The organism is Pararhizobium sp. P1_E7 (assembly GCF_056405855.1).
In genome coordinates, this window is sequence record NZ_JBFUBH010000002.1 from 1 (window position 1) to 57,671 (window position 57,671).

Sequence of the window (57,671 nt, forward strand, 5' to 3'; positions counted from 1 at the left end):
GCAGCCTAAATGCGATATTCGGCTCCGCCGAATACGCAGATCAAGGCGACAAGTCCTTCGGACTTGCACCGGCGCGATTTTGCTGACGCAAAACGCTGATGCGACAATCCTTACGGATTGCACGGATACACAGACGCGACAAATCCTTCGGATTTGCACGGATAACGCGGGGTGGAGCAGCCCGGTAGCTCGTCAGGCTCATAACCTGAAGGCCGCAGGTTCAAATCCTGCCCCCGCAACCAAATCAAACTTGTAAATTCTGCCGTGCAAGTCGGCTAATAGAAAGCTCCTCGACATAACCGTCGAGGAGCTTTTTGCGTTTGACCTCCCTATCAAGTTCGCCGCCGTCAATTCGTGCAAGATAGTCATCTTGAAACTGCTTCCCCAAGGCGGTTACTGCGTCCATCGCGGCCATGACGCTGGTGATTGGTCTTGCACCTCCAGCGTCGCGGGTTGATGCTGAGGCGTCTTGCCGATCTCCACCTTCTGGATGAAATCACGGATGATCGGCATCAAGCGCTGCTTGGCGAACTCGTCGGCATTGCTGCGGGTTTTAAGCAACAGGGCATTCATGACGATCCCGATGCTCGCCGGATTGAACTTGTCCCGAAGACCGGCAAGGCGTTTCGCAACGTCGTCCTCGGCGACGTCAAATTCAGTCAGTTCGGCCGCAAGCTGCGTGCGGCGAACTTCGAGCTGGTGGAGTTCGTCGTCGAAGGCGGCGCGGCGCGGCCGGCCTTCATTGGCTCGATCGGAAATCTGCTGGATGAGGTTCTTTTGATCTCGGTCGAGCGGTTTGAGTTCCTGTTACGGTGTCGCCGTTCTGGACGGTTCGGCCTGCAGCTTGGCTGCCGCCTACTTGTGGAGACCTGGTCAAAGATCCCATGGAGAAGAATGGGGGAATCAGGCAGCTCAGGACAATGTCATCGAGATCCCGCCGCAGGTTTGTCTTGGAGTTCGCACAGCACTTGCCATCGAGTTCGTCGACTTCCCACCAATCTAGTCGCAATTCGCTAGCGACGCCGTTGCCGGAGGATCACTTCCTATTCATTGGTCCGCACATAGTTCAACTGCTTTTGAACTCCAAGAACCGGCTTCGTCAATGCGGCGGTACGAACTTTCGTAGGGGATTGTCCGAATGTCTGCGAAAAGGCTCGCGAGAAGTACGATGCATTCTCGAAGCCGACTTCAAGAGCAATTTCAATCAAAGACGCTTTGGTTTTGACGAGCAGTTGCTTTGCTCGTTCCATCCGCACCCGTCGATATACGAGAGCGGGAGAGCTTTTCGTTTCGCCCATGAAGAGACGCTCAAGTTGCCTTCTGGAGAGGCCAACCGATGCGGCGAGCTCGTGGATTGGTAACTTACCCTCGATATGCTGCTCCATCATGATCAGCACGGCTCTTATCCTGGGGTCCTTGCATTCGAGGGACAGGGGCTTGCGCGTTTGGATGGCAAGGGCCGTCCGCGCCCTTTCGATGTGGAGAACCTCAAGGGCATTTCGTTCTGCTTCCTTGCTGATGTGCCGCCGCACAATCGAAGCCGCCATGTCCGCGGCGCTGCTTCCTCCCGCGCACGAACCTCTGGTCCTGTCGAGATTGAATATTCGGTCAGACCGAACCTGATGGTCGGGGAAACGCTCGCGAAACGCATTGTAATGAAGCCAGCTTACACATGTGCGATGTCCCCTCATCAGGCCGATTTCAGCAAGTATGAATGAACCGGTGCAAACGCCGATCAACCGTACGTTTTGTGTAGCCGCCTTCTTCAGGAATGTTACCGTTTCCTGGTCGACGGACGATTGACTGTTGAGGAGACCACCAACCACCACGATATATTGGAACTGGCTGGGGTCTACGAAGTCCGACGTCGGTGCAACCTGGACTCCGCAACTGGATGTTATGAGATGCCGCGTGCTGCCGAGAACCTCCCAATCGGCGAGAACCCGACCCGATCTGTCGAATTCGTCGCTGGCAAGTCGGAGCGTGTCCACAAACAGCGCGAAGGCCGAAAGCGTGAAGGACCGCGCGAGAACGAAGCCTATCTTCAGTCGCTCAACGGAGTCTTTTGAATCCGAGAGTTTCATTTCAACTCCATCACATGTTTCGACCTATCTGATCTGGAACCCATGCGCCAATGGATCGCGGTCGTCCACGAATATCGTGTTATGGCCGATGACCCGTGCCCACCCGGCGACACTCGGCTTTATGCCTCTGAATGGACCAACGTCGATCTCCTCTTCGACGCGCCCTTCGAACACCGTCCCGATCAGGCTTTCCTGGCGAAAACACGCGCCGACCTTCAATCGGCCCTTGCCATGAAGCTGGGCCATCCGCGCCGACGTGCCCGTTCCACCCGGTGAACGATCTATCGCCTTGTCGCCGTAGAAGACGGCTCCACGGCCGTCCGCGTTGTTGCTCATCGGCCTGTCACACCAAAGCGCGTGATGCACGCCATGTATCCTGTTATCACCCGGATGCTGTGGGTCACAGACATCCGCCAAGGCGTCGCGTAGCCTGACGCTGAGGTCTACGATTTCGCCGGCCGACATGCCGTTCAGTCCTGCCCAGGCTTCCTGCGGTTCGACCACCGCATAATAGTTTCCGCCATAGGCGATGTCGACGACCAGGCGTCCAACACCCGGAACGTCCACCGCCACATCCGCGGCATGGAGGTAGCTCGGCACGTTGAACATACGTACCGACTCCACGAACTCGCCGGGCTTTTCGTACTCGATGTCGACCTTACCCGCCGGGGTCTCAATCGATAGTCTCCCCTCGACCTTCGGGGTGACGAGACCCTCTTCGATCGCAGCGGTTACCAGGCCAATGGTGCCAGCACCACACATTGGCAGGCATCCGCTGACTTCGATGAAGATGACGGCGAAGTCGCAGTCCTCGCGATAGGCCGGATAGATGATCGCGCCCGACATGATGTCGTGGCCGCGCGGTTCGAACATCAAAGCCTGGCGCACCCAGTCATGATCGCGGACGAACAGTTCGCGGCGCTCGACGATCGGGAGGTGCGGCAAGAGGGGACCGCCACCCGCGACGAGTCGGACCGGATTGCCGCACGTATGGGAATCGATGCAGAAGAAGCTGCGCCGCATGGTGGTTCCTTTCGGTCTTTTCAGTGACCAGGCGCCGGTGCCTGACGTCCTTGAAGCGCGCCGCGCGACAGCCTGTCGAGGAGTATTGCGACCGCCACGATGGCGAGCCCGGCGCGCAGGCCCAGCCCCATTTCCATTCGTGTCAGTCCGCGTGTGACCTCGGCACCCAGCCCGCCGGCTCCAACAAGCCCTGCGAGAACGACGATGGCCAACGAGAGGAGGATGCATTGGTTCAGTCCGACGAGCAGTGTCGGAGTGGCCGCCGGAATTTCGATCTTGAAGAGGATCGAGCGCGGCGAAGCGCCTGTTGCTTGTCCGAGCTCCAACAGGTCCTTTGGAACCTGGTTGAACGCCAAAGTTGTCAGACGCAGCATCGGCGGTATGCCATAGACGATCGTGGCGATAATCGCCGGGACCCTTCCGAGGCTAAAGATCATCACCGCCGGGATGAGATAAACCCACGGGGGAACAGTCTGCATGATGTCCAGCACGGGACGGATCGCCGCCTCGAACTTTCGATACCGGGATGCCAAGATGCCAAGGGGAAACGCGATCAGCACGGAAATGAATACTGATACGGTCACCAGCGCAAGCGTCTGCATCGAAGCTTCCCAGAGTCCGGCCAGGAAACAGAATGCCAGTGCAATCCCACTGGTGACCGCGACGCGGATACTCACGAAGATTGCAGCGAAGGCGACGATGACAATGATGACTGCATAGCAGGGCAGATAAAGCAGCGCAGATTCAATGCCGCCCAGTACCGCTTCGATCACCTTTGTCACGATGTCGAAGAAGGGATGGAAATTGGCGTTCAGCCAGTCGACGACAGGGGCGAGGTATGCCCCCGGAGAAAACCGAATGGATTCCAGGTTCATCATTTGCCTCCATTGGTGCGGCGTGCTGCACTTTGCGTCAGTCGATCGATCACCATGGTGAGGATCACAATTGCGATGGCGGCGTTGATCGAGGTGGCGATGTCGAGTGTCCTGACCGCACCATAGATTGTTTCGCCCAAGCCGCCGGAACCGACGATGCCAGCAATCACCACCATGCCGAAGGCCATCATCAGGCTCTGGTTGATCCCGGCCATCACGCTGGGGATCGCGAAGGGTAGCCTGATCTTGGCAAACATCTGCCATGGCGTCAGGCCGCTCGCCTGGCCGAGTTCGATGAACTCGTGCGGGGTCCTGCGAATGCCGAGAGATGTCAATCTGATCGCCGGAGGCATCGCGACAATGACAGTCGCCATCAGGGCAGTGGCAGGTCCGTACCCCATCAGCGCGATTGCCGGCAGAAGGTAAATGTACGGCGGCAGGGTCTGGATGAGATCGAGCACCGGTTCGACAATCCTGTCGAAAGTCTTGACGAACCCGGCCACGACGCCGAGCGGGATGCCAATGACAAGCGCCAGGACAGTGGCCGTAATGACCAGGGCCAGCGTGCTCATGGTCTCCGCCCACAGCCCCATTACCGCGCAGCCGATCAAAGCCAATCCGATCAGCAATCCAGCCGTGATGTTGATCAGGCGCCATCCCAATGCCGCAGCGATAATCGCGACCACATAAAACGGCGGGAGCTGCACCAGCCAGAGCACCCCCTCGTAGGTGCCTTCCAGCACCGCCCTGATGCTGTCGAACAGCCATGAGGCATTGTCACTGATCCAGTTGAGCGCATCGTCGATCTTTTCATCGAAGCTGTCCGTTATGACTGACGTGTCCATGACATTCCCCGATCTATGCCGCTGCTGGCACGTTGCCTGGATTTCCGGCGACGCCGCAGAGCAGGCCGCGCGTGGTGACGACACCGACGACCTTGCCGTCTTCGACGACGGCAACCGCATCCCGGTTGGACTGCATGGTCAAGTCGATGAGTTCACCGATGTCGGCCTCAGGTGTGGTGCGCAGCAACGAACCCACGTCGACATCAGGTTGACCGCTCGCGTATTCGGCGACAGTCATCATGACGGAGTGCGCCTTGACGAGGTGAATCCTGGAGATGCCCGCCACGAATTCCGCCACGTAGTCGTCAGCCGGCATCGTCACGATCTCCTCAGCGTTCCCCACCTGGACGATGACACCGTCCTTCATGATGGCGATGCGGTCACCGATCCGGATAGCTTCTTCGAGATCATGGGTAATGAACACGGCTGATTTTCCAAGCGACTTGGTGAGCTGCCGGAATTCGTCCTGGAGCTGGCGGCGGATCAAGGGATCAAGGGCGCTGAACGGCTCATCCATCAGGATGATCTCGGGATCGGCGGCGATGGCGCGTGCCAGACCGACGCGCTGCTGCATTCCGCCCGACAGTTCTGCCGGATATCGTCCGGTCCAGTCGGAGAGACCGACCTTATCCAATGCGGCACGGGCTGTCTTGTATCGCTCATCCTTCGGAACGCCTCGGACTTCGAGACCGAAGGCGGCGTTTTCCAGTACAGTGCGGTTTGGCAGAAGCGCGACACTCTGGAACACCATCCCAATGTTGCATGCACGGATGTCTCGCAGCTGGGCGGCGTTCAAGGACGAGATATCCCTGCCTTTGACGAGGATCTTGCCAAGGCTCGGTTCGATCAACCTGTTGAGAAGGCGGATGAGGGTCGACTTGCCGCTGCCGGACAGTCCCATGATGCAGAAAATTTCGCCGCGGCGGACCTGCAGGCTGGCGTCGGACACGCCCACCACGCAGTCAAAGTCCGTCAGCACCTGTTTCTTCGATAGGCCTTTTGCCTTCACCGCCTCGACGGCCGCGTTCGCGCGGGCTCCGAAAATTTTCCAGACGGACTGGCAGTCGATCAAAACATCGTTGGCATTGTTCATCTCAGTGTTCATAGCGTTCCCCGCGAACCAGTTTGATACCGGCGTTCTTTTCGTGGAAATTCGGGCCGGGCCGCTTCCTCAGCGGCTCGGCCGTCAGGCGTTACTCCGCCGCGATGTTTTCCCAACGCTTCAGGAGATCGGCATGGCTGTCGGTCCAGTCCTTGACCGCCTCGTCCATCGTCTTGCCGTAGTTGACCGCGCTGTTGATGGCGGTGATATCAGCAAGCGGGACGTACACGCTCGCAATGACCTCACGGGCGTGAGGATTTTCGGCCGAGAAGCCCTTTTGTCCAACCCAGTAGTAGCTCTGCGGCGGAGGGAAAACGCCCTTCGGGTCAGCCAGGAACTTCACGTCGTATTTCTGCATCATCCAGGACGGCTCCCAGATCGTCACGGCAATCCATTCCTTGCGGTCGGTTGCAGACTTGAGTGCGGCGGTCATGGCCGCGGTGCTGCCTTCGACGAGCTGGAGCTTGAGGTCATATTCCTTGACGGAATTGCTTGTGTCGCGCATCAGGCCCGAGCCCGGTTCGATGCCGACGATCTTGCCGCCGAACTTGTCGGCGTTGTCGTTCAACTGGTCCATCGAGTCGATGGTCACGTATTTGGGCACCGCGACGCCCTGGAACAGGCCGTGCGAAACCGGCGAGATTTTCTCGAGACGCTTCTTGTTCTTGTCCCAGTAATCCTGGGCGACGTAATCTGTTTGCGAGGCGAGGATTTGAACGTCGCCCTTGCTGAGGGCAGCGTATGCGATGCCCCACTCGGAGAACGGCACCACCTTCACGGTATAGCCGGAATCTTCGAGCACCTTCTTGGTGATACCGGTGATTGGGGTGAGATCTTCCCACGACATCGTACCGATGGTGATGGACTTCTCTTCCGCATGCGCAGACATCATGGTCATTCCGACCATTGCCGCAGCACATAGCGCTTTCCACAGAGTCTTCATTTTTCGCTCCTAGTTTTCGTTCCCATTATCGTTGAAGCCCAGCGCTTGGCTCAGTCTTCACATTGCGCGGCGAAGGTTCATCCTTCGCGGCCTGCACGCAATTCCTGCCAGCGGATCGCCGCGTTGACGCCAAGCCACGCAAAGGGCTCAGGCGGAAGCCTGGCCGGCTTCGGCTGATCCATGAACTTTTCGAGCTGTTCCGAATGGGTTCCAGTGGCGAGATCGGCGGCCATCACGCCAGCCAATGTGCTCTTCACTGTTCCCAGCCCATTCTCGCAGCACGCGGAGTAAAGGCCTTCCTCGACTTCGCCGAAGGCAGGCACGTGGTTCCGGCTGAGACACAGCCGCCCGGCCCAGCTGAACTCAAACGGCACGTCGACGAGGTTGGGAAACCGCGCGTCGAGAGAATGCCGTTGTTCTCGGGCGATCCCCGCGAGACGCTTGTCGCTCACCTGGACGTTTGTGTCGTAGGTGAAGCGCGTCCGGATGACGATCCGCGAACCCCGGTCTGTCGCGATCTTCCGCACCGTTGCGCCCATGGGATCGGCCGGGAGCAGCGCCCATGTCTCGCGTCCGGCCGCCTTATCGAACGGCGCGGTCATGGACGCGTAGGTGAAGATATGCATCAGGCGGCCGCGGAAATGCCCGAAGTCCTCAATGTGGCCGTTGACACCAACAATCACCTTCGGAGCGGTGACGCTGCCGCGATGCGATGTGGCAGTCCACTTGCCGTCTTTCCGTCCAAGCTTCAGAACAGGCGAGTCCTCGAAGATATGGATTTTCCGGCTCAGCCCCGCAGCAAGGCCACGGATGTAGTCCGCTGGCTGGATCATCACAGCGCCAGGCGTGTAAAGCCCGCCGAGGTAGTAGCTCGACCCGGTGATATCCTGCATTTCCCGGGCGTCGAGAAATTGGTGCTTTTCGCCAATTGTCTTGAGCGACTGACCGTAGTTGGCGTTGAGCTTGATCCCGCGCGCGGTGGCCGCAGCATTGATCTTGCCCGAAGGATCGAAGGTTCGCTTCGACATGCTGTACTCGGCGGCGGCGGCGGCGGCGAACGCGATCGCGAACCGATTCTGTGCGATCTCGAGGGTGGTCGAGGATTCGCTTGCCACCGAATATTCGCCCGACGAAAGGTTATGCGGGACGTCGATCATGTAGCCGGAATTCCGACCCGAGGTCCCCTTCGCAACTTCACCCGCCTCCAGCACGACGATTTTATCGCCGGGTCGCAATTGGCAGAGGCGGCGGGCAGCGGAGAGGCCTGCAAAGCCCGCACCGATGATCAGCCAGTCGGCAGACACGTCGCCGTCAAGTGACTGGGCGGGGACGCTCCGATTGCTGATCGCCTCCCAGCCCGAGGTCCCGGATAATGCCGGGAGCCGCTTGACGACATGCTCGTTCATCGAACCGTCTCGTCCACGGAGCGTTCAGACACATCAATCCAGATCGTCTTCAGCTCGGTGTACTGGTCGTGAGCGAAGATCGATTTGTCGCGACCACCGAATCCAGATTCCTTGTAGCCGCCGAACGGAGTAGTCGCGTCGCCTTCGCCGAAGCAGTTGACCGTGACGACGCCCGCCCGAATTTCGCGGGACAGTTTGATCGCCTTGCGCAGGCTTCCAGTGTAGACCGACGCAGTCAGGCCGTAGGGCGTGTCGTTGGCCAGGGCCACTGCCTCGGCCAAGGAATTGAAGGTGGTCACCGAAAGGATCGGACCAAAAATCTCTTCCTGAAACAGGCGGCTGGAAGGCGTGACACCGTCGACGACGGTGGGCTCGACGTAAACACCCTTCTGCGTCTCTCCACCATGGGCGACCGAGAGCTTCTCCTTTTTCACTTCGTCGAGATACGATGTGACCTTATCGAAATGCGCCTTGCTGACGAGCGCGCCGATCCGGTTTTCGGGATCGAGAGGATCGCCTGTCTTCCAGTCCCGCATGTATGCCCCAATGCGCTGGAGCAATTCGTCCTTGATGCTGGAATGGACGATGAGGCGGGACGTTGCCGAGCAGTTCTCGCCCATATTCCAGAATGCGCCTGTCACCACCTGTTCGGCGACCAGGTCCAGATCTTCGGCGTCTTCGAGGACGACCGCGGGGTTTTTCCCGCCGCATTCGAGGACGACGCGCTTGAGGTTGGAGTCGGCTGCATAGCGAAGGAAACGGCGGCCGGTCGGCGTGGAGCCTGTAAAGGTCACCATATCGACATCCATGTGCAGTCCGATCGGCTCGCCGACGCCCTTGCCGCTTCCGGGCACGACGTTGAAGACGCCTGAGGGAATGCCGGCGTCATGAGCGAGTTCCGCCACGCGCAGAGCGGTCAGGGTGGTCTCCTGGGCGGGCTTCACGACAATCGAGCACCCTGACGCCAGTGCCGGGCCGATCTTCCAGGCCAGCATCAGCAGCGGGAAGTTCCAGGGAAGAACCGCACCAACCACGCCGATGGGCTCACGAACGACCATGGTCAGCGCCTTGGAGCCGACCGGGGCCGTGTTGTCATAGAGCTTGTCGATAAGTTCGGCGTGCCAACGGATGGTGTGAATGGTGTCCGCCACGTCGACCGTCTGGCATTCGCGAACAGGCTTCCCGCTGTCGAGGCTCTCCATGACGGCAAGCTCGTGCCGATTTTCTTCAAGCAGCTTGGCAAACTTGAGCAGGACGCTTTTCCGCTCGCCGGGGGACTGGAGATGCCAGCGACCATCTTCGAAGGCTGCCTTGGCCTTGGCCACTGCGAAGTCGACGTCGGACGCATCGCATGCCGCAATCTCGGCAAGCACTTCACCCGTGGCCGGATTTGTTGTCGTGAAAGTCTTGCCGGAACTGGCCGGACGGAAGGAGCCGTCGACGAAAGCGTTGGTCGGAAGTTCGATGGTCTTTGCTATCGCCTTGTATTCGGCCGCTGTCAAAGGTTCATGCATTGTTTGCTCCCGACGTGATCTGGGCGACCGTGCGCTTCAAGGTGGTAACGACAGTTTGGAGGGATCGCTTTTCCTCTGAATTCAGAGGCCGGAGCGGCGCACGGACAGAGCCGGTCTTCAGGCCGATCAATTCGCAGCCATGTTTGATCGATTGGACGAACTTTCCGCATTCCAGGAAGTCCATCAGCGGTAGCATGGCCGACATGATCGCGCGGCCCTTGTCGAAATTCTTCTCGAGGACACATGCTTCGTAGAGCGCGACATGCTCGCGCGGCAGGAAGTTGGAGCCGGCACAGACCCAGCTCTTTGCGCCCCAGGCAAAGAATTCGAGAGCCTGGTCATCCCATCCGCAGGAGAGGCCGATATGCGGAAACTTCCGGGCGAGCAGGTGGACGTTGCCCATTTCGCCGGAGCTTTCCTTGATTGCCACCACGTTCCTGGATTTTCCCACGCGAGCGAAATATTCCTCGCGCATGACCACACCCATGCGAGCCGGATAGTTGTAGAGCATGATCGGCAGGTTGGCCGCGCGGTCGATCGTAAGCGCGTGAACGGCGTTCTCTTTTTCAGTCGGCAAGGCGTAAGGTGGCGACGATACCAGGATCGCGTCCGCGCCGATCGCCTTTGCCGCCTTGGCGTATTCGACGGAGTCTTCCGTCCGAGTCGCTCCTGTGCCGACGACGAGGGCGAGCCTCGTGCCGATCACGTCCCTTGCGAAAGCGGCCAGATCGAAGCGCTCCTGCGCGCTCTGGGCGTAATACTCACCGGTTGATCCGCCGATGATGATGCCGTGCACCCTGGCCTCTATGAGAGACTCCAGTACAGCGGCAAAAGCGTCGCGGTCTATCTGCCCGTCCGGGCCAAACGGCGTTACCGCCGGCGTGTAGATACCTTCGAACTTCAAGACGATTTCTCCATCGATGGGGTGGGCGTTTCGACCAGCGCGTCCGCTTTCATCCCTTGGGGCGCGATGAACATCTCCATGTTTTCGCGCGACAATTCCCAGTGCTCGAACACCAGATCGACAACTGTGTCTTCGTCGTGCAAGCCAATGGCCGAGATGAAGCCGTCATGGTGTTCGACTGCGGTCTGGAGCCGCTTGTGCATGTCATCGTTGCGCGGACGGAAGAAGGTGTGGCCGATGCGCGCGTGGTCGATCAGCAGCCTGCCGAGGCTCGGTTGAAGGTAGGCGTTTCCGGACATTTCGCCGATGATCTCGTGAAACCTGTTGTTCTCAAGCACCATGGAAAGGGCATCGCCCGATACACTCGCGCTGCGGAACCGCTCCTGCGTGTCCTTGAGTTCCGAAAGCTGACGCGACTTGAAGTTCTGGACCGCGAGCCTGCCGATAGCCGCGTAGATCATCGGAGCGACGAGGAAGAAGTGCCTCAGCGTCGAATGGTTCATCGGGATGACCCGAGCCCCCCTGTTCGTCCGGATATCGACGTAGCCTTCTCCCTCCAGGCGACGAAAGATTTCCCGGACCGGGGTACGCGACAGGCCGTATTTTTCACTCAGGCTCGCCTCGTCCAAATCTTCGTCCGGATCGAGTTCCATGGTCAGAATTTGACGTTTGAGATCGTCGTACAGATCACTTTTGCCGCTCTTCATCTGAAACCTCCGCAATTGAATTTCCGGTCTGCCCATAGGCCGCGCCTGGGCCGTTGGATGAGAAATTTGCACGGGTTCCATCGAGAGTCAATAATTGTATTTTCTGCGTATACAATGATTACACGGCAGAAATACAATTTGCTAAACGAACAGGACTTCTCGCGCTATGCGCCGAGGCTGCCGGACATGAAAATTGAATGGCTGACACGGCCGCTCGATTTGCGACCTGCGTTGTAGTTCAGTGGCTAAGTGTTTGTTGGATAGAGTTCATATCGAGGTTGGGTGGCCATCCGAACGACAATCATGGGCGCAGGACGGAGTCGTCTCACACGGGGCAAACCCATCAAAGCGCACAGCGAAAAAAGCGGTATTGACCGTCGGCAGTACGTTGCTCGTTTTTGAGGACGGCTGTTATCGCTGAAGCGCCTGCGTCAACCAGCCGGCTGTAAAGTCGGCAGTCGCGAACCGTTTGACGTCGACCGGCACTAGGATGTTATATCGGCCCTCTGCCTCAAACTCGGTGTCTCCGACCTTGACGAGACTACCGTCTGCCAGGCTCGTTTTGATGAGCGTATCCCACCCTAAAGCAGGGGGTGACGATTCCCTCCTCATGCTCAAATGACCTGTGCGGCACTTGCAAGTCGAAGCTCGCCAGCGGAACGATCAATCTAGGACATGCCGCTGACCGAAGACGCGCTCCATAATGCTCAGCACCTCCACTTGGCGAGAATTCTGACGATCAGCCCATCCACCGGCAGCGTCCCCGGCTGAGGGCACGGCGTTCTGCCGATCACCACGTCTGGACGAGCCGGCGCAGGGTCGGTGGAAGCGCCCGCTTCACATCTTCGTCGGAATCGTTTCGGGTCCGCAAGATCATCGGGCGGACAGGAATCTCGGCGCGATTGACATTGGCTCTGCCGCCAACCTCTCCCTCTGGTAGGTCAGCGTTGACGGGTATGGTCCTCTCAAGCGGTGCCAAGGCACGCGCGCAGATATGCTGGCATTGTGCGAGGTGTATCGCCGTTGTACCATGTAATAGTCACAGGTGCGCGACGTGCCCGGTGTATGACCGGAACCCAAGTCCGGCCGCGCATTTCAACCCGATGAATAAGTGGCCGCGGATCATGGAACTTATCGTCGCTCTTGGCCTGATCGTCTTCAAGGTCGCGTTTCTGATTGCGATCCTGCTGCTGTTGCCCTTGCCGCTAACCTGGCTGGAACGCAAGATCGCCGGGCACATCCAACAGCGCATGGGGCCGATGCGCGTGGGGTGGCACGGACTGCTGCAGCCGATGGCGGACGGGATCAAGCTCTTGACCAAAGAGGACCATATCCCGGCCGAGGCCGACCGTTTCCTGTTCAAACTGGCTCCAATCCTGGCGCTCGCGCCGCCCTTTGTGGTGTTCGTCGCGATCCCCTTCGGCGAAAGCACCTCGGTCCTCGGCGCCGAGATCACGCTCTACGCTTCCAACATGAACGTGGCGCTGCTTTTCGTCTTCGCGGTCATCGGGATCGAGGTCTACGGCGTCATTTTCGGCGGCTGGGCTGCCAACAGCAAATACGCCGTGCTGGGCAGCCTCAGAACCTGTGCGCAGATGATCAGCTATGAGATCCCGATGGGTTTCGCGGTCATCGGCGTGGTCATGCTGGCGCAATCCATGAGCCTGCTCGATATCGTGCGGGCGCAAGCCGATGTCTGGAACATCGTCTACCAGCCGGTCGGCTTCTTCGTGTTCTTCGTTGCAGGACTTGCCGAAGCGCAGCGCATTCCCTTCGACCTTTCGGAAGCGGAAGGCGATCTTGGGGCCGGCTTCCATACCGAATATAGCGGTATCCGCTTCGCGTTCTTCATGGTCAGTGAGTACGCCATCGTGTTGCTGGTGTCGGTCCTCGTGGTGATCCTGTTCTTCGGCGGCTGGAACGGCGTGCTGGTGCCCTTGCCACCGCTCCTCTGGTTTGTGCTCAAGGTCGCATTCTTCGTCTATGTGTTTATCTGGTTCCGTTTCACGTTCCCCCGCTACCGCTACGACCAACTGATGGCGATCGGATGGAAAGTCTTGCTTCCTCTGTCAATGGCGAACATAATTATTACCGGTATACTTTTAGGAGCCGTAGCGGCTCCGTAGCGAGGCGGCGATGTCGCACGCACAGGACAAAGCTGGAACATGGATTGGCTGGGTGTTCTTCGCCGATCTGGCGAACGGCTTGGCTCTAACCTTCGGTTACATGTTCTCCAAGCCCGTCACCATGCAGTATCCGGACAAGGAAAAATGGCTGCCCTACGGACGCTACCGCGGGCACCACTTCTTGAAACGCGATGACGAGGGCGAGATCAAATGCGTGGCCTGCGAACTCTGCGCGCGGATTTGTCCCTGCGACTGTATCGAAGTCGTCCCCTACGAGGATGAGAAGGGCAACCGCCACCCGGCAAAATTCGAAATCGACACTGCCCGGTGCCTGTTTTGCGGGTTGTGCGAGGACGCCTGCCCGGCGGACGCGATCGCGCTTGGCCAGCAGTACGAATTCTCGAGTTTTTCCTCAGCAGACCTGGTGATCGGACGCGACGATTTGCTCGCCAAGCCTGGCAAGGCGGCAACCGGCGGCGGCGTCGTTGCCGCGCGCCTGAATACGAAGAAGGACGTGCTCGTCGAAACGAAGGAGACGCAAGGCTACAACTGGTGGCGGAATATCCGCAGAACGTGAACCCGCGACAGCTGTCAGACCGAAGCGCTCGAACAGGAGGTTCAGATGTTTGTCGGCGAAATTATGAAGAACAAGGGTGTCGGTGTCATCACGGTCGCTCCCGATCAGACGATGGTGGAAGTCCTGAGGTTGTTTCGCAGCAACAATATCGGCTTCGTCGTCGTCAGCCAATCGGACGACGCATACCTGGGTACACTGTCGGAGCGGGATTGCTGCAACGCGGTGGCGGAATACGGGGCCGAGGCGGCGGCGATGCGGGTCGCGGATATCATGAACCGCAGTGTGGCGACCTGTTCGACACATGATTTGCTGCCCGTCGCGATGGGGATCATGACCAAGCGACGGACGCGTCATGTGCTGGTCATGGATGGGAACGACGTTGCCGGCGTGGTCAGTATCGGCGACGTGGTTAAACACAGGCTCGACGAAGCGCAGCGCACGGAGCAGGATCTGCAGGATTACATCTGCGGGACCAGGTATCACTGACGTTGCCAGATCGATGTGAAGATGCTGGGGCAGGGCGGCTTGCCGGGTCCTTGCGGTGCCCAGACCCCAAATCTTCAGACCCCACGCCAGATACGGTCCGTGCGGCCGGCCTCAAGAGTGGCATGCACTTTCTGGACCTCCACCGGGCATGGGTATTCGCCCCGCCGCATCAGGCTGTTGAGACGCAAGGCTCTATAGTTTTCCGGAACGAAGACGAGGCCGTTTGGAAATCGCCTGTCGACCTTGAGCTGCGCGGTCAGTTCGCCCTGGGCGGAACGCACGTTCACCTGATCCCCATCCGAAAGGCCAAGCTGCGCGGTATCCTGCGCGCTCATCGTGACATAGGGATCGTTGGCAACCGTGTTCAGGATGTCCGACCGTTCGGAAAGATATCCGTTGTGGAACAGGCAGTTACCGGTGATCAGCATGAGCCGGCCGGTTGACGTCGGAATGGGCGGCGGCGCAAGGAGCACGCCAGCCGGCGGCGTCGGCACCGCCTTGGTGAATGCACCGTCGGCGCCAAGCCCATCCTGTGTCAGCCCCTGATAGGCCGGAACCAGCCGGGCAATCTCGTTGAAAACTTCGCCTTGCGCCGATGGCTGCAGCACCTGGTTGCGCAGCGCTGCAACGAAGTCGAAGATCTCAAGATTGCCGCGCGCCTCGAAAACGAGCTCACGGAATTTGCGAACCTTCTGGAGGCGACCCTCGTTATTGGTGAACGTGCCGGATTCTTCGCCGTAACCCGCAGCGGGCAGGACGACCTCGGCCATGCCGGCGGTGTCCGTAAGGAAGGCGTCCTGGACGATCAGGAGATCGGCGGCTGCAAGCGCTCGCTGTACGAACGCCCGGTCGGGATAGCTGACCATGGGGTCGGTCCCGGCAATGTAGAGCGTGCCCATCCGCCCGCCGATGCAGAGTTGCAGCATGGCATCGAGATCCGCGCCCGGTTCAGACGGGATTTCGGCGCCCCAGTTGCGCGCAAGAGGCGCGCGCGCTGCGTCATCGGTGACCGCCTGCAGCCCCGGCAGAGCCGCAGGCAGAACCCCCATGTCCCAGGCGCCCATCTGGTTGGCACGGTCAAAGAGGAACTGCATCGCCAGGCCCTTTCCGAGCAGGCGGAGAACCTGCAGCAGATTGTTGAGCTGTTGCAGCGTCGCGCGCGCTTCGGGCGATCTCAGGAGGTCCACGCTGACAAGCAGTGTGACGCTCCTGCCTTCCTTGAGCGCGTTGGCCAGACGATCCGGCCCGTCACTGCCGGCATCCGCCGCCGGGCTGCTCGCTTCAATGGTCGCAAGAGCGCCGCCCGGCAAGGCCTGACCAGCCGCTGCCGCAAGTCCGGCGACGACCGCCGCGATGCTTGCCGCTTCTCCGCCCGGCGGTACGCGAACCACCACCCGGGCATCTGCGTCCAGACGGGACGGCCGCGCCGAGAGCATGAGCAATCCGGTCTGCCGCCGCCGCGCAGCATCCCGCAGCAGGTATTCGGTGACCGGGTTCTCCTCGGTCACGTTGCCGCCGACGACGAGCACGCAGTCGTTGCCGATCACTTCGTCCAGGGGCGCGCGGCTGTAGAAGGCTGCCAGCAGCGGGCCGAGCGCATCGAAGGGCACGGGCCAGCGAGAGGAGCAATCAATATTGTTGGTCCGGAACACCGTCCGCATCAACTTCTGGAACTGATAAAGGACTTCGTTGGGCAACCGCGCCGACGCGAGCCCGCCCGCGGCCTTGTTCTCGACGCCCGACAGGCGCCGGCGCAGATAGTCCCCAGCCTCGTCCCAGGAAACCGGAACCAGGGCGCCATCACGACGGATCATCGGCCGCTTGATCCGGTCCCGGCTCTCGATAAAGTCGAGGCCGAAGCGTCCGCGCACGCAGAGCGTTTCGCGGTTGACCCCGTGTTCCTGCTTGGAGCGGACCCGCATGAACTCGCCCTTGCGCGCGCCAACCGTAAGCTGGCAGCCGGTGCCACAATGCGGGCATACCGTGTCCGTTTCAGCCAGATCCCAGGGGCGCGCCTTGTAGCGATAGGGAAAGCTCATCAGCGCGCCAACCGGGCAAACTTCGACGCAGTTGCCGCACTGGTCGCAACTCGCGAGGCTGCCCTCAAAGCCGGTGACGGCAGTATCCATGCCTTTTTCGATGGTGCCCAGGGCGACGGCTCCGACCACCTCCTCGCACATCCGGACGCAGCGCTGGCACTGGATGCAGCGGTTGACGTTCATGATAATAACCGGACTGAGGCGAATGTCCGCAGAGTGGAATACGCGCTTGGGATCGCGAAACTCGCTTCGGCGGGGGCCGTAGGCCATCACCATGTCCTGAAGCTCGCACTCGCCACCCTTGTCACAGATCGGACAGTCGAGGGGATGATTGGCGAGCAGCATGTCGAGCATGGATGACCGTGTTTCGTCGATCAGCGGCGTGTTCGTCCGCACGACCATGCCATCGGTGACCGCGGTGGCGCACGAAGGCTGCAACCGCCGCAGACCTTCGATCTCCACCAGGCACATACGGCACGAAGCGAGCGGCGGCAGCCGCTTCAGATAGCAGAAGGTCGGAATGTCGATGTGCAAACGCTGGGCGGCCTGCAGCACCGTCGAGCCAGCCTCGACTTCCAGCGTTTGTCCGTCGATCGTGACTTTAAGCATGGGTTCCTCACAGTCCTGATCAAGCACTCACTTCAGTGAAACGGGCACCTTTGCGTCTCGATGTGAGCAACAAATTCATCGCGGAAATGCGCAAGTGCTGCCCGCAATCCCATCGCCGCCCCGTCACCCAAGGCACAAAACGTGTTGCCGAAAATTCCCTTGCAGAGCATCTCCAGCTGCTCCAGGTCGCCGGGGGCGCCCTGCCCAGCCTCAATACGGCGCAGGACCTTCACGACCCAGTTCAATCCTTCGCGGCATGGCGTGCACTTGCCGCAGGACTCATGATGGAAGAACTCGATGATCCGGGTGGCGACCTTGACCATGCAGGTCGAGTCATCAATCACGATGACGCCAGCCGAACCGAGCATAGAGCCGGCGGCGGTAAGCGAGTCGAAATCCATCCCCACCTCCAGCCCGTGCGCAGGGATGACCGGCGCTGAGACCCCGCCCGGGATCGCTGCCTTGATTTTCCGTCCCGGCAACGGGCCGCCGGCATGCTCCTCGACCAGTTCGCGCAGCGGTATGCCCATCGGCAACTCGTAGAGGCCGGGTTTGCGCACGCGTCCGCTAAGGCAGTAAAGCTTCGGGCCGGGGCTCTTGTCCGGGCCGATGCCCCGAAACCAGTCCGGCCCCCGCACAACGATATGCGGCACGCAAGCGAGCGTCTCGACATTGTTGATCACTGTCGGGCTGGCGTAGAGCCCGGCCACTGCCGGAAACGGGGGCTTCAATCGCGGTTGCGCCCGCTTGCCCTCGAGCGACTCGAGCATCGCAGTCTCTTCGCCGCAGATGTACGCACCGGCGCCGCAGTGGATGTGGACAGCGAAATTGAAATCCGAGCCCAGGATGCGCTTTCCCAGATAACCCTTTGCGTGAGCCTCGGCGATCGCCTGCTCCAGGCGGCGGATCGCCGTCACATATTCACCGCGGATGTAGACATAGGCGGTTTCGGCTCCGATCGCGTAGGCGCTTACCGCCAGCCCCTCGATGAGCTGGTGCGGATCGCGCTCCATGAGGATCCGGTCCTTGAAGGTGCCCGGCTCGCCCTCATCGGCGTTGCAGCAAAGATATTTCGGCTTGTCGGTCTGCTTTGGCACGAAACTCCATTTCATGCCCGTGGGGAATCCGGCACCGCCGCGACCGCGCAGGTTGGATCGTTTGACGATGTCGACGACCTCGTCAGGCGTATACTCGCGCAGCACCTTCGCCAACGCCTGGTAGCCGCCGCCAGCCGCGTAGGTCGACAGCAAATGACCGTCCGGCACGTCGATATTTTTGAGAAGAACCGGCTCGAACATGGCGCTACTCTCCCGGTGGTCGCGTTGAGGCGCGTTCAACGCTCGCCAGCTGCCCCACTGTCGCCCGGAGGCTGTCTAAGAGTGCGTTTATCCGCGCGACATCCAGGTTGCCGTGGTAGTCGTCGCCGACTTGCATCACCGGAGCCATCTCGCAGGCGCCGAGACACTCGACGGTGGAAAGCGTGAACAGCCCGTCCGGGGTGGTGTCGCCCTTCATGATGCCCAGCACCGTTTCCAGATGCTTCAGCAGGTTGTCTGATCCGCACAGCATGCAGGAAACATTGTCACAGAGTTGCAGGTGGAACGTGCCCACCGGCTCGGTATGGAAGAGCGTATAGAAGGTCGCCAGTTCGTAGACCCAGATCCGCTCGACACCAAGGATGTCAGCAACCTCTTCTAGCACTGCGCCCGGCAGATGGCCATGTTGCCTCTGCGCGATCAGAAGCGCCGGCATGATTGCCGAGCGCTGGTCGGGATACCGCGCTGCCGCTTCTTCGATCTTTTCGCGCATGCTCATCGCGTCCAAATCCCTTGGCTACTTGTCCACCTCCGCCATCACCGGATCGAGGCTGCCGAGCACCGCGATCATGTCCGCCAGGTAGCGGGCGTTGGTGACCCCGAAGAGTGCCTGGAGGTTGACGAACGAGGGTGCCCGCACCTTCATGCGGAATGGTTTTGGCGACCCGTCGCTGATGATGTAGAAGCCAAGCTCGCCCTTTGGCGCCTCGATCGCCGAATAGACCTCGCCCTTGGGCACCTTGAAGCCATAGGCCGACAGGTCGAAATGCTGGATCAGCGCCTCCATCGAGCAATGCACCCGATCCTTGTCCACCGGGAAGGCGATCGTCGGCATGTCGATCTGGAACGGTCCCTCGGGCATCTGGTCGAGGCATTGCTCGATGATCCGGATGCTCTCGCGCATTTCCTCGACCCGGCACTGCCAGCGTGCATAGCAGTCGCCCTCCTTGCGGGTGATGACATTGAAGTCGAGCCGATCGTAGATCTCGTAGGGCTCATCGCGGCGGATGTCCCAATCGACGCCCGAGGCGCGCAGGTTCGGGCCGCTTAAGCCCAGGTCGATGGCGTCCTCGGCGGCGATCACGCCGATCCCCTGGGTGCGCTTCAGGAACACCCGATTGTTATCGATCAACCGTTCATAATCGCGGATGCGGTTTGGGAAGATGTCACAAAACTCCCGAATCTTGGGGAAGAACCCGTCGGGCAGATCCTCGCGCACCCCGCCGACCCGGCAGAACGACGTGTGCATCCTCGCTCCGCTGATCATCTCCAACAGGTCCATGATCATTTCGCGCTCGCGCATGACGTAGAGCAAGGCGGTCATGGCGCCCAGGTCCAGCGGCAGCGCGCCAGTGATCAGGAGATGACCGGAAATCCGTGCCAGCTCGGCCATCATCACGCGGATATACTGCGCCCGCAGCGGTGCTTCTATGCCCAACAGTTTTTCCACCGCCAGCGCGAAGGCCAGGTTGTTCGAAGGCGGGCACAGATAGTCGAGCCGGTCCGTCAGCGGGAAAATCTGGGTATAGGTGAAGCTTTCCGCCAGTTTTTCGGTGCCGCGGTGGAGGTAGCCGATGTGCGGGTCCACGCGCTTGACGTACTCGCCGTCCAGTTCGAGGACGAGCCGAAGAACCCCGTGTGTGCTGGGGTGCTGCGGGCCGAGATTGAGAAGCACTTCGCTGGTATTGAGTGCTCCGCCTTCCGGCCTGTCGAGTTCGGTGACTTCGGTCATCTCAACTTTCCGGCGGCCTCCCTTGCGGAATATCCCTGGTGGCAAGGCCGGGCTGTGTTGGTGGCGGACCTTCGGCACCAAAGGGGTTCAACTTGTCCTTGTAGCCCCGCAGCGGGAAGTCCTTGCGCTGTGGAAAACCCTCGAAGCCTTCCCACATGTAGATCCGCCGCAGATCGGGATGCCCCTCGAACCGGATGCCATACATGTCCCAGGCCTCACGCTCATGCCAGTTGGCGGTGCGCCAGACGCCCGTGACCGAGGGAACCTGCGGGGGATCGCCAAGCCTGCACTTGATGCGAACCCGCCACCTGTTGGCCAGTGAATAGAGGTGGTACACCGCCTCGTAGCGTGGTGTTTCGGGATAATGATCGACCCCGCAGATGTCCGAGAGGAAATTGAATTGCAGTGCCGGATGTTCTTTCGCAAACCGGCAGAACTCGACGATCTTTTCAGGTGGAACAGCAAAGGCGTGAACGCCATGCGCGGCGCCGAGATCCTCGACGGCATCTGCGAAATGCTCCATGATCAGAGCGCGATGGAGAGACGGCTCCACACTCATGACGCTGCGATCCGATCCAGAGGCGTCCCGGCCAGCGCGCGGGACCTCTTGATCTTCTCTTGAAGCAGGAGGAAGCCGTGCATCAGCGCCTCCGGCCGCGGCGGGCAGCCGGGCACATGCACGTCCACCGGCACGAAGGTTTCCGCCCCCTGCGCCACGGCATAGGTGTTGTAGACTCCGCCCGAGATGGCGCAGGTGCCCATGGCGATGACCCAGCGGGGCTCCGGCATCTGGTCATAGAGCCGACGCACCACGGGCGCGAACTTCCGGGTTATGGTGCCGGCGATGATCATCACGTCGGACTGGCGGGGCGACGGCCGGAACACCACGCCGAACCGGTCGAGATCATAGCGGGCGCATCCCGCCGAGATCATCTCGATGGCGCAGCAGGCAATTCCGAAGGTCTCGGGCCACAGCGCCGACCTTCGGCTCCAGCTGATCAGGCTGTCGGCCGTGGTGAACAGCACGCTGTCGCGGATCGCGTTGTTTACGCCTCCCATTCGAGCGCCCCCTTCAGCCAGGCGTAGGCGAAGCCCACGAGTAGCAGCAATATGAAGATGAACATCTCGATATAGCCGACCAGCCCGATCTCCTTGAGGACGACGGCCCAGGGAAACAGGAACATCGTCTCGACATCGAAGACGACCAGCAGGATCGCAAGGATGAAGAACTGCACCCTCAAGCGGCCACCAGCGGCCTCGCCGGCCGCGTCCATGCCGCACTCATAGGGCATGTTCTTTTCGGGATAGGGATTGGACGGACGCAGGAGCGAGGAGACAAAAAGCGTCGCCCCCGTCACCAGAACGACTCCGGCGATCATAAAAAGAACCGGCAAGAATTCCATTGCAGCCATATCGTACTGCACCGGTTACCCACTGGCTTTCCTCAGGCCGCGACCGCTCTGTTCAGAATGGTAATGCGGTCGCCCCGGAAGCGACTTGGGCAATCCTTTCTTGAGCTTCGAGTTTATTCCGTCGGGCAGATCATTGCAAATTCAATCGGTCAGCCGCCAAACACCGAATGCTGGGCAAGCCTCAGGAACCACGCGGGAAACAGGCCGATGCCGATAGTGCCGGCGGCGGTAAAGGCCAGCGTGGCGCGCACCAGGGGTGTCAGCGCCGGGTCGACAGTCCTCTCCGGCTCGCGCATGTAGATCATCATGACGATGCGGATGTAAAAATAGGCGGCAACGACGCTCAGCAGCACGGCGATCACCGCCAGCATGACGAAACCTCGCTCGACGAGCGCGACCAGCACGTAGAACTTGGCGAAGAACCCGGCAGTTGGCGGAATGCCGGCCAGCGAGAACAGATAAAGCAGCATCAGTAGCGCCAGCCCGGGATGCGACTTGGCGAGGCCCGCATAGTCTTCGATAACCTCGCCAGAGAAATCGCCGTTCCGCATCATGATGACGATGCCGAAAATACCGAGATTCATGAAGGCGTAGATCAGCAGGTAAAGCATCACGCTGGCGATCCCGTCGGCACCGCCGGCCACCACGCCGAAAAGGGCGAACCCGGCATGGGCGATGCTGGAATAGGCGAGCAGGCGCTTGAAATTATCCTGCACCAGCGCCACGAAACTGCCGAGCGCCATCGTCACCACGGCGATGACCGCGACGATGATCCAAACGTTTGAGGCCGCGACCAGCGGGTTGAGGAACACCCGCAGGATCACCGCGAACCCCGCCGCCTTGGGGCCCACCGACATAAAGGCGGTGATGGTCGTCGGAGCGCCTTCATAGACATCTGGCACCCACATATGGAACGGAACCGCCCCGACCTTGAAGACCAGCCCCGCGACGATGAAGACCACCGCCAGCAGCAATCCGGGATCGAGCGGATTGCCGGTCACCGCGGCAGCCATCGCGTCCAGTTGGGTCGTACCGGTGAGCCCGTAGACCAGCGAAACGCCGTAGAGGAAAATCCCGGTCGAGACCGAGCCAAGGATCACGTATTTCAGTGCCGCTTCGTTCGATCGCCGCTCACGTCGCAGGAAGCCGGTCAGCACATAGGTGCAAATCACCATCAGTTCGAGGCCCACATAGATCGACAGGAGATCGGTTGCGGACGCCATGATCATCATGCCCGAAAGCGTGAAGAGCAGCAGGACATAGTATTCACTGCTCCCGATCCCTTCGATATCGGCATATTTGCGCGAAAGGAGGAATGTCAGAACGGTGGCCAAATAGAACACGAACTTGAAGAAGACCGCGAAGCGGTCGGCGACGAACATGCCCGTGTAGGCCGGCCGCACCTCGCTCGAAAGCATGAGCGTCGCCAGGGCGGCAATCAGCACGACCGCGACGCAGGCCCAGACAAGCAAATGCTCCTGTCCCTTCCGCACCAACTGTCCCAGGACCAGCAGGATGCAGGCACCGGTGATCACCACGATCTCGGGCAGGCTTGCGAGAGCCGACTGGAAAAGCGCCGCGGCGGTCATTGGCCGCTCCCCTTGCTGTGCACCTGCGCCAGCAGATGTACGACCGACGCGTCGATGACGTTGAGAAAGGGCTTCGGATAGAACCCGACCCAAACCACAAAGACAGCCAGCGGCAGGATCGCCGCCATCTCGCGGGCGTTCACATCGCGCACCCGGGCGCCGGCGCTGGCCGGACCGAGCGCGACGTTTCCGTACATGCCAAGCAAATAGGCCGCGCCCAGCAATGCGCCCACAACGGCCGCCGCGCCGGCGGCCAGGTCGGCTGCAAACCCGCCCGACAGCACCAGCAACTCGCCGACGAACGAATTCGTTCCCGGCAGCGCCATCGACGACAGGGTGAACAGCGCCAAAAACGTGGTGTAGACCGGCGCCATCTTCATCAACCCGCCATAATCGGCGATGCTGCGGGTATGGGTCCGCTCGTAGATAAGGCCGACGAACAGGAACAATGCACCCGTCGTTACGCCGTGGTTGAACATCTGCAGGATGCCACCTTCGAGCCCGCGGAGGTTCAGCGCAAAAATCCCCAGTGTCACGAAGCCCATATGGCTGATGCTGGAATAGGCCACCAGCTTCTTCAGATCGTCCTGCGCCAGCGCGAGCAACCCGCCATAGACGATCGCAAGAGCCGAAAGCGCCAGCATCATTGTCGAATAATACACCGACGCCTCCGGCAGCATCGGCAGCGAGAACCGCAGGAATCCGTAGGCGCCCATCTTCAGGAGCACTCCGGCAAGGATGATACTGCCCGCCGTCGGCGCCTGCACATGGGCGTCCGGCAGCCAGGTATGGACCGGAACCATGGGGACCTTGACCGCGAAGGCGATCAGGAAGGCGAAGAACAGCCAGGACTGGACCGGGAATGGCAAATCCTGCGCCGTGAGGGCGAGGATGTCGAAGGTCTCGCCGCCGTTGAAATAGAGCACGATGATACCGATCAGGAACAGGACGCTGCCCGCCAGCGTGTAGAGAAAGAACTTGAACGCGGCATAGACCCGGCCGTCGCCGCCCCAGACGCCGATGATCAGGTACATCGGGATCAGCATCGCCTCCCAGAAGACGTAGAACAGGAACAGGTCGAGCGCGCAGAACACCCCTTGCATCAACGTCTGCATGGCGAGCAGACTGATCATGAACGCCTTCACCCTACGGTCGATCGCGACCCACGAGGCGAGCACGCAAACTAAGCCCAGCAGCGCGGTCAGGAACACGAAGAGCGCGCTGATTCCATCAATGCCGAGCGCATAGGTGATTCCGAGCGCAGGCACCCATGGGTGCGTCTCGACGAACTGCATCGCGTGGGTCGTGGTGTCAAAGCTCGCCAGCATAGCGACGCAGAAGGCAAGGTCGAGGACGGTCACACCCAGCGCCGTCCAGCGTACTGCATCGTCGCTGCGGAGAAACATCAGAACCGCTGCCCCGGCGGCGGGGGTGAATACGATGAGACTAAGGAGCGGGATTCCCATCGCACCCCCTACCGCCACACGACGGCGAAGACGACGGTGGCTGCGATCACACCGCCGATCATCGCCAGCGCATAGTGGGTCACGACGCCGGTCTGGAGCCGCCGCAGCGCCCCGCCACCGCGCAGGATCGAGCGGGCGACGCCGTTCACGACGGCGTCCACGCCGGTGCGATCGACCCACATCCCCGCCCGTGCCGCTCCATGCAGGAAGGGCAGCGCCGCGGTCTCCGACACGTTGCTCATCACCTTCTCGTAACGTGCCACCGGTTTTTCGGCGAACCACATGAAGAGCCGCCCGCCCTTGCGGTAGAACCAGTCGGTGTCGATGCTGATGGTATTCTCCGGGTCGAGCGCCTTGAGGAACACCACGAACCCCAAAGCGGTGAACATCAGCAGGCCGAGGCTCTCGGTGACATGGGCGCCGGTATAGGGTTCAAAATCGACCGGATAAGGCAACAATGCGTATAGCGGCTGAGGGAACACCCCGATCGCCACGCAGAGCACCGCCGCCATGCCCATCGCAACCAGCATGTTTCGCGGCGGTTCCCGCGCTTCCAGTTTCCGGTCGGTGCCGAAAAACATGTAGTATGGCAGCTTCAAGCCCGTGTGCAGGAACGTCCCCGACGACGCCATTGTCAGAGCCAGCACCACCAGCGCCCGGTGATCGTGTCCGGCGGCGGCGATGACCATCGACTTGGTGACAAAACCCGAGAAGAATGGGAACGCCGAGATTGCGAAGGCGCCGACCATGTAGAGCGCCACGGTCAGCGGCATGGTCCTGTAGAGCCCACCAAGCTCGGTAAGTTTGCGGCGGCCGGTGACGTGGATCACCGCGCCCGCACCCATGAACAGAAGTCCTTTGTAGAGGATGTGCGCGAAGGCATGCCCGGTGGCCCCGTTTACCGCCATCTCGGTCCCGATGCCGATACCCGCGACCATGTAGCCCACCTGGCTGACGATATGATAGGCGAGCAGCCGCCGGCAGTCATTCTCCAGCACCGCGTAAATGACGCCGTAGAGCGCCATCACGGTGCCGAGCCAAACCAGAAGCTCGGTCCCCGGAAACGCCCGCGCCAGCACATAGACGGCGGTCTTGGTGGTGAAGGCGCTCATGAACACCGCCCCGGTGACAGTCGCTTCCGGGTAGGCGTCTGTCAGCCAGGCGTTGAGCGGCGGTACCGCAGCGTTGAGGATGAACCCGGCAAGGATCAGGTAGGCGGCCACACCCATTTCCCCCTCGATCGGGCCGAAGAGCAGCGAACCGGTGGCGACCCCGTGGAGAATGATGCCACCGAGCAGTGCGACGCCGCCGGTGATATGGACCATGAGATACCGGAACCCGGCGCGGATCGCAGGCTCGCCGCGCTGCGCGAAGACCAGATAGGCGGAGGCGAACGCCATGCCTTCCCAAAACAGGAACAGGGTCAGGTAGTCGCCGGCGAATACCACGCCAAGCGCGCTGCCGACGTAGATGAATGCCGCCACATGCTGGCCGGCGCGCGTCAGGTGCAGGGCGTAGACCGTTCCGATCAGAGCCATGATGGTGAAAACGGTGGCGAAGACGATACTCAGCTTGTCCACCCTCGCGACCAGAATGTCCTGCCCGACGAACGACGCCGCGCCGTAGCTGCCCGGCTGCGCGGTCAGCACGGCGAGGATCGCCAGCGCCGGGATCAGCAGCAGATAAGCCTTGCCGATCGGCCCTTTCAGGAAGGGGATCGGCAGGGCGCCGAGAATGAACAGAAGGGCAGGGTGGACGAAGTCAATCATAATAGTCCTCGCGCCGCATGAGCCCAACCCGATGGCCGAGGAACTTCGAAACGAAAATCAGCAGCACGCAGGATAAGAAGCCGTAGACGGCGGACCAGCCGGGCAGGCGGTCCCACAGATATTCGGCATGGTCGCGGAAGACCAGGAAGTCGGCGACGACGATCAGAACGAGCGCCAGATAGAACAGCCGGCGGCGCGGCCTTGCATATTCTTCGTCACCAAAGAAGTCGACGACACGCTTGATCATCTGACCACTCCGTCCGCCAGGGTGAGAAAATAGTCCGGGAAGATGCCCATCGACACCGACAGGACGGCAGTTGCAACCAGCGGGATCGTCATCATCGGAATTTCACGAACCGTCGCCGGGCTTTCCTGTGCCTCCGTGCCGAAAAAAGCGACATAGCTGACCGGCAGGAAATAGGCGGCGTTCAGGATCGAACTCACCAGGAGCACGATCAGGAACGCGATTTGCCCCGCCTCCACCGACCCCAGCGCCAGATACCACTTGCTGACGAAGCCCGCGGTCGGCGGCACCCCGATCATGCTCAGCGAGGCGACAAAAAATGCCCCCATCGTCCAGGGCAGCTTGCGGCCGATGCCGGCCATGTCGCTGATATTGCGCTTGCCGGACGCGCAATAGATCGACCCGGCGCAGAAAAAGAGTGTGATCTTTGAAAAGGCATGAGCCGCAATGTGGATGATCCCGCCGACCATCGCGACGGGCGACAACAGAACAGCGCCCAACACGATGTAGGAGAGCTGGCTGACCGTCGAATAGGCGAGCCGCGCCTTCAGGTCGTCCCGCGTCAGGGCGTAGACCGACGCCATCAGGATCGTGAACGAAACCAGATAGGCTGTGGCGAGGCCCAGCCCCAGCCCGCCGACCAGCCCGACGCCGAAGACATGGAACACCACCCGCAGCACGCAGAACACGCCCATCTTGACCACGGCCACCGCATGCAAGAGCGCGCTGACCGGCGTCGGTGCCACCATCGCGGCAGGCAGCCAGGCGTGCATTGGCATCACTGCAGCCTTGGCGAAGCCGAAGAGATAGCAGAAATAGACAACCGTCATGAGCGCCGCAGAGGCATCGACCCCCGCCAGCAGCCCCCCCGGCACAAAGTCGAGCGACCCCGCAATGTGGTAGGTCAGCGCCAGCGCGGCGAGTAGCACGCTTTTCGACGCGCCCATCAGATAGACCAGGTACTTGCGGCTGCCCGTCCATCCCTCTTCGTTCTCGTGGTGGTAGACGAGCGGATAGGTAACGAGGCTGAGCACCTCGTAGAAGATCACCAGTGTAAACAGATTGGCGGCGAAGGCGCCCCCGGCGGCCGCCGCGAGGCTGGCGGCGAAGCAGGCGAAGAAACGGGTCTGCGCATGCTCCTTCAGGTGCCGCATGTAACCGATCGAGTAGATCGCCGCGACGATCCAAAGCAGCGACGAAACGGTGGCGAAAACCATGCCGAGCGCATCGACCCGGAAGGCGAAGTCAATCCCCGGCAGAACCTCGAACAGATGCAATTCGACCGTCCCGCCCGAAAGGACCGTAGGCGCCATCGAAACGACAATTGCGAACATGGCGATCGCGGCCAACGGCGAGACGGCATCGCGGAGTTTCTCGCGGTTGTGCAAGAGGAGAACGGCAAGGGCCGCCAAGCCTGCGACGGCGACGGCAAGGAGCGGCCGGATCGATATCACCGGGTCCAAGGCCGCTATCCTTTCATCATGGTCACGTCGTCGACCTTGAGGGTGGATTTGTTCCTCACAAGAGCGACCAGGATGCCAAGGGCGACGGCAACCTCAGCGGCGGTGATTGCGATGACGAAGATCGCGAAAATCTGCCCGCGGAAATCTGCGTAGTAACGCCCGAAAGCGATGAAATTGATGTTGACCGAGTTGAGCAGCAGTTCCAGCGACATCAGCACGACCAGAATGTTGCGCCTGAGCAGAACGCCCGCCGCTCCGATCACGAACAGGACCACTCCAAGCAGGACGTACCACGAGAGCGGAACCATCACCCCTGCTCCTTGCGCGCCAGCACGATGGCGCCGACCAGTGCCGCCAGCAAGATGACGGAGGCGGCTTCAAACGGCAGGAGATAGCCGGAAAAAAGTGTCGTGCTGAGCTGCCTGATTTCATCTCCGCCGCGCATCGCGATGGGCTCCGTGACCGAAAAACGGTCGCTCCAGAGTACCAGGACGAGCATCTCGACGCCAAGCAGGACGAGCAGCCCCAGGGCAGGCAGGTTTCCACCCGGCAAGAACCGCTGCAGCATCGCTTCGCGCACATCGATCATCATGATCACGAAGAGGAACAGAACCATGATCGCGCCGACATAGACGAAGATCTGGATGACCGCGAGAAACGGCGCCTCGAGCAAGACGAAGATTGCCGAAATATTGAGGAAACATGCCATCAGCGCCAATGCGCTGTGAACCGGATTGCGCGCCAGGACCACGAGCAGGGCCGTGATCACGGATACCGTAGCGAACAGAAGAAAGAACCCCTGATCCATCGACGCCGACCCTCCGACGCGAACTGTCACTCGGCGCGAGACGGCCGGTTTTGAGATTGCGCCGCAACTTCAGATGCGTTCACAAATTGTGCCCTAGTATCGGTTTTTTCACAAGATTATTGTCACCGGCGGAACAAGACCGTGGGCCGGTCTGGGGGCACGACTATGCCCGCCGGCTACGACGTCAGAAGCGTTGGCGAAATGAGATCTGGCATTTGGATGACGTGGTGATCTCGAAAAGATGGCTGGTCAGAGCCAGCCACTTTCAGCATTTGCTTCATCGTTGCAGCGATGAACATCGGACGGGCTTCGCAGCGGCTTTCATTGCGATGGGCATTCAAACCAGCGCTCCTGCGGGCCCGTACTTGTAGGGTCTGTTTCCAGCCTGCCATATTGCTTCAACAAATCCAGCAGAGGACCGGTTTTGATCGCCTCGATCCGGAACCGGTCATAGGCGGTCCCGCCGGCGTCTTCGGCTGCCAGCATGGCGTTGACCACCGCCTCTTCGACGCTATCGACCACGGCCATGTAGATTGGGTCGAGACCTTCGTCGTTGAGAATTTCGAGCGACAGATGCGAGGCGGCGCGGTGCGGCATGGCCTGGCTGTTGGCCGTGGAGAAGGCCAGGAAGATGTCGCCGGAATTGTTGCCGCCAGGCGTGCCGTTGCGGCCGATGCCGATAGAGCAGCGCCGCGCCATGCGCTTCAGCTGGTGCGGCGCGAGCGGCAAGTCGGTCGCCACCACGACGATGATCGAGCCGCGCTCGGGCATCTGGCTCTGCGGGGTGCCATCGCGCATGTGCTGGCCGACAGGAACGCCGCAGATCGTCAGCCAGTCACGCTGACCGTGATTGGCCTGCACAAGCGTGCCGATCGTGTAGTTTCGCCCACCGATCTCGACGATGCGCGATGAGGTTCCCGTGCCGCCCTTGAAACCGTAGGTGATCATGCCTGTACCGCCGCCGGTGTTTCCCTCGGCAACCGGGCCTGTCGACGCCTCGGCGAGCGCTGCATGTACATCTGCCTCGGTAAGGTGCAACCCGTTGATATCGTTCAATACGCCGTCATAGGTCTCGGCCACCACCGGCATGATCCAGAGAAAATCGTCACTGTCATAGGTGGAGGCGTATTTTTCCAGCATCCATTTGATCGTCGCATGATGGGTCATGCCGACGCCATGGGTATTGGTGATCATGACCGGCCCGAGAAAATGGCCGCCATCCTCAATCCAATGCGTGCCGGTCATCTCGCCATTGCCGTTGAAACGATGAATGCCGGCATAGACGGGAACCGGTTCACCCGATGTCGAATGTGGAAGAATGGCGGTGACGCCGGTACGCACCGGGCGCGTGCGTCCTGGCCGTGGCGTATCTTCGAGGATGGTCCGCAGGCCAACTGCCACGCCATCGACATCGGTAATCGCGTTCAGGGGGCCGGTTCTGCCGGCAAAGGGCAAGCCGAGATCGCGGGCGCGGGGTTTTCTGGTCTTTGAGGCATTGTTTTGCATGGTCATCTCTGTCGGGAGCGAATGTAAAGGCCAAGGGAAGCGATCGCGAAGGAGAAGGTGAGCATCATGACCGCGATGGCATTGATCTCTGGCTTGAGACCGCGCCGGAGCATCGCAAAGATGAACATCGGCAGGGTGGTGACATCGACGCCGGCGATGAAATAGGTGATCACCAGATCATCCATCGAGATGATGAACGCGAGCAATGCCCCGCCGACAATGCCGGGCATCAACTGCGGCAGAACCACCTTGCGGAAGGTCGTCCACTCGTTGGCGCCAAGATCGGCCGAGGCGTTTTCCAGTGTGCGGTCCATGCCGGCCAACCGCGCCGAGACGACGATAAAGACATAGGAGATCAGGAAGGTGCACTGGCCGATAATGATCGTGCCCATGCCGAGCCTGACGCCGGCGCCCACGAAGAAGATCAAAAGCGCAATCCCGAGCACGATATCCGGCATCAGCATCGGCATGAACATCAGCACGCGATAGGCCCGCTTGCCGAAAAAGGCGAAGCGGTGGATCGCAAGCGCAATGGCCGTACCGAAGATCGTGGCGATGACGGTGGTGGAAACCGCGATGATCAGACTGTTGCGCAGCGCAGCGACCAACTGGTCGGTCGATTCAATGTAGAGGGCACTTTCCGAAATGGTCGTCTTGAAGCCCAGAACCTGCGCGTACCAGTCGGTGGTGAACCCGGACCAGGTCATCATGTTCACCGGGTTGGCGTTGAACGAATAGACGACGATCAGAGCCAACGGCAGGTAGATGAAGGTGAAGAACAGCACCGTGTAGAAAACCAGGCTGCTGCGGGCAATCGAGGAGATCATTCTCATCATGCTCTCCTCAATGGGCCAGCGCCGGGTCATCGTCACGCCGGCCCTGGACCAGGACGTAGACCATCAGCAGAACGAGCATGACGCTCATCACCATCATCGCCAGTGCCGCCCCGAACGGCCAGTTTCGGGCCGAAAGGAACTGCTGCTCGATGAGATTGCCGAGCATCATCACCTTGGAGCCGCCCAGCACCGCCGGCACGACGAAATTGCCGAGCGCGGGGATGAACACGATGATCGAGCCACCGGCAATGCCGGGTGCGGTCAACGGGAGGATGATGCGCAGGAAGGTGCGGATCGGCCCGGCGCCCAGATCCTGCGAGGCGCGCACCAGAGACCAGTCGAGCTTTTCGACGCTGGCGTAGAGCGGCATGAACATGAACGGAATGAAAATATAGACCATGCCGAGTATGATGGCGCCATCGGTGTAGATCAGCTCAAGCGGCCGGGCGATGAGGGCCGTAGTCAACAGCACTTCGTTGACGAGGCCGGTCTGGCGCAGGATCAGCACCCAGATAAACAGCCGCACGATCATGCTGGTGAAGAACGGCAGGGTGATGAGAAACAGGCAGAAATTCTTCCACCGCTCTGAAAGCCGGCTGATGCAGAAGGCGGCGGGGTAGCAGACGAGCAGCGTCGCCACCACCGTCAGAGCCGCAATCTTCAGTGAGCGGAAGAAGATCGATAGGTAAATTGGATCGAAATCCTCGAAGGCTGGGTCTGCAAAGCCAAGGATGCGACCGAAATTATGCGGATAGAATGTCCATTCGACACCGCCGTAGAGGCCCGGAGCCAGGAGGCTGGTGACGATCATGATCGCCAGCGGGCCAAGGAAGAAGACGGCGAGAAACAGCGTTACCGGTCCAAGCAGAATGCCGAGCTGCAGGCGGCTGCGGGCAATGATGTTCATGGCCGAGCCTCGGCTGTCTGCGGCCGGATGATATGGACGGAGGCCGGATCATAGCGCAGCTGCGCCCGGCGTTCCTGTTCGACCGTGCCGATCAGCGGCGCGCTGGCGGCGGGAATGGTGGCGATGATCTTGCGGCCTTCCTGCGTGTGGCCGTGCAGCTCGAAGGCGGCGCCGACGAAGATGATCTGCTGGATCGCGACATCCAGGGACGGCCAGTCGGACGCACCGCCCAGCACGAATTGCTCCGGCCGGATCAGCGCGGTCGCAGCCTGGGTCAGGGCCGGGCCGTCCGCTGCGGCACGGATCGAAAGACCATCGGCGGTGATCAGCTGATGGCCGTCGAACTGTCCCTCAAAAAGGTTGCTGGCGCCGACGAAGGTGGCGACGAAAGTATTGGCTGGCCTGTCGTAAATGGCGCGCGGCGTATCGAGCTGCTGGATGCGGCCACCGTTCAGCACCGCGACGCGGTCCGACATGGTCAACGCCTCCTGCTGGTCATGCGTGACGAAGATGAAGGAGATGCCAAGCTCATGTTGCAGCGTTTTCAGCTCAATCTGCATCGCCTGGCGCAGGTTGCGGTCGAGCGCCGACAGCGGCTCGTCGAGAAGCAGCAACTTCGGTCGTGCGACGATGGCCCGCGCCAGCGCCACGCGTTGTTGCTGGCCGCCTGAAAGTTGCCGCGGCTTGCGGCCTTCGAGGCCGGAGAGCCCCATCATCTGCAGGGCGGCGGCCACTTTCCTGCGCCGCTCCTCTTTGCCGGCACCGGCGATTTCCAGGGCGTAGCCGGTATTCTCGCCGATCGTCATGTGGGGGAAGAGGGCGTAGTTCTGGAAGACGGTGTTGACCGGTCGGCGGTGCGGCGGGCGTTCGGTGATATCCTGCTCGTCGATAAAGATGCGACCCGCATCCAGCGACACGAAGCCGTTGATCGATTGCAGCAGTGTGGTTTTGCCGCAGCCTGAAGGCCCCAGCAGCGTTAGAAATTCATTGCGGCTGACATCGAGATCGATGGCGTCAAGCGCCGTGATCACATTGCCTTCGGGCAGGGTGAAGGCCTTTCGGGCGCCCACCAGCCTGACGATCGAGTCTCGCATCCGGTCCCCCTAAAATGTTATTCATATAACTCTTGTGCGATTTGGATATATGGATATCATTTATACATCGAAGTCAACGGTCGCCAAGAACCGGACGAGACGCCCAAGGGAAACCATGAAGGCACAAGACCTGACACGAGCAGGCTTGCAATAACACCAGAGGAGAATGTGCATGAACGAGATGAAATACATCCGGACGCCCCGACGCACGCTGGCAAAGGGCGTGGGTGCGGCAGTTCTGTCTATGGGCATGATGCTGTCGGCCGGCACGGTTGCCTTCGCCGAAGAACTCAACATCTACAACTGGGGCGAGTACATCAATCCGGAAGTGCTGAAGACCTTCGAGCAGGAAACGAAAATCAAGGTCAATCTCGCCACCTATTCCTCCAACGAGGAAATGCTGGCGAAGATCCAGGGCGGCGCCACCGGTTACGATATCGTCTTTCCGTCCGTGCACATGCAGGACATCATGGCCAAGCTCGACCTGCTTGAGAAAACCGATATCAATAAATACGAAGGCTTCAAGAACATCGATCCGGCCTTCCTGCGGACGAAAAGCGATCCGAACGGCGAATATTGCCTGCCTTATGCCTGGGGCTCTGTCGGCATCTTCTATAACCGCAGGATCCTCGGCAAGGACATCACCGGCTGGAAGGACCTGATCGCCACCGCCAAGGCAAAGAATGTCAAGTTTACCCTTCTGGACGACATGCGCGAGGTGATGGCCGTCGGCCTCATGCTTAACGGCCGAAGCGTCAACTCGACCGAAGGAGCCGATCTGCAGGCGGCAGCGCAGACCATCATCGACATGAAGCCGGACGTCGCCGCCTTCACATACGACACGCGCCCCATGGTGCAATCGGGCGATGTTGCCGCCGGACATTTCTTCGTCGGCGCCATGGTGGACGTCTTCGCCAATGAAAAGGATCTCGGCTATGTGATCCCCGAGGAAGGCGGCACCATGTACCAGGAAGATATGTGCATCCTGAAGAGCGCGCCAAACAAGGACAGCGCCACCAAGTTCATGCAGTTCTATACCCGTCCGGAGATCGCGGCCCTCAACGTCTCCCAGCAGACCAACGGCACGCCGAACGTTCCTGCCCGGGCATTGACGCCGGATAACATCAAGAATAGCAAGGAAATCAATCCACCCGCAGAAACGATGAAGCGCCTGCAAATTTTCGAGGATCTGGGGCCGGGCCTGCGTCAGGTCGACAGGGTCTGGACGAAGGTCAAAACCGCCGAGTAAGGACAGATCCGGGGGAGCGGGCATGCCGGACAAAGCCTTGCGCCTCATTTGCGGCGCAAGGATATGAGCGTAGCGTTAACCGGCCAGCGGGGGAGGTACATTTGTCGAAGACCATCCTGAAGGCGCTGCAAGGCGAGGCCATGCGGCGTTCCAAATCCGACAAGCTGATTGCCGGCTATATCGAGCGGAACATCGCCGATCTGCCGTTCGAAACCGCGCGTTCGATCGCAACGCGGCTCGGGGTCAGCCCGATGACTGTCGGGCGTTACCTGCGTCGCCTCGGCTTCGATGGCCTCGACCACCTGAAGCATGAATTGCGGCGCGGCAGCTCCAATCCGGCCTGGCAGGTCAAGGGCCAGGTCGATCGTCTGCAGCAGGATGTGCGCGACGGCAAACTTATGGCCGGCCTCATTCGCCAGCAGATCGACAATCTGGGAGTAATCTACGAACTCACGGCCCAGCCGGAATGGCAGCTGATCGTCAACGCGCTGGTCGATGCGAGCGAGGTCTATGTCGCCGCCTACCAGAATGTGCGCGGCATCGCGCAGTATTTCGCCAGTCAGCTTTCCTATACCCGGCCGCGCGTTCAGTTTGTCGATGGGCTAAACGGCACCTACGCCGAGTTGCTGGACGGCTCGGTTGAAGGGCGTCTGCTGTTCCTGCACGATGTTCGCCGCTTCGCCGCCAAAGCAAGGCCGCTGGCCATCGAGGCGCGCCGCGCCGGCGTCAAGGTGGTTCTTCTGACCGACGAATTCTGCCCCTGGGCGGAGGAAGTATCCGATATCGCCCTGATCGTGCCCGGATCGCACGGTCCGCTCTGGGACGGCGCCGCCACCATGACTGCGGTCATGGACCTGATGCTCTCCAACATCATCGTCGTCCTGGGGGACGATGTCAGCGAACGGGTCGAAACCCTGACCCGCCTGCAGGACGTCTTCAAGGATTTCGAAGCGAAATGACGGGAGGGCCGCAGCCCCGTCGAGTCTCGTTCCGCCAACGCGCCATTTTGTGACTGACACGCGGAAGTGGAAACAACAAAACCTTCCAATCTGCAGAGTCCGGCATCCGCTCTATCATCGAGATTTGGTATTACTTGACAAAGGCGACACTCTAGCCCGTCGAGCATTCGTAGCGCACACGCCCACTCTCGGCGTCGACACCCGCTAGGCTCACCTCATATCCCCACAAATGCCGGATGTGGCGCAAAGTCTCGTCGCGGCTTGCCTCTTCAAGCACGATCCCGTTCTTCATCCGGTGCTCCAGGCGAAGCCGGCGATCCCCCAACAGATCGACGTCGAAAACCTGGATGTCCTGCTGGTTGGCGGCGACGTCGTAGCTTCTGGCCAAGGCCTTGCGGATTTCGCCGTAACCCTGCTCGTTGTGGATCGAGGCGACTTCGCAATATTTGTTGTCCGCCTGGTCGGTCAGCTGGAACAGCCTGAACTTGCGGATCAGCGCTGGGCTCAGATATTGCAGGATAAAGGATTCGTCCCGGTGGTTTGCCCAGGCGTCGAGCAGCGTCTCGCGCCACTGCCCGCTTCCGGCAATGTCGGGGAACCAGTCGCGGTCCTCGGATGTCGGCTGGTTGCAGATGCGTTCGATGTCCTGCATCATCGCAAATCCAAGCGCGTAGGGATTGATCCCGGAATAGCGGGGATCATCGAAATGCGGCTGGAAAACCACGCTGGAATGGCTGTGGAGCATTTCAAGGATGGTGCCTTCGCTGATCTTGCCCTGATCGAACAGTCTGTTGATGATCGTATAGTGCACGAAGGTGGCGCACCCCTCGTTCATCACTTTGGTCTGCCGCTGCGGATAAAAATACTGGGCGATCACCCGGACGATACGCAGCAGTTCGCGTTGCCAGGGCTCGAGCACCAGACTGTTCTTCTCCAGGAAATAAAGAAGGTTCTCCTCCGGCAGATTGAGCACCTTTTTCCGCTCAAGGGCATCGCGTTCCGCCTCCGCCGGGTCGGGGCGGCCGGTAGCACGCGGAAGTGTGCGCCACAGGTCGCTATAGGTCTGCTCCTCGTACTCCAGTCTTTCCCGGGCCCGTTCTTGCTCCTTCTTCGACGACAGGCGCGGCGGGCGGCGGTAACGGAAGACGCCCTGGTCCATCAATGCATGGGCGGAATCCAGAATGGCCTCCACGGCGGATGTCCCATGTCTTTCCTCGCATTTGGCGATATATTTCTTGGAAAAGTCCATATAGCCGAGGATCGCCCCGGCATCGGTCCATTGTTTAAACAGGTAGTTGTTCTTGAAGAAATGATTGTGGCCGAAGGCCGCATGCGCGGTCACCAGGGTCTGCATGGCCATGGTGTTTTCTTCCATCAGATAGGTGATGCAGGGGTTGGAGTTGATCACCAGCTCATAGGCAAGGCCGTGATGGCCCTTGCGGTATGCATGCTCCTCGTAGACGAAGCGCTTGCCGAACGACCAGTGCTGGTACATCAGCGGCATGCCGACGGAAGAGTAGGCGTCGAGCATCTGCTCTGACGAGATGATCTCCAACTGGTTGGGATAGACATCGAGCCCGAGTTCATCCAGCGCAATCGTCTCGATCGCGTCATAGGCATGCCCCAGCGTCCTGAAGTTCCAGTCGGAACTGCGGAACAGCAGTTTTGCGCCTGCGTTCTTTCCCATGCCGGGCTCCGTTTATCTGCGATATTGCAGGGTTGGCTGTCTGGCGAAGAGCTTTCGGAAGACAGGGTAGATATCGGAGGGCCTTGCGATCCGGGTCATCTGGAAATTCGGCCATTCTCCATCGACGGTGCGATAGGCGCGCCACAGCGAGGTGCCGTTGTCGGTCGATCCGAAGATTTCGGTTTCGCGCTCGTCGATGATCTCGACATAGGCATAATACTGGCAAAGCCGCATCAGTTCCTGGGTGAGAAGCGAGGCGCACCGCTCTGAATCGCGCGAGGCATTGTCGCCGTCCGAGGCCTGGGCGGCATAGATGTTCCATTCCTTTGCAGGATAGCGCTCCTGAATGATGCGAAGCATTTCCTCAAGCGCCGTGGAGACCACCGTGCCGCCGCTCTGGGTGCTGTAGAAGAAGGTCTCCTCGTCGACTTCGCCGGCCTCGTCGGTGTGGCGAATGAAGACGATGTCGATCCGGTCGTAGCGGCGTTTCAGGAACAGATGCAACAACACGAAGAAACGCTTGGCAAGGTCTTTCTCGCGTTCGCCCATCGAGCTTGAAACATCCATCAGGCAGAACATCACGGCGTTGGCATTGGGCAATGGCTGGCGTTCGAACCGGTTGAAACGGATATCGACAGGATCGACATAGGGTATACGCCGGCGGCGGCGCTCCAGCAGGTCGAGTTGCGCGCGCAAGGCATCCAAATGCTGGCGCTGATTGAGATCCGGATTCCGTTCCGCTTCGAGCCTGCCGATTTCCTGCTCCAGCGCCTCCAGCGTCTTTCGCCCAGGGCGCTGCAACGCGATGCGCCGTCCGTAGCTGTTGCGCATGGTGCGGCCCACATTGATATTCGTGGGAGAGCCGCTGGTGGCAAAGCCTGCCCGTCGCGGTTTGAAGGCGACGGATTCCTTCAGGCTGAGCTTGACCATATCGGGAAGTTCGAGGTCCTCGAAAAACAGTTCGAGGACCTCCTCGCGCGACAGCAGGAACTGAAAATCGTCCTCGGCGAGCCCCTTGCCGGCGGCCGAGCCTGAGCCGCCGCCGCTGCCCTGCGGTTTGTCGATGCGGTCGCCCGGCATGTAGTCGCGGTTGCCGGGCAGGACATATTGCCGGTCGCCGCTGCCGCGGGCCGGTTGGAACGTCGGCTCATTGGCGCCGCGTGCGGGCATGGGGACGGCGTGCCCGGTATCCACGTCGGCAATCCGGTCGGTCTTGACACGATCCTTGATGAAGCGCTTCAGCTCCTCGCGGGCCCGCTTCAGGAAGCGCTGGCGATTGCCGAGGCTCTTGTCCTTCGGGTTAAGGCGACGGTCGATGAAATTCGGCATTGGCTACCCCCAGACATCGGTGTTTCTCACCCTGCCTTGTTGACGCGCATGTACCATTCCACCAGCCGCCGCACCTGCCGCTCGGTATATCCCCGCTCGATCATGCGGTGGACGAATTCGGCATGTTGTTTTTCGCTGGCGCTGTCCTTCTTGGACCCGAAGCTAATGACCGGCAGCAAATCCTCCACCTGGCCGAACATCCGCTTCTCAATCACTTCGCGCAGCTTTTCATAGCTCATCCAGGACGGGTTGCGGCCGTTGTTCTTGGCGCGCGCGCGCAGGGTGAACTTGACGACCTCGTTGCGGAAATCCTTCGGATTGGCGATGCCGGCCGGTTTTTCGATCTGCGACAATTCGTTGTCGAGAATTGTCCGGTTGAGAATCTGCCCGGTGTCTGGATCCTTGAAATCCTGATCCTCAAGCCAGGCGTCGGCATAGGCGATATAGCGATCGAACAGGTTCTGGCCATATTCGCTGTAGGATTCCAGATAGGCCTTCTGGATTTCATGGCCGATGAACTCGGCATAACGTGTGGCCAGTTCCGACTTGATGAAGTCGAGATAGGCCGCCTCGGTTTCCTTGGGGAACTGCTCGCGCCTGATCGCCTGTTCGATGACATACATCAGATGGACCGGATCGGCAGCGATCTCCTTGCTGTCGTAATTGAAGGTCTCCGACAGAACCTTGAAGGCGAAGCGTGTGCTGACGCCGTTCATGCCCTCATCGACACCGGCTGCGTCGCGATATTCCTGCACCGATTTCGCCTTGGGATCGACGTCCTTCAGGTTCTCGCCGTCGTAAACCCGCATCTTGGTATAAAGCGGCGAGTTTTCATGCGGGGTGAGCCGTGTCGAGACGGTGAAGCGGCTAAGGCTTTCCAGAACCTCTGGCGCACAGGGGTTTTGGGCCAGTTCGCTTTCGCGCAGCAGCTTGCCGTAGATCTGCCGCTCTTCGGTAACACGCAGGCAATAGGGCACCTTGACCACCAGAATGCGGTCGAGGAATGCTTCATTGTTGCGGTTGTTCTTGAACTGCAGCCATTCGGATTCGTTCGAATGGGCGACGACGATGCCTTGATAGGGGAAGGCGCCGAAATTCTCCGTACCGTTGTAATTGCCTTCCTGGGTCGCGGTCAGCAGCGGATGCAGGACCTTGATCGGCGCCTTGAACATCTCGACGAATTCGAGCAGGCCCTGCGTCGTCCGGTTCAGGCCGCCGCTGTAGGAATAGGCGTCTGGATCGGCCTGGCTGAAGTTTTCGAGCTGGCGGATATCGACCTTGCCGACCAGCGAGGAGACGTCCTGGTTGTTTTCGTCGCCGGGCTCGGTCTTGGCGATGCCGATCTGGCGCAGGCGGGACGGCATCAGTTTGACGACGCTGAATTTCGAGATATCGCCGCCGATCTCGTCAAGGCGCTTGGTCGCCCAAGGCGAGATCATGCCGGTCAGGCGGCGCCTGGCAATGCCGTATTTGTCTTCGAGAAGATCGGCCATGCGTTCGGGATGAAAAAGGCCGAGGGGAGATTCAAAGACCGGGCTGATCTGTCCGCCCACCATCAATGTGTAGATGGGCCGCTGCTCCATCAGCTTCTTCAGCCTCTCGGCCAGCGAGGATTTGCCGCCGCCGACAGGCCCGAGCAGGTAAAGGATTTGCTTTCGCTCTTCGAGACCCTGCGCGGCATAGCGGAAATAGCCGACGATCCGCTCGATCGTGTCTTCCATCCCGTAGAAATCGGCGAATGTCGGATAGACCTTGATGGTCCGGTTGGAGAAAATCCGGCCCAGGCGCTCATCGGCACTGGTTTCGACGAAGTTTGGCTCTCCAATGGCGGCGACCATGCGCTCCTGTGCGGTGGCGTACATGCTTTTGTCGTCGCGGCAGGCAAGTATATATTCCTGGAGACTCATCTCCTCCTGCGCTGCGCTGGTATAAATCTCCGAAAAGAGATCGAAGACATCGGACTGGGTCTTTTGCATCATGCTCTCCCGCGGCCGGTTCGTTGAGACGGGTTCGCTGCCTGCCGGCTCGCTCAACGAGATGAACGTTTCCTTGCTCCGAAAGTTCCTTCAAATAATTGTTACAACAGAGAATCTGACAACGAAGAGGTCCGCGCAACGTGGGCGGTACCAGCGGATCCTGGAGCCTTGTCGAAAGGTTCGCCGGCTATCGCGCAACCTCGCTCAGGCCCGAATCACCGCCTTTGATGATCGTTCCGAATTCTTCATATCCAGCGTAACACAATACTGCGGACAACCATCATGCCATCAGTAATGTTCACAACTTTCGGGCATTGAGTTTCTCCAACCGTTGCAATTCTGCTCACCTTCCCTGCCATTCAGGGCAAGGCAATTCCCCGGCAGCCCGCTGGAAATTATGCCGCCGGTTTGCGGAAATCAGTATTTTTTCTTCTGGATGATCTTGTTGCCGCGCGGCCCTGTCTGCACCGGCGTGTTGCTGACGTTTTCCTCAAGCAGTTTGCGCCAGCGGACCAGCCGTTCTGCGGGCAAAGTACCCGCCTTGATGGCTGCCTGAACCGCGCAGCCCGGTTCGTGATCGTGGGTGCAGTCGCGAAACTTGCAGGAAGGGGCAAGGTCGGTGATTTCGGAAAACAGCGTGTCGATACCGTCGGAAACGTCACTGACATGCAGGGTGCGCATTCCCGGCGTATCGATCACCCAGCCGCCGCCGGCGATGGCGTGCAGAGACCGCGCGGTCGTGGTGTGACGCCCCTTGGCATCGCTTTCGCGGATATCGCCGGTCTCCTGTGCGGCGTCGTGGCTGAGGCCTGCCAGCGTGTTGACCAGTGTCGATTTACCGACGCCGGACGATCCGACCAGGGCAACGGTCTGCCCAACCCCGCACCACGGGAAGAGCAAACCGGCAGCATCGGCGGAGCGGCCGTTGACGATGATGACATCGAGGTCGCGTTGCAGGCTTCTTGCTGCCTGTTCGAATGTGCTCGCGTCGTCGATGGTGTCGGCCTTGGTCAACACCATGACCGGATGGGTTCCGGCCTGATTGGCCAAGGCGAGATAGCGTTCAAGCCGTGCCGGATTGAAATCCGCGTTGCAGGACGTGACGATGAAAAGCGTATCGACATTGGCGGCGGCAAGCTGCTGGGTGTTCCTGCCTTCTATCCTACGCTGCAACAGGGTCTGGCGTTCAAGCCGGCGCACGAGCAGGTGGGTCCTGGGATCGGCCAGTATCCAGTCGCCGACGGCGAAATCGGCGGTGTTGGTCTTGTGGGCGAGAGTGAGTCTGACCGGTCCCGCGGCGGAAAGCGCGCTCAGCCGGGCGCGATGAACCTCGGCGATGCGCATAGGGATGAGGGCGGCTTCGGATCGCTCGATCTGGGAGGCAAAAAAATCGGTCCAGCCATGGGACGCCAGAAAGACTGCGTCTGCACGCTCCGTCACACAGCCGCTCCCCGACACAGTGTCGCGTTCATGGATGACCTTTCTCAAAACAAGTTCAGACGCTGATAACAGAAGCACCCGGATGGCGCCAATCGTTTCGCAATCCCGGACTTTTCAGTTTTGTCTGGGAAATGCCACAAATTTCCGATAGGGAAGGGCATCCGGGCCGGTTCGGCCCTTTTCATTACGCATTGGCGACATTCGCAAGCGGGCGTTCCCATTCAATCCGGGCGCGCTTGTCGATGCCTTTCTCACCATTCCTACCAAGGACAGAACATGATTTCGCTTGAATTGACGCCGGTCCAGATCCGGGGCCTGAAACTCGCCAAGGAAGGAAACCTCTTCCCGCAGCCGGCGAAGAAATGGACGCACGAGAACGCCACGGTCACCTACGCAAGGACAGACCGGTTCAAGGAGCGTCCGCAGAAGATCCGGTTCCTGACGACCACGACCCTCAACGAACTCGAGGAACTCGGTTTTCTCGAACGCAGCCATCTCGACCATGACGTTGCTGTCGATCCGCGCGGGATCACGATGGCCGGCAAGATGTGGCTGATGGCCAACAAATAAGATCAGGCCACCAAGGGGCGCCGGCGATAACCTCGGATGCATCTGCATTGGAGGGCCGGCCGGCCACCTGCTGTTTTCCAGCGCCCCGGTGGACCCCTTAAGTCCTTGGCTCCCCGCCCGGCGCATAGGCCGTCGTCTGTTCGAATTTGAACTTGTGGCCGCAGCGGCAGCGGATCATGTGCCTGCGCGGATTGCTCGAGGCAAATTCGGTTTCGAAGCCGCTGGGCAGGGCGTCGATTTCAAATCCCCGCGTCTTGCGGCTGGGCGTGTCGTCTTCCGAAACCTCGGCAAAGCCTGCGTGCCCGCATTGGGAACATTCCAATTTCCGTGAATAGCGATCTCGCGCAGCCATCTTCATTCCTTTGACAAGAGGCGGGTCATACCAAAACGGCGGCCGGATGGAAGGGCTGATTGTTCCCTTCCGGCAGGGTTAGCTGCGCTCTTCCCAAATTTTTGCCAGCTCGACGATCGTTTTCACCGCTTTTTCCATGTCCTGCCGGCTGACCCATTCCAGCGGCGAGTGGAAAGCGTGGCCGCCGGCGAAGATGTTGGGGCAGGGTAGGCCCATGAACGACAGGCGCGAACCATCGGTGCCGCCGCGAATGCTGCCGCGCACGGGTTCCATGCCCGCCCGCCGGATCGCCTCGACAGCGTTATCGACTATTTCCGGGTGGCGATCGAGGATCGCCTTCATATTGCGGTACTGGTGCTTGACCTCGAAGGTGTAGGAGGAGCCCGGATAATCCGGCATGACATCCTTGACGATCGCCTCGATCATCGCTTCCTTGGTGGCGAGGCCCTCGTCGTCGAAGTCGCGAACGATCAGGCCGATCGTTGCCTTGTCCATCGAGCCTGTGACGCCGGTCGGATGGATGAAGCCTTCTCTGCCTTCGGTCGTTTCGGGAGCCACGTGTTTCGGCAGCCGATCGATGATGGCACCAGCGATCTTGATGGCGTTTTCCATTTTCCCCTTGGCGAAGCCCGGGTGGATGGCAACGCCCTGGATGGTGATTTCGACGCCATCGGCCGAGAATGTCTCGTCTTCGATCGAGCCGGCCGTTTCACCGTCCATCGTATAGGCAAACTGCGCACCGAGCTTCTTCAGGTCGATCTTGTCGACCCCGCGGCCGATCTCCTCATCCACCGTGAACAGGATTTTGATGGTGCCGTGCTTGACGTCCGGATTGTCGATCAGGAATTGTGCCGCCGTCATGATCTCGGCAAGGCCGGCCTTGTCGTCGGCGCCAAGCAGCGTCGTGCCGTCTGTGGTGATGATGTCGTTGCCGACCTGGTCGCGCAGGGCCGGATGGTCGGCAACGCGGATGATCTGCTGCGGGTCGCCCGAAAGCTGGATGTCGCCGCCGGCATAGGTGCGGATCACCTGCGGCTTGACGTTGGTGCCGGTAAAATCGGGCGCCGTATCCATGTGCGAGCAGAAGCAGATGACCGGCACCGGCTTGTCGACATTGGATGGAATGGTCGCGTAGATGTAGCCGTGCTCGTCGAGATGCGCGTCCGAAAGCCCGATTTCTAGCAGTTCTTGAACCAGCAGGCGGCCAAGGTTTTTCTGCTTTTCGGTGGAGGGCTGTGCCGCCGATTTGGCGTCCGACTGCGTGTCGATCACGACATAGCGAAGGAAGCGGTCGGTAACGGTATCAGTCATGGCTTGCTCCATTCCATAGGCGTCAGGTGGCCTTCTGTAACCTCCACTGGCGCCGCCGTGAAGGCATTTCCGGGAAAAAGACCATTCAAAAAGCCGCATATTGTGATGTCGAAAACCTGCGACATTCCCTGAAACACGTGGCATAAGGGCGCCGCAACATACTTGGGCACCGCACAAATGATCCGTATCGAAAATATCAGCAAGCAGCTGAGCCACCGCATTCTCTTCATCGAGGCTTCCGCCGCGCTCAACAAGGGCGAGAAGATCGGCCTTGTTGGCCCCAACGGCGCCGGCAAGACGACCGTCTTCCGGATGATCACTGGCGAAGAACAGCCCGACGAGGGGCAGGTGGCCGTCGAGAAGGGCGTCACTGTCGGCTATTTCAACCAGGACGTCGGCGAGATGGAAGGCCGTAGCGCCGTTGCCGAAGTGATGGACGGTGCCGGTCCGGTGAGTATCGTTGCTGCAGAATTGCGCGAACTCGAGGCCGCCATGGTCGATCCCGACCGGCTGGACGAGATGGACGCCATCATCGAGCGCTACGGCGAGGTGCAGGCGCGCTATGAGGAGCTGGACGGCTACGCGCTGGACGGCCGCGCGCGCGAGGTTCTGGCAGGCCTGAGCTTTACCCAGGAAATGATGGATGGCGATGTCGGCAAGCTTTCGGGCGGCTGGAAGATGCGCGTGGCGCTGGCCCGCATCCTCTTGATGCGCCCCGACGTCATGCTGCTTGACGAACCGAGCAACCATCTCGATCTGGAAAGCCTGATCTGGCTGGAAGAATTCCTCAAGAATTACGAGGGCGCGCTTCTGATGACCTCGCACGACCGCGAGTTCATGAACCGCATCGTTACCAAGCTGATCGAGATCGACGGTGGCGGGCTGACGACCTATTCCGGCGACTACGAATTCTACGAGCAGCAGCGGGCGCTGAACGAAAAGCACCAGCTTGCCCAGTTCGAGCGGCAGCAGGCAATGCTGGCCAAGGAAATCAAGTTCATCGAGCGTTTCAAGGCGCGCGCATCGCATGCCGCCCAGGTGCAGAGCCGGGTGAAGAAGCTCGACAAGATCGAACGGGTCGAGCCGCCGAAGCGACGCCAGGTCGTTGCGTTCGAATTCCAGCCGGCGCCGCGTTCCGGCGAAGACGTGATCAATCTGAAGAACGTTCACAAGAGCTATGGCAGCCGCAGCATCTATGACGGGCTGGACTTCATGGTCCGCCGCAAGGAACGGTGGTGCATCATGGGCATCAACGGTGCCGGAAAGTCCACCCTCTTGAAACTGGTGACGGGTTCGACCGAACCGGACAAGGGAACGGTGGCGCTCGGTGCCAGCGTCAAGATGGGCTATTTCGCCCAGCACGCCATGGATCTGCTCGACGGCGAGCGCACGGTATTCGAGACGCTGGAGCATGAGTTTCCACGCGCTGGACAAGGTCCGTTGCGGGCGCTGGCGGGTTGCTTCGGATTTTCCGGCGACGATGTCGAAAAACGTTGCCGCGTTCTGTCCGGCGGCGAAAAGGCGCGGCTGGTGATGGCGATCATGCTGTTCGATCCGCCCAATCTGCTGGTACTCGACGAGCCGACCAACCATCTGGACCTCGACACCAAGGAAATGCTTATCCAGGCTTTGTCGGAATACGAAGGCACCATGCTGTTCGTCTCCCACGACCGGCATTTCCTCGGCGCACTGTCAAACCGGGTTCTGGAACTGACGCCTGATGGCATCCACGAATATGGCGGCGGCTACACGGAATATGTCGCGCGCACCGGCCATGAGGCTCCGGGTCTGCGGAGCTGATACAGGAGGCGCTTGCTGGTTGGGTTGGAGCCCGTTCAGCTTCTCTCGAGAAGAAAGAACGTGGTCGGGCCTGACGCGGCGTCATTCGAAAGACGGAAGCCGGCCGGGGATATTGCCTGGCCGGCGGCCTCCAAGGCGACGCCGTTCAGCGTCACCGGCGTCAGCCGCCATTGACCCTTGGCGAGCGCGAGCGACAGGTCGACATAGCCCTTGCGGATCAGAACGGGAAGGCGGCCGAAATCGGCGATTACCTTCTCCTCGTCGTCGCGGAACTGCATGCCGGTATTGCGCGCGTCGGTGGCGTAGATGACGAGAAGCCGGCGGCTTCGCGCGATGTTTTCGGCGTCGTCCAGAACCGATACGGCAAGCAGCCCGTTGCCGTCCGAGGCCTCGACACGGACGCTGCCCAGGTTGACGGGCTCCCGCAGTGTTGAAAAGGCGACCGCTTCCGTCTTCGGCGTGGAGACCCGTAATTGTCCACGCAGGCGGTCAAGCTTGAGCTCGCCGGTATCGCTTTCATAGAGGCCGGTCTTCAGGTCGGTCTGGTTGTCCTTCGGCAAAAGCCCGGCGGCCTTGGCGGCATCGAGGATGGCTTGGGGATCAACGGCAGATCGCGGCTGGCCGACGCTTATGCTACTCTCGGCCGCTTTAGCCATGCCGATCGCACCGACAAGGCCGAGCTCCGTGAGCTGGTCCGGTTCACGCGCCTGCATATCGTCGTCAAGATCTTCTGTGCCCCGCACAAGAAACGGGATCGTCAAGTTCGAGGCAGCCACATCTGCGCGCCGGAAGAGAAGCGCTGCCAGCGTCTCGCCGGCGCGCGCGACCGGATCAAGCGCAATGGCATAGGGAAGCATCGCTTTCTTATGGGGATAGGGCTCATTGTATTTCAGGATGATCGGGCCGTGCGCGTGGCGGCAGAGCACGTCCCAGCCCTGCTGCGCGGCATAGGCCGGCATCACAAGCCCGGCCTCGTAGCGATAACGGTTCCAGAAAAGATGATCGTATTCGCTGACGACGAACGGCTTGCCGAGCCAGCGGGCGGCGGCGATCAGGCGCATGTAGCTGGCATCGTCATCGATCGAGCTCTTCTGCGTCATGGCCGCACCGGGTGAATAGCTGCCGACCCAGTCCTGATAGGTATTCATCGTGATGACCGGGAGGTCCTGGCGGCTCAGCGTCGTCTGGATCGTCGGCCAGTTGTTGAAACTGCTGATTTCGCCCTTGTAGCCAAGGTCGCGCAGTGCCTTCGCCATCCGGGTGGCGGTGCTGGTTTCGATGGAAACGAAGAAGGCCTGCAGGTCCTTCAGGCGCGGTGAATCCTCATAGCGCGATCCGGGCAACGCGATGGACGCATCTTCCAGCCGCTCGCTCGGCTGAAGGTCGGGCCATGTTTTCGAAAGTGCCTCCGTCGAGCCGTAACGCTGCTTCAGCCAGTCATTGAAGGGCAGCTTCAACCGTTCGCCGTAGTGGGGTTTGCCCTCCCGTTCACGCACAATGCTGTCGAATTCGATATTGTTCTCGTTGACGAGAATGACCAGCGCCAGCGCTTTGTCGTTGATCGGTGCGGTGCCGGTATACGGATTGACCAGCGTCAGGAAGCGGCGCTGGAATTCCAGCCAGTGATCGAAGGCCTCGTTGTCGAAATAGATGGCAAGCTTCAGGTCGCTTGAGGGATCCCAGCGGTCGTCATAACCGCCGTAGGCGCCGCGCCAGGAGGAAAGGCCGTCCATGATCCAGTAGATGCCGTTGCGTTTCAGCGCGGCCAGCAGGTAGTGGACACGGTCAAGGACTTCGGGATCGAAATCGAAATCACGGCCGCGGCCGAACATCAGGCTGGCATCGACAAAATGGAGCCGGGCGATGTTGTAGCCGTGTTTGGCAAGCTCGGCCGCATAGAGATCGGCATCGGCATGGCTTGGAAAACCGCCCGATGCCGGGCTCCAGGCAAGCGAGGCGCACAGCAGCCGAACGGGTTTATCCGGCTCGCTGGCGCGGACAAACCGGCCCTGTTTTCCGGTCAGAAGCTGGCCGCCGCCTTCAATGGGCGGATTGGGCAGAAACGTCGAGAAGTCGAGAGGGCTTTGGTTGCCGAGCACCATGGAGGTTTCACGCACAGGCAGCCACTCGTCGGAAGCGATGACCGGTGATGGGATCGCCAGCATGGCGGCGAGCCCCCATCGGATGACAAGCCTCATCGGGCGGGTCCGATTGTCCGGCTTTCGATCCAGGCCTCCGGCGGCAGGCGGCGGCGGAAAAAGCCGGCCGGCACTGCGGCTGCATGAAAACACCAGGCGACAACCGTGTAGAGCCCCATGGCAGCGCCGCCCTTCTTGACGCTGATTGCAAGAACGATGGCGGCTGCCAGCGAGATCACCATCGCCAGGCCGGATACGAGCCCCGGCGCCATGAACAGAAGGACGATCGAAAGAGCCCACCAGCAGTAGACTGCTGCCCAGAGTTTCAGCTCCGGCAATTCGGCGATCAGCCGGCCGAAATAGGGTTTGCCGACCGATGCGCGCAGCAGCTCGCCGGTGCCGTAGAGGTACTTGCTGTTCCAGCGCCGGATGAGCAGCCGGTAGGAGTTCGATGTGTGTCCGAAATGACTGACGAAGCGCCGGTCGAGGCGATGAAGCCGCCAGCCCAGACTGCGCAGCCGCACACCCAGATCGAATTCCTCGTAGCCATGCAGGTTGCGATCGGAAATGTAGCCTGCCTTCTCGATGGCGCTGCGCCGGTAAAGCCCGCCGCCATTCATCCGGTCGATGTCGCCGGTCCGGTTCTCCGGCGCGTTGCGCTGGACCCGGCGAGCATATTCGAGATTGGCGGTCTGCATTTCCTCCACATGCCCGGTGACGCCGGCGACATCGGGATTGCCAGCGAGAAAGCGCACGGCATCGGACAGAAAGTCTGGATCAAGGATCATGTCTCCGTCGAGCAGGCAGACGTGATCGAAGGTGGAATACTGAAAACCGAGCTGCGGGCCTATTCCGCAGCTGGCCAGGGCCGGTGGTGCGATCTGCACAATGGTGACCGGGTAGCCGGACGCGATTTCGACGGTGCGGTCCCTGGAACCGCTGTCGGCAATGATGACTTCGCCGGCACCGCCGGGCAGTCCTGCAAGCGCGCTTTCGATGGTCGCGGCGATGCGCTTTTCTTCATTCAAGGTCTTGATGATGACGGATACGCCCAAAATGACCTCCCGGTTTGAATGAAGCACTGTCGGTGCGTTGCTTGACGGGGCTGTGACATCGCTCATGGTATCGCCGATGATTTGAAATTTGGTTGATGGGGCGGAATGGCCGGTGCGTTCAGCGCCGCCGCCGGCGAAGAACGGATCGATAGACGTCAGCCGTTCGCTCCGCGATCTTCTTCCAGCTGTATTCCGCCTGGATCTGGCTTATCAGCTGATCCGTTCCGTCTTCGTGGAAGGGAATGGACAATTTGCGCTCAAGAGCAGCAGCCAGCGCATCGACATCGCCCATGGGAAAGTAATCGGCAGGGGCAAGCTTGAGTTCACGATTGGCAACGATATCGCTGGCAAGAACCGGCAAGCCGTAGCTGAGAGCTTCCAGAAGCGCGATCGGCATTCCTTCGTGGCTCGACGGAAGCACGAAGAGGGCCGCGTTGCTGTAGAGTTCCGAAAGTGCGGCCCCCGTCTGAAAACCCGTCATGACCACCGAAGGCGTTTCCGCCGCCAGAGCCTTCACATAAGCCGAATACTCGGTTTCATGATCCGCGCCGCCGACAATCACGAGTTTTTCGGGCCGGTTGGCCTTGGCAAAGGCGAGGATCAGGTCATGCTGGCGTTTTTCGGGAACAAGGCGGGCCATCATGACGATGTATTGGCGGGGCGCCAGCCCGAAAGCCTCGAGGGTTTCGGTGGAGGTGATCTTCGGTTGCACCGAAACGCCATTCGGCACGAAATCGACGGCGACACCGTATTCTTCCCGCATGGCGCGAACGATTTCCTGCGAAATCGCAATGCGCCCGTTGGAGGCGTACATTCCGAACGCTTCGCCCGTCTTCAGCATGCGCTTGGCAAACCGGCCCCATTTCTGGCGCTCATAGTCGTAGCCATGATGGGTGATGATGACCTTGAGGCCGAAAAGGCGGGCCAGCGGCGCGACCAGAGCGGGGCCGACAGCATGGATATGCAATACATCGGGTCTATGACGTGCGGCAAAAAGCACACCGGCGACGCTATGTCCGATGGCCTCCAGGACCATCGTCTTCGGCGCCCACAACGGGATGACCCGAATGCCGTTCCAGACACTCTTCGAAGCGTTTGGCAGATATTGACGCCGGCCGATAACATCGACGTCCCAGCCCATCTGGACAAGTTCGGTGCCGATCATCTCAATATGCTTTTCGACGCCGCCCTGCACATTGGGGATGCCCCTGCTGCCGAGCATCATGACTTTGGGGCGGACAGCGGCTTTCTCCAGCGTTTTGGCCGGCTCAAAAGCAGAAACTCCGCTCAACGGAGGAACGGGCATACCTGTGACGCGCTCCGTTTGTGACGCACGCGCGCGTTCCGGCGACCTTTCGAAAGATGCATCCGTAGCCAGGTTCCGCAGGTCTATGCTGCGCAGGCTGTTGTCGGCACCTGGCTGTTCAGGCTGCCGGTGTGCCGTCTTGGAAGCGTGCGGCTCGTTGCTCATAGTTCCACATCCCTGGTTCCTTGGGACAACGGTTTAAATGCGAACGGCTGAAATTACGGAAATATGACCGTTAAAATTGTAACGATCGGCTGAAATTACGAGTTGTGGGACCAAAATGTGTATCAATTTGATTGCGCGACCGGGTGTGTGAGAACCGGAAGGGACGCGCCGAGGCCGGCGTAGAGTTCCGTTGTTCGCCGCAGATAGGCAGCGGAGGAGAATTCGATGGCGATCCATTCCCGTGCTTTCCGGCCCATCTCGTGCCGCTTTTCGCGCGAGAGTGAGCCCATCGCGGCGAGCGCTGCTGCCAGATCCTGCGCATTTCCCGGCATGGCCATGAAACCGGTTTCCCCTTCGAGGATCATTTCGGGAATTCCACCAATCCTGGCGCCGATGACCGGAGTTTCGAGCGCATAGGCTTCGAGCACGCTGATGGGCGCATTCTCGTACCACTCGGAGGGCAGCACCAGAGCCTTGGCTTCGCCGATCAGCCGATGGAGCGCTTCTCCGGACAGATAGCCGGCGAACACGACATCCGCTGCCAGCTTCTGCGCCAGTTCCCTCAGCGCGGCCTCCTCCGGCCCCGTTCCCGCAATCACCAGCTTCTGCTTCGACAGGGCGGCGGCGCGTATCAGCGTGTCTATCCCTTTTTCAGGCGCGAGGCGGCCGGCGAAAGCGAAATAGTCGCCCTCGGTCCAATCCGACTTAAAGGCGTCGACATCGACGAAATTGGGAATGTAGACCATCTTCTCCCGCGGCCAGCCCCATTCGACGAGCTTGTCGATATAGAACCGGCTGGGAACGACAAGGCGGTCGAGATTGTTGCGATACAGTCCGAGGCTACGATGCAGCGCGGTCTCGGCCAGCACGACGGTGCTCAGCACCGCCGAACCCTTGATGCAGCGATGCACAAGAACATTATGGATGCGGCCGCCCTTGCAGTCTTCGCAGACCTTGGCATCCCGCAGCATCTTGTAGGAGGGACAGGCGAGCTTGAGGTCGTGAACCGTCATGACCGTCGGGATGCCCGCGGATTTCAACGTCGAGAAGATCGCCGGCGAAAGGTGATGATAGACATTGTGCGCGTGCGCGATCGCCGGATTGACCCGCTCGATCAGGCGCTTGATATTACGTTGCGCCTCGAAGGAATAGATGATGTTCGCGACCTGTTTGAGCTTGTTCAGCGTGCCGGTTTCATGGCCGTATTCGATCTCGGAAACGAAATAACCGGACCAGGGGCTTGGCGGGTTCAACGCGTGCTGCATGGCGAAGGGAACGACGTCCCATCCCGCCTTTTCGAACATGGCGATGTGATCGAGAAACACGGCCTCTGCGCCGCCTCTGCGATAGAAATAGTTGTTGATCTTCAGCAATGCCGGCTTGCCGGTTGTCGGGTTGGCAATGGTCAAGGGCGGGCATCCTTCCAGCCGAAGCGGTCCAGGGCGTCGCAGACCGGGAGAATGTCGCATTGACGTTCGAGGGCGTGCGAGACCAGCCGCTCCAGGGTCTCCGGCCGGCAGCCATAGGGTGTCGGCGAGGCGGTGATATCGTGGGTGAAGAAGATCAGCCAGCCCGGATTTGCTGCGACATCGTCGATCCACCGCGTCAGGCCAAGGGCGTGGTCCTCCGGCTGGCGGATTTCGACGGCTTTCAGCATGAAGGGGTCGACCGTTCCCCGGTTGATGGCCTCACCTGCAGCCCGGCACGTCGTGTAGCGTTTTTTCAGAACGGGCCGAAGTCGCGGTGATGCGGCATTGTAGGGGAAGGCGAAATTGGTGGGCCGGCGCGAAATCCCGGCCCCCGAGAGGAAGGCTTCATTCTGGCCGAGATCGCCTGCAAACGTCCGGCTGCTCAGGCTGCTGACCTTGCGGTGAGAAAACGTGTGGCAGCCGATTTCATGTCCGCGTGTGAACAGGTCACGACAGCCCTCGGCCGAAATCAGGCGGCGATCCGCTTCTATCCGTCCTTCCAGACCACCGGCGATATAGAACGTCCCGCGTGCTCGATATTTTTCCAGAATGGCCGCGCCGTTCGTCCAGGCCGTATCGGGAACATCGTCGAAGGTGAAGGAAACGATCGGCCGCTCTGTCGCGATCGGCCGCCTTGTCCTGGCGAACTGCCAGATCAGACGGTTGTTCAGCCGGTCGGCGATATTGGTGACCTTGTTGAAAATGTCAGGCATGGGCCGCCGGCCTTTCCGCAGGAGCGAAGCGTTCCTCGCTCAGCGTCGCCGACGACTGGAAACGCAGGCCGTACAGGCTGTAGAGGAAGGTGAACCAGAGCAGATTGCCGCCCTCGAAGAACAGGCTTTCGAGGCCGGCGTTGAAAATGACATAGAGCCAGACCCGGATAAAGAGCCGCGTCAGATCGGAATGTTCGATTGCCGCAGGCAGGCGGGAGATATCGCGCAATGGCAGGACGAGAACCCAAAGCAGGGTCATGAAGAGACCGGGGATACCTGTCATCAGGGCGATGTCGAGGTAGGAATTGTGCCCATTGGCCGCGGTGACCGCCCAGGTTTCGACGGCGCCACCGCTATAGACCAGTTCCTGCGTCTGCCAGAATGCCTTGACGCCGTAGCCGGTGATCGGATTTTCGGCCAGCGCGGTGAAGGCGAAGCGCCAGATATCGGCACGATTGGTGAAAGTTGCGTCGATCCCGAGCGAGGTGACGAAGTCGCCGAGCGGGCGGAACACCGCCGAGCCGACGGCAAACAGATTGAACAGCGCGACGCCGCCGATGGCAATGGGAATGCGCAGAAACCGCAGGCGCTCAAACACCCAGGCAAGGATCAGGATACCGGGCAGCATGGCGCTGGAGGTCTTGCCGCCGGTGTGGAGGAGAAAGATGACGGAGAGTACGACGATGGCAATCCCGGCCAGCCGCGACCAGGCATTCATCACGAAAAGGCCGAAGAAGGCGGCGATCACCATGGCGGCGGCCGCGCTGTTCTTGTGCGGGAAATGACCGCGCCACATGCCGGCATTCATCGGTTCGCGCAGTTCCGACAGCTGATGGATTGAGAGCTCCGGTTTGAAGACGATGCCGTAATAGGCGGTCGCCAACATGATCAGAGTGCCGATCGCCAGCATCTTGGCGAATTGCTTCTCCGTTTCCGGCATCAGCAGGTAGATGCTGGCATTGATGGTCGCCATGACGGTCAAGATGACGGCCTTGATGCCCAGCATCGGATGGCTGGAAATCAGCGAAACGAACAGGAACCAGCCGAACATCGGCAACAGCAACGCGCGTGGCTGGAGGATTGTCGCGCGCAACGGATGAAGCATGCCGTAGCAGAGTGTGCCGGCAAACAGGCTCAGCGATACGATCTGATTCAGCCGGTTCGAATTGCCGGCGGACGGGTCGAGAATGCTCGCGCCGGTGAGGTCGACGAACGGCGTCATGGAAATCCAGAAGAACAGGAAGATCGCCATGAACAGGACAGGACCGGCGCTGATGCCGCCGATCCCGACCCCGCCTATATCCGGCAGCGCATGATTGTCCGGCGACGCGGTCTTCATATCAGCCCGCGCGCGGCTGGTGGTGACGCAGAGCCCGAAGAACGCCGAACAGCAGGGCAAGCCCGATGCCGATTGCAGCGCCGGCAAACGCACCGATCGCGAGGAGGATCAGGGTTCGCGGCGGCCAGCTGCGCGATTGCGGCGGCATTGCACGGGAAATCACCCGGATGTTGGAGGTGTTGATCTGCTGCTGTTCGGTAATCTGCTGCGCACGGGTCAGATGTGTTTCATAAAGGGCTGCCTTGGCGCGCGCGTCGCGCTCCAGATCCCGCAATTCGACCTGAGAGTCGTTGTCCATATAGACGGTCGTCTGCTGTTGGTTCGCCTTGCCCTGCAGGGCGGCGAGCGCCGACTTGGCCTGGTTCATGTCTCCCAGAGCCGTATCGGCGATCCGGCGGGCTTCATTGCCGATCGAGGTCTTCAAGGTCGAAAGGTCGGAATTGGCTGCCGTGATCCGCGGGTGCCGGGTGCCGTATGTCAGTTTCAGGGAATTGAGCTGCAATTGCGCGTCGTCGTAACTCTGACGCAGCGCCGTCATCGCCGGTGAAACGAAAACCGATGCCGTGTCGGTCCGGCCCGTGGAAATCGCCTCCTGCATCTGCTTGTAGCGCGTTTCCAACTCGATATAGCGCTGTTGTGCCGCCAGGACCTGCGTATTCAACTCGGTCACCAGCCGTGTGCTGACCAGTTCGCCATTGCTGGATTGCAGCCCCTTCCGTCGCTTGAATTCCTCCACCTTTGCTTCCGCGTTGGTGACGTTGCGCCGAAGCTCTTCCAGACGATCGTTAAGGGTCGTCGCGACCCGGCCGGCACTTTGAGCGGCGGATTCGAATATTTCCTTTTCAAAGGCGTCGACGATCGCGTCGGACAGCGCCACCGACTTCTCGGGATTGTCGGTATAGACACCGAGGGAGACGACGAATGAACGCTCTTCCCGCCGCGCCTCGACACGCTCGGCCAGAGCGCGGGTCGCGCTCAGCATCTTTGCCTGCTGGTCCTCGTCCTTGGTGGCGCTCGAAAGGAGCGTCTTGATGCCTCCGAGGATACCGGGCTTCACGAATTCCGTGTCCTGCGTCAGGTTCATGCTGTCGATGACGCGGGTCAGGACATTGCGTGACGTGAGGATCCGCAGCTTGCTTTCGACCTCGAGCAATTGCGAGTCGCGCAACGGATTGGAGCCGAATACATCGTCGTTCACCACCTGAAGGTTGGACGGATCGATGACCAGATCGGTGTAGACAGTATAGCGCGGCTGGGCGGACATCGCGTAAATCAACGCTGCGGCTACGCACAGCACCGTCGCACCGCCAATCCAGAGTAAACCGTCCTTGAGCCACAGGAAAACGTCGTCGGGACCGATGGACCGGAGTGCCGCGACATAGCCCATGATCTGCCCTTTGACGGGCGTGGATGGCGTGTTGATGTGTTCGGCGATTGCTGCCTGTTGCCGGGTCGGTGAGAACGTTGCGCGTGCGGTCTCCGCAGCCGCTGCTGCGTGGTGGACGGAGCGGAAATCGTCCTCGTCGTCGGAAACCAGGTCCAAAAGGGAGCCGGCGCGCGGACGCGAGCGTGCGGCCGTTTCCGGGCGCTTCATCGCTTGCCGCAGATCCGGCTCCTTCGGCGTATACATCCGTTCTGTCTCCGCGGCGTTCTCCAGGCCCATAGAAGCCTATCGCCATGCTCCAAGTGAGCATCATGAATAGCTGCTTATGGTAAACCACGGGTTAAAATACCCCGGTGAAGACACCTGCATACGGGGTGACGGATCTCAGAAGTCGTGGAGCAAACGGCTCCAGCTTTCCGAGGCAAGGCCGCCGGCATAGAACCCATCGCCGATAGCCGCCTCCTTCAGGTCGGCGTGGCGCGTCACCAGGCAAAAATAGCCTGTATGCTTGTGGACCAGGTGACGCTGGCGCAACACCGCCTGTGTCAGGAAGGGCTGCGCCATTCCTTGCGCGCTCGCATATCCGAGGCTGTCGAGATCGGCGAAAAGCTGGGCGGTGACGAGCGCCTCCTGGCGCTCGGTGCAGAAGACATTCAGAACCACGGCGTTGCGGCCGTCCGCGCCAAAATACAGGTAGCAGCCGATCACCTTGCCTTGCGCATCCGTGATGCTGCGGCATCGAAGCTCGCCAAGAGAGGTGTTCAGGCTCGCAGCAGCGATCAGCCAGTCGAATTCCGCCGGGGAAAAGACGGGGTGGACGGAGAAGCGCGCCATCATCACCTGGGCCTGCTCCAGGAATTGCGGCAGCGATATCGGCGCGCTGGTGATGCCGTCCTGTGACGCCGCGGCAAACGAAGGTCTTGAGCGGCGCACGAAGCGGTCCGCGGCTCGTGCAAGACCTTGCAGCGGCAGTTTGGCGAGAAGCTTTATTTTTCGGCGGGCCATGTCGAGCGCGGCTGCGGCCGGGCGGAACGTGCGATGCCATTCGAGACTTTGAACCGGCAAGACAAGCCCGCCGCCCGCAACCCAGTGGTCGGCGCTGACCGGCGATGCATTGTCGGTGAAGCAGAAATCCTGGCGGGCTGCGCGCAGCATGCGGGCAAGACGCGCCGCCCCGGCCGCCCCGGACTTTCCCTCGGCCATGAAGGCGCAAAGCACCCTGGCGGTTACCGGCCGGCCATGAACCACGAACTCCACGGGCATCGCCAGAATGGCGCTGTCGATTGTCGCCGTCTCGTTGAGGTGAACGAGGCTGCCGACATCCGGCGTGTAGAGCGGGCTGCTGAAGAAAACCGTTTCGAGATAGCCGGCCAGTTGGCTGTCGGTCTTCTCGTTATTCTTGCGAAACGTCCGGGTGAAGAGATCGGCGATTGCTGGCAGGTCCGATCGCTCCATCGGGCGAACCGCGCCTGTATTGTGCCTCGACCGTCCCTCCTCGGCAGGCGTGCCGGAGAGTTCGATGGGTTGTCTCAAAGCGGTTTCCGCAGCGGGTGTCATATCACACTCTCTATATACGGCTCTGTCACGCCAGTTTATTTACGGGGTATCGGTCAATAGTCTCTCAGCAAGTTAAACCGTCTTTATGTAAGTGCGGCGCCGGCAGCGTTTCTTGCCTCATCCTTTTTCGCGTACCGCAAGAAGACCGCCCAGGCGACGGCCACCATTGCAATCTCGATCACATAGAATGAAACGACCGTTCCCATCGGCGGGGCGTACCAGGTTGCCCAGGCAGCAAGGGCCGCGCCCAGAATGCTGCCAAGGCCCATGACGCTGGCGCGCGCCGCATGATATCCGGCGGCACCGAGCGCCTCGACGGCAATCGACCACATGCCGAGCGGCACGACGACCCAGCAGAGCTTGCGGACGAACGACACGAGCGTCAGGTATTCGTGGCCGAACAGGGTGGGCAGCAATGGCGCCAGAAGGAACACTGTCGTGGCGGCCGCCAGACTGATGCCGGTTGCGGCAAAGAGCACCTTGCGGATGC

General features: G+C 60.4%; 53 protein-coding genes and 1 tRNA gene (1 of these 54 running past the window's edge). 10 read left to right on the top strand and 44 right to left on the bottom strand.

Going from position 1 to position 57,671, the window contains the following annotated elements:
- Positions 1-165: 165 nt before the first annotated feature.
- Positions 166-242: transfer RNA gene (locus AC1D17_RS02500), tRNA-Met, on the top strand.
- Positions 243-244: 2 nt separating this feature from the next.
- On the opposite strand, the gene AC1D17_RS02505 is transcribed toward AC1D17_RS02500, so the two are convergent.
- Positions 245-415 (bottom strand): hypothetical protein, encoded by a 171-nt coding sequence (locus AC1D17_RS02505; protein WP_477563864.1) that lies wholly within the window; start codon positions 413-415, stop codon positions 245-247.
- A gap of 17 nt (positions 416-432) precedes the next feature.
- Between AC1D17_RS02505 and AC1D17_RS02510 the strand changes: the two genes are divergently transcribed.
- A complete protein-coding gene (locus AC1D17_RS02510) occupies positions 433-1,017 on the top strand; it encodes a hypothetical protein (protein ID WP_477563865.1) in 585 nt (194 codons plus the stop codon).
- A 26-nt stretch (positions 1,018-1,043) separates the two neighbouring features.
- Here the strand turns inward: AC1D17_RS02510 and AC1D17_RS02515 are convergent, their stop codons facing one another.
- From AC1D17_RS02515 to AC1D17_RS02560, 10 genes are all read right to left on the bottom strand, one after another.
- A complete protein-coding gene (locus tag AC1D17_RS02515) occupies positions 1,044-2,084 on the bottom strand; it encodes a GlxA family transcriptional regulator (RefSeq protein ID WP_477563866.1) in 1,041 nt (346 codons plus the stop codon).
- Between the two features lie 24 nt (positions 2,085-2,108).
- Positions 2,109-3,107 (bottom strand): 4-hydroxyproline epimerase, encoded by a 999-nt coding sequence (locus AC1D17_RS02520; protein WP_477563867.1) that lies wholly within the window; start codon positions 3,105-3,107, stop codon positions 2,109-2,111.
- Between the two features lie 20 nt (positions 3,108-3,127).
- Positions 3,128-3,982 (bottom strand): ABC transporter permease, encoded by an 855-nt coding sequence (locus AC1D17_RS02525; RefSeq protein ID WP_477563868.1) that lies wholly within the window; start codon positions 3,980-3,982, stop codon positions 3,128-3,130.
- Entirely contained in the window at positions 3,982-4,827 is an 846-nt protein-coding gene (locus AC1D17_RS02530) for an ABC transporter permease (RefSeq protein ID WP_477563869.1), read from the bottom strand. Before AC1D17_RS02530 ends, AC1D17_RS02525 begins: the two co-directional genes overlap by 1 nt.
- Positions 4,828-4,840: 13 nt before the next feature.
- On the bottom strand, positions 4,841-5,932 hold the full coding sequence (locus AC1D17_RS02535) for a quaternary amine ABC transporter ATP-binding protein (RefSeq protein WP_477563870.1): 1,092 nt from the start codon (positions 5,930-5,932) through the stop codon (positions 4,841-4,843).
- A gap of 88 nt (positions 5,933-6,020) precedes the next feature.
- Positions 6,021-6,872, bottom strand: a complete 852-nt coding sequence (locus tag AC1D17_RS02540; RefSeq protein WP_477563871.1) for a glycine betaine ABC transporter substrate-binding protein — start codon at positions 6,870-6,872, stop codon at positions 6,021-6,023.
- A 77-nt stretch (positions 6,873-6,949) separates the two neighbouring features.
- Entirely contained in the window at positions 6,950-8,278 is a 1,329-nt protein-coding gene (locus tag AC1D17_RS02545; RefSeq protein WP_477563872.1) for an NAD(P)/FAD-dependent oxidoreductase, read from the bottom strand.
- Positions 8,275-9,792, bottom strand: a complete 1,518-nt coding sequence (locus AC1D17_RS02550; protein ID WP_477563873.1) for an aldehyde dehydrogenase — start codon at positions 9,790-9,792, stop codon at positions 8,275-8,277. The genes AC1D17_RS02545 and AC1D17_RS02550 overlap by 4 nt, the downstream gene beginning before the upstream one ends.
- Positions 9,785-10,696, bottom strand: coding sequence for a dihydrodipicolinate synthase family protein (locus tag AC1D17_RS02555; RefSeq protein ID WP_477563874.1), 912 nt, complete (start codon positions 10,694-10,696; stop codon positions 9,785-9,787). The genes AC1D17_RS02550 and AC1D17_RS02555 overlap by 8 nt, the downstream gene beginning before the upstream one ends.
- Positions 10,693-11,403, bottom strand: coding sequence for a GntR family transcriptional regulator (locus AC1D17_RS02560; protein ID WP_477563875.1), 711 nt, complete (start codon positions 11,401-11,403; stop codon positions 10,693-10,695). Before AC1D17_RS02560 ends, AC1D17_RS02555 begins: the two co-directional genes overlap by 4 nt.
- Positions 11,404-11,996: 593 nt before the next feature.
- Here AC1D17_RS02560 and AC1D17_RS02565 point away from each other — a divergent pair.
- The 4 genes from AC1D17_RS02565 (at position 11,997) to AC1D17_RS02580 (ending at position 14,592) form a co-directional block, all read left to right on the top strand.
- Entirely contained in the window at positions 11,997-12,107 is a 111-nt protein-coding gene (locus tag AC1D17_RS02565) for a 2Fe-2S iron-sulfur cluster-binding protein (protein ID WP_477563876.1), read from the top strand.
- Between the two features lie 420 nt (positions 12,108-12,527).
- A complete protein-coding gene (nuoH, locus tag AC1D17_RS02570; protein WP_477563877.1) occupies positions 12,528-13,529 on the top strand; it encodes an NADH-quinone oxidoreductase subunit NuoH in 1,002 nt (333 codons plus the stop codon).
- A gap of 10 nt (positions 13,530-13,539) precedes the next feature.
- Complete coding sequence (locus tag AC1D17_RS02575; RefSeq protein ID WP_477563878.1) at positions 13,540-14,106, top strand: NADH-quinone oxidoreductase subunit I; 567 nt, start codon at positions 13,540-13,542, stop codon at positions 14,104-14,106.
- A 45-nt stretch (positions 14,107-14,151) separates the two neighbouring features.
- Complete coding sequence (locus tag AC1D17_RS02580; protein WP_477563879.1) at positions 14,152-14,592, top strand: CBS domain-containing protein; 441 nt, start codon at positions 14,152-14,154, stop codon at positions 14,590-14,592.
- Positions 14,593-14,666: 74 nt separating this feature from the next.
- On the opposite strand, the gene nuoG is transcribed toward AC1D17_RS02580, so the two are convergent.
- The 18 genes from nuoG to AC1D17_RS02670 all read right to left on the bottom strand — a co-directional run bounded on the left by nuoG (position 14,667) and on the right by AC1D17_RS02670 (position 33,382).
- On the bottom strand, positions 14,667-17,240 hold the full coding sequence (gene nuoG, locus AC1D17_RS02585) for an NADH-quinone oxidoreductase subunit NuoG (protein ID WP_477563880.1): 2,574 nt from the start codon (positions 17,238-17,240) through the stop codon (positions 14,667-14,669).
- 32 nt (positions 17,241-17,272) lie between these two features.
- Positions 17,273-18,538 (bottom strand): NADH-quinone oxidoreductase subunit NuoF, encoded by a 1,266-nt coding sequence (gene nuoF / locus AC1D17_RS02590; protein WP_477563881.1) that lies wholly within the window; start codon positions 18,536-18,538, stop codon positions 17,273-17,275.
- Between the two features lie 4 nt (positions 18,539-18,542).
- The gene (gene nuoE / locus AC1D17_RS02595; protein WP_477563882.1) at positions 18,543-19,055 is read right to left on the bottom strand and encodes an NADH-quinone oxidoreductase subunit NuoE; all 513 of its coding nucleotides are present in this window, start codon (positions 19,053-19,055) and stop codon (positions 18,543-18,545) included.
- 18 nt (positions 19,056-19,073) lie between these two features.
- Positions 19,074-20,288: an NADH dehydrogenase (quinone) subunit D gene (gene nuoD, locus AC1D17_RS02600; protein ID WP_477563883.1), complete on the bottom strand. Its 1,215-nt coding sequence runs from the start codon at positions 20,286-20,288 to the stop codon at positions 19,074-19,076.
- A 1-nt stretch (position 20,289) separates the two neighbouring features.
- Positions 20,290-20,847: an NADH-quinone oxidoreductase subunit C gene (locus AC1D17_RS02605; protein ID WP_477563884.1), complete on the bottom strand. Its 558-nt coding sequence runs from the start codon at positions 20,845-20,847 to the stop codon at positions 20,290-20,292.
- Positions 20,844-21,347, bottom strand: coding sequence for an NADH-quinone oxidoreductase subunit NuoB (gene nuoB, locus AC1D17_RS02610; protein WP_477563885.1), 504 nt, complete (start codon positions 21,345-21,347; stop codon positions 20,844-20,846). Before nuoB ends, AC1D17_RS02605 begins: the two co-directional genes overlap by 4 nt.
- Positions 21,335-21,700, bottom strand: coding sequence for an NADH-quinone oxidoreductase subunit A (locus tag AC1D17_RS02615; protein ID WP_477563886.1), 366 nt, complete (start codon positions 21,698-21,700; stop codon positions 21,335-21,337). The genes nuoB and AC1D17_RS02615 overlap by 13 nt, the downstream gene beginning before the upstream one ends.
- 149 nt (positions 21,701-21,849) lie before the next feature.
- Positions 21,850-23,289 carry an NADH-quinone oxidoreductase subunit N gene (locus AC1D17_RS02620; RefSeq protein WP_477563887.1) on the bottom strand — a complete coding sequence of 480 codons (1,440 nt, stop codon included), beginning with the start codon at positions 23,287-23,289 and terminating at the stop codon, positions 21,850-21,852.
- Complete coding sequence (locus AC1D17_RS02625; protein WP_477563888.1) at positions 23,286-24,755, bottom strand: NADH-quinone oxidoreductase subunit M; 1,470 nt, start codon at positions 24,753-24,755, stop codon at positions 23,286-23,288. Before AC1D17_RS02625 ends, AC1D17_RS02620 begins: the two co-directional genes overlap by 4 nt.
- Before the next feature lie 8 nt (positions 24,756-24,763).
- Entirely contained in the window at positions 24,764-26,524 is a 1,761-nt protein-coding gene (locus AC1D17_RS02630; protein WP_477563889.1) for a Na(+)/H(+) antiporter subunit D, read from the bottom strand.
- Positions 26,517-26,771 carry a hypothetical protein gene (locus AC1D17_RS02635; protein ID WP_477563890.1) on the bottom strand — a complete coding sequence of 85 codons (255 nt, stop codon included), beginning with the start codon at positions 26,769-26,771 and terminating at the stop codon, positions 26,517-26,519. Before AC1D17_RS02635 ends, AC1D17_RS02630 begins: the two co-directional genes overlap by 8 nt.
- Complete coding sequence (locus AC1D17_RS02640) at positions 26,768-28,231, bottom strand: monovalent cation/H+ antiporter subunit D family protein (RefSeq protein WP_477563891.1); 1,464 nt, start codon at positions 28,229-28,231, stop codon at positions 26,768-26,770. Before AC1D17_RS02640 ends, AC1D17_RS02635 begins: the two co-directional genes overlap by 4 nt.
- A 5-nt stretch (positions 28,232-28,236) precedes the next feature.
- Entirely contained in the window at positions 28,237-28,539 is a 303-nt protein-coding gene (gene nuoK / locus AC1D17_RS02645; protein ID WP_477563892.1) for an NADH-quinone oxidoreductase subunit NuoK, read from the bottom strand.
- Positions 28,539-29,039 carry an NADH-quinone oxidoreductase subunit J family protein gene (locus tag AC1D17_RS02650; RefSeq protein ID WP_477563893.1) on the bottom strand — a complete coding sequence of 167 codons (501 nt, stop codon included), beginning with the start codon at positions 29,037-29,039 and terminating at the stop codon, positions 28,539-28,541. The genes nuoK and AC1D17_RS02650 overlap by 1 nt, the downstream gene beginning before the upstream one ends.
- A 321-nt stretch (positions 29,040-29,360) precedes the next feature.
- Positions 29,361-30,545, bottom strand: coding sequence for a DmpA family aminopeptidase (locus tag AC1D17_RS02655; RefSeq protein WP_477563894.1), 1,185 nt, complete (start codon positions 30,543-30,545; stop codon positions 29,361-29,363).
- A 2-nt stretch (positions 30,546-30,547) separates the two neighbouring features.
- The gene (locus tag AC1D17_RS02660; protein ID WP_477563895.1) at positions 30,548-31,378 is read right to left on the bottom strand and encodes an ABC transporter permease; all 831 of its coding nucleotides are present in this window, start codon (positions 31,376-31,378) and stop codon (positions 30,548-30,550) included.
- A gap of 10 nt (positions 31,379-31,388) precedes the next feature.
- Positions 31,389-32,288 (bottom strand): ABC transporter permease, encoded by a 900-nt coding sequence (locus tag AC1D17_RS02665; RefSeq protein ID WP_477563896.1) that lies wholly within the window; start codon positions 32,286-32,288, stop codon positions 31,389-31,391.
- Positions 32,285-33,382: an ABC transporter ATP-binding protein gene (locus AC1D17_RS02670; RefSeq protein ID WP_477563897.1), complete on the bottom strand. Its 1,098-nt coding sequence runs from the start codon at positions 33,380-33,382 to the stop codon at positions 32,285-32,287. The genes AC1D17_RS02665 and AC1D17_RS02670 overlap by 4 nt, the downstream gene beginning before the upstream one ends.
- 172 nt (positions 33,383-33,554) lie before the next feature.
- Here AC1D17_RS02670 and AC1D17_RS02675 point away from each other — a divergent pair, with 172 nt between their 5' ends.
- Positions 33,555-34,631 (top strand): polyamine ABC transporter substrate-binding protein, encoded by a 1,077-nt coding sequence (locus AC1D17_RS02675; RefSeq protein WP_477563898.1) that lies wholly within the window; start codon positions 33,555-33,557, stop codon positions 34,629-34,631.
- Between the two features lie 101 nt (positions 34,632-34,732).
- Positions 34,733-35,590, top strand: a complete 858-nt coding sequence (locus tag AC1D17_RS02680; protein ID WP_477563899.1) for a MurR/RpiR family transcriptional regulator — start codon at positions 34,733-34,735, stop codon at positions 35,588-35,590.
- 151 nt (positions 35,591-35,741) lie between these two features.
- Here AC1D17_RS02680 and AC1D17_RS02685 read toward each other — a convergent pair whose 3' ends face one another.
- From AC1D17_RS02685 to rsgA, 4 genes are all read right to left on the bottom strand, one after another.
- Entirely contained in the window at positions 35,742-37,277 is a 1,536-nt protein-coding gene (locus AC1D17_RS02685) for a SpoVR family protein (protein ID WP_477563900.1), read from the bottom strand.
- A gap of 12 nt (positions 37,278-37,289) precedes the next feature.
- On the bottom strand, positions 37,290-38,606 hold the full coding sequence (locus AC1D17_RS02690) for a YeaH/YhbH family protein (protein ID WP_477563901.1): 1,317 nt from the start codon (positions 38,604-38,606) through the stop codon (positions 37,290-37,292).
- 26 nt (positions 38,607-38,632) lie between these two features.
- Positions 38,633-40,582 carry a PrkA family serine protein kinase gene (locus AC1D17_RS02695; protein ID WP_477563902.1) on the bottom strand — a complete coding sequence of 650 codons (1,950 nt, stop codon included), beginning with the start codon at positions 40,580-40,582 and terminating at the stop codon, positions 38,633-38,635.
- Positions 40,583-40,999: 417 nt separating this feature from the next.
- Positions 41,000-42,022, bottom strand: a complete 1,023-nt coding sequence (rsgA, locus tag AC1D17_RS02700; RefSeq protein WP_477563903.1) for a ribosome small subunit-dependent GTPase A — start codon at positions 42,020-42,022, stop codon at positions 41,000-41,002.
- 276 nt (positions 42,023-42,298) lie between these two features.
- Here rsgA and AC1D17_RS02705 point away from each other — a divergent pair, with 276 nt between their 5' ends.
- Positions 42,299-42,592: a hypothetical protein gene (locus AC1D17_RS02705; RefSeq protein WP_264223125.1), complete on the top strand. Its 294-nt coding sequence runs from the start codon at positions 42,299-42,301 to the stop codon at positions 42,590-42,592.
- Positions 42,593-42,689: 97 nt separating this feature from the next.
- Here AC1D17_RS02705 and AC1D17_RS02710 read toward each other — a convergent pair whose 3' ends face one another.
- Positions 42,690-42,944 (bottom strand): hypothetical protein, encoded by a 255-nt coding sequence (locus AC1D17_RS02710; protein WP_477563904.1) that lies wholly within the window; start codon positions 42,942-42,944, stop codon positions 42,690-42,692.
- A gap of 78 nt (positions 42,945-43,022) precedes the next feature.
- The gene (gene pepT / locus AC1D17_RS02715) at positions 43,023-44,255 is read right to left on the bottom strand and encodes a peptidase T (protein WP_477563905.1); all 1,233 of its coding nucleotides are present in this window, start codon (positions 44,253-44,255) and stop codon (positions 43,023-43,025) included.
- 177 nt (positions 44,256-44,432) lie between these two features.
- Here pepT and AC1D17_RS02720 point away from each other — a divergent pair, with 177 nt between their 5' ends.
- Complete coding sequence (locus AC1D17_RS02720) at positions 44,433-46,055, top strand: ABC-F family ATP-binding cassette domain-containing protein (protein WP_477563906.1); 1,623 nt, start codon at positions 44,433-44,435, stop codon at positions 46,053-46,055.
- Between the two features lie 35 nt (positions 46,056-46,090).
- On the opposite strand, the gene AC1D17_RS02725 is transcribed toward AC1D17_RS02720, so the two are convergent.
- The 9 genes from AC1D17_RS02725 to AC1D17_RS02765 form a co-directional block, all read right to left on the bottom strand.
- Entirely contained in the window at positions 46,091-48,253 is a 2,163-nt protein-coding gene (locus AC1D17_RS02725) for a glycoside hydrolase (protein WP_477563907.1), read from the bottom strand.
- Positions 48,250-49,248, bottom strand: coding sequence for a glycosyltransferase family 2 protein (locus AC1D17_RS02730; protein WP_477563908.1), 999 nt, complete (start codon positions 49,246-49,248; stop codon positions 48,250-48,252). The genes AC1D17_RS02725 and AC1D17_RS02730 overlap by 4 nt, the downstream gene beginning before the upstream one ends.
- Before the next feature lie 118 nt (positions 49,249-49,366).
- Positions 49,367-50,554: a glycosyltransferase family 4 protein gene (locus AC1D17_RS02735; protein ID WP_477563909.1), complete on the bottom strand. Its 1,188-nt coding sequence runs from the start codon at positions 50,552-50,554 to the stop codon at positions 49,367-49,369.
- Positions 50,555-50,841: 287 nt separating this feature from the next.
- A complete protein-coding gene (locus AC1D17_RS02740) occupies positions 50,842-52,122 on the bottom strand; it encodes a glycosyltransferase family 4 protein (RefSeq protein WP_477564244.1) in 1,281 nt (426 codons plus the stop codon).
- Positions 52,123-52,124: 2 nt separating this feature from the next.
- Positions 52,125-52,901 carry a polysaccharide deacetylase family protein gene (locus AC1D17_RS02745; protein ID WP_477563910.1) on the bottom strand — a complete coding sequence of 259 codons (777 nt, stop codon included), beginning with the start codon at positions 52,899-52,901 and terminating at the stop codon, positions 52,125-52,127.
- Positions 52,894-54,153, bottom strand: coding sequence for an O-antigen ligase family protein (locus AC1D17_RS02750; protein ID WP_477564245.1), 1,260 nt, complete (start codon positions 54,151-54,153; stop codon positions 52,894-52,896). The genes AC1D17_RS02745 and AC1D17_RS02750 overlap by 8 nt, the downstream gene beginning before the upstream one ends.
- An 88-nt stretch (positions 54,154-54,241) precedes the next feature.
- On the bottom strand, positions 54,242-55,870 hold the full coding sequence (locus AC1D17_RS02755; RefSeq protein WP_477563911.1) for a GumC family protein: 1,629 nt from the start codon (positions 55,868-55,870) through the stop codon (positions 54,242-54,244).
- A 138-nt stretch (positions 55,871-56,008) separates the two neighbouring features.
- Entirely contained in the window at positions 56,009-57,157 is a 1,149-nt protein-coding gene (locus AC1D17_RS02760) for a GNAT family N-acetyltransferase (protein WP_477563912.1), read from the bottom strand.
- Positions 57,158-57,264: 107 nt separating this feature from the next.
- A protein-coding gene (locus tag AC1D17_RS02765; RefSeq protein WP_477564246.1) for a lipopolysaccharide biosynthesis protein crosses the window boundary here: on the bottom strand, positions 57,265-57,671 show its 3' end. 847 nt of this gene lie beyond the right edge of the window; 407 of the gene's 1,254 nt are visible here — the last part of the coding sequence; its start codon lies beyond the right edge, outside the window; the stop codon is at positions 57,265-57,267.

Excerpts from the sequence above, each read along its gene's own strand:
- AC1D17_RS02505 (WP_477563864.1), bottom strand. The coding sequence starts at position 415 with ATGGCCGCGATGGACGCAGTAACCGCCTTGGGGAAGCAGTTTCAAGAT.
- AC1D17_RS02515 (WP_477563866.1), bottom strand. The coding sequence starts at position 2,084 with ATGAAACTCTCGGATTCAAAAGACTCCGTTGAGCGACTGAAGATAGGC.
- AC1D17_RS02520 (WP_477563867.1), bottom strand. The coding sequence starts at position 3,107 with ATGCGGCGCAGCTTCTTCTGCATCGATTCCCATACGTGCGGCAATCCG.
- AC1D17_RS02525 (WP_477563868.1), bottom strand. The coding sequence starts at position 3,982 with ATGAACCTGGAATCCATTCGGTTTTCTCCGGGGGCATACCTCGCCCCT.
- AC1D17_RS02530 (WP_477563869.1), bottom strand. The coding sequence starts at position 4,827 with ATGGACACGTCAGTCATAACGGACAGCTTCGATGAAAAGATCGACGAT.
- AC1D17_RS02535 (WP_477563870.1), bottom strand. The coding sequence starts at position 5,932 with ATGAACACTGAGATGAACAATGCCAACGATGTTTTGATCGACTGCCAG.
- AC1D17_RS02540 (WP_477563871.1), bottom strand. The coding sequence starts at position 6,872 with ATGAAGACTCTGTGGAAAGCGCTATGTGCTGCGGCAATGGTCGGAATG.
- AC1D17_RS02545 (WP_477563872.1), bottom strand. The coding sequence starts at position 8,278 with ATGAACGAGCATGTCGTCAAGCGGCTCCCGGCATTATCCGGGACCTCG.
- AC1D17_RS02550 (WP_477563873.1), bottom strand. The coding sequence starts at position 9,792 with ATGCATGAACCTTTGACAGCGGCCGAATACAAGGCGATAGCAAAGACC.
- AC1D17_RS02560 (WP_477563875.1), bottom strand. The coding sequence starts at position 11,403 with ATGAAGAGCGGCAAAAGTGATCTGTACGACGATCTCAAACGTCAAATT.
- nuoH (WP_477563877.1), top strand. The coding sequence starts at position 12,528 with ATGGAACTTATCGTCGCTCTTGGCCTGATCGTCTTCAAGGTCGCGTTT.
- AC1D17_RS02575 (WP_477563878.1), top strand. The coding sequence starts at position 13,540 with ATGTCGCACGCACAGGACAAAGCTGGAACATGGATTGGCTGGGTGTTC.
- AC1D17_RS02580 (WP_477563879.1), top strand. The coding sequence starts at position 14,152 with ATGTTTGTCGGCGAAATTATGAAGAACAAGGGTGTCGGTGTCATCACG.
- nuoG (WP_477563880.1), bottom strand. The coding sequence starts at position 17,240 with ATGCTTAAAGTCACGATCGACGGACAAACGCTGGAAGTCGAGGCTGGC.
- nuoF (WP_477563881.1), bottom strand. The coding sequence starts at position 18,538 with ATGTTCGAGCCGGTTCTTCTCAAAAATATCGACGTGCCGGACGGTCAT.
- nuoE (WP_477563882.1), bottom strand. The coding sequence starts at position 19,055 with ATGAGCATGCGCGAAAAGATCGAAGAAGCGGCAGCGCGGTATCCCGAC.
- nuoD (WP_477563883.1), bottom strand. The coding sequence starts at position 20,288 with ATGACCGAAGTCACCGAACTCGACAGGCCGGAAGGCGGAGCACTCAAT.
- AC1D17_RS02605 (WP_477563884.1), bottom strand. The coding sequence starts at position 20,847 with ATGAGTGTGGAGCCGTCTCTCCATCGCGCTCTGATCATGGAGCATTTC.
- nuoB (WP_477563885.1), bottom strand. The coding sequence starts at position 21,347 with ATGGGAGGCGTAAACAACGCGATCCGCGACAGCGTGCTGTTCACCACG.
- AC1D17_RS02615 (WP_477563886.1), bottom strand. The coding sequence starts at position 21,700 with ATGGCTGCAATGGAATTCTTGCCGGTTCTTTTTATGATCGCCGGAGTC.
- AC1D17_RS02620 (WP_477563887.1), bottom strand. The coding sequence starts at position 23,289 with ATGACCGCCGCGGCGCTTTTCCAGTCGGCTCTCGCAAGCCTGCCCGAG.
- AC1D17_RS02625 (WP_477563888.1), bottom strand. The coding sequence starts at position 24,755 with ATGGGAATCCCGCTCCTTAGTCTCATCGTATTCACCCCCGCCGCCGGG.
- AC1D17_RS02630 (WP_477563889.1), bottom strand. The coding sequence starts at position 26,524 with ATGATTGACTTCGTCCACCCTGCCCTTCTGTTCATTCTCGGCGCCCTG.
- AC1D17_RS02635 (WP_477563890.1), bottom strand. The coding sequence starts at position 26,771 with ATGATCAAGCGTGTCGTCGACTTCTTTGGTGACGAAGAATATGCAAGG.
- nuoK (WP_477563892.1), bottom strand. The coding sequence starts at position 28,539 with ATGGTTCCGCTCTCGTGGTACGTCCTGCTTGGAGTGGTCCTGTTCGTG.
- AC1D17_RS02650 (WP_477563893.1), bottom strand. The coding sequence starts at position 29,039 with ATGGATCAGGGGTTCTTTCTTCTGTTCGCTACGGTATCCGTGATCACG.
- AC1D17_RS02655 (WP_477563894.1), bottom strand. The coding sequence starts at position 30,545 with ATGCAAAACAATGCCTCAAAGACCAGAAAACCCCGCGCCCGCGATCTC.
- AC1D17_RS02660 (WP_477563895.1), bottom strand. The coding sequence starts at position 31,378 with ATGAGAATGATCTCCTCGATTGCCCGCAGCAGCCTGGTTTTCTACACG.
- AC1D17_RS02665 (WP_477563896.1), bottom strand. The coding sequence starts at position 32,288 with ATGAACATCATTGCCCGCAGCCGCCTGCAGCTCGGCATTCTGCTTGGA.
- AC1D17_RS02670 (WP_477563897.1), bottom strand. The coding sequence starts at position 33,382 with ATGCGAGACTCGATCGTCAGGCTGGTGGGCGCCCGAAAGGCCTTCACC.
- AC1D17_RS02675 (WP_477563898.1), top strand. The coding sequence starts at position 33,555 with ATGAACGAGATGAAATACATCCGGACGCCCCGACGCACGCTGGCAAAG.
- AC1D17_RS02685 (WP_477563900.1), bottom strand. The coding sequence starts at position 37,277 with ATGGGAAAGAACGCAGGCGCAAAACTGCTGTTCCGCAGTTCCGACTGG.
- AC1D17_RS02690 (WP_477563901.1), bottom strand. The coding sequence starts at position 38,606 with ATGCCGAATTTCATCGACCGTCGCCTTAACCCGAAGGACAAGAGCCTC.
- AC1D17_RS02695 (WP_477563902.1), bottom strand. The coding sequence starts at position 40,582 with ATGCAAAAGACCCAGTCCGATGTCTTCGATCTCTTTTCGGAGATTTAT.
- AC1D17_RS02705 (WP_264223125.1), top strand. The coding sequence starts at position 42,299 with ATGATTTCGCTTGAATTGACGCCGGTCCAGATCCGGGGCCTGAAACTC.
- AC1D17_RS02710 (WP_477563904.1), bottom strand. The coding sequence starts at position 42,944 with ATGGCTGCGCGAGATCGCTATTCACGGAAATTGGAATGTTCCCAATGC.
- pepT (WP_477563905.1), bottom strand. The coding sequence starts at position 44,255 with ATGACTGATACCGTTACCGACCGCTTCCTTCGCTATGTCGTGATCGAC.
- AC1D17_RS02720 (WP_477563906.1), top strand. The coding sequence starts at position 44,433 with ATGATCCGTATCGAAAATATCAGCAAGCAGCTGAGCCACCGCATTCTC.
- AC1D17_RS02725 (WP_477563907.1), bottom strand. The coding sequence starts at position 48,253 with ATGAGGCTTGTCATCCGATGGGGGCTCGCCGCCATGCTGGCGATCCCA.
- AC1D17_RS02735 (WP_477563909.1), bottom strand. The coding sequence starts at position 50,554 with ATGCCCGTTCCTCCGTTGAGCGGAGTTTCTGCTTTTGAGCCGGCCAAA.
- AC1D17_RS02745 (WP_477563910.1), bottom strand. The coding sequence starts at position 52,901 with ATGCCTGACATTTTCAACAAGGTCACCAATATCGCCGACCGGCTGAAC.
- AC1D17_RS02750 (WP_477564245.1), bottom strand. The coding sequence starts at position 54,153 with ATGGCGATCTTCCTGTTCTTCTGGATTTCCATGACGCCGTTCGTCGAC.
- AC1D17_RS02755 (WP_477563911.1), bottom strand. The coding sequence starts at position 55,870 with ATGTATACGCCGAAGGAGCCGGATCTGCGGCAAGCGATGAAGCGCCCG.